The 56,489-nt window shown below is 65.1% G+C and carries 54 protein-coding genes, 1 tRNA gene and 1 pseudogene (1 of these 56 running past the window's edge); 26 read left to right on the top strand and 30 right to left on the bottom strand.

All coding sequences use genetic code 11. The annotated features are described in order from the left end of the window. The 3 genes from AAIO73_RS00280 to AAIO73_RS00270 all read right to left on the bottom strand — a co-directional run. Positions 1-1,291, bottom strand: partial view of a chemotaxis protein CheA gene (locus tag AAIO73_RS00280; RefSeq protein ID WP_345875503.1) — the 5' portion only. 1,049 nt of this gene lie to the left of the window's left edge; 1,291 of the gene's 2,340 nt are visible here — the first part of the coding sequence; it begins with the start codon at positions 1,289-1,291; the stop codon falls past the left edge of the window. A gap of 98 nt (positions 1,292-1,389) precedes the next feature. Further along, on the bottom strand, positions 1,390-2,028 hold the full coding sequence (locus AAIO73_RS00275; RefSeq protein WP_345875502.1) for a histidine phosphotransferase family protein: 639 nt from the start codon (positions 2,026-2,028) through the stop codon (positions 1,390-1,392). After that, positions 2,025-2,519: a M67 family metallopeptidase gene (locus AAIO73_RS00270; RefSeq protein WP_345875501.1), complete on the bottom strand. Its 495-nt coding sequence runs from the start codon at positions 2,517-2,519 to the stop codon at positions 2,025-2,027. Before AAIO73_RS00270 ends, AAIO73_RS00275 begins: the two co-directional genes overlap by 4 nt. Positions 2,520-2,536: 17 nt before the next feature. Here AAIO73_RS00270 and AAIO73_RS00265 point away from each other — a divergent pair, with 17 nt between their 5' ends. The 3 genes from AAIO73_RS00265 (at position 2,537) to mtgA (ending at position 5,312) form a co-directional block, all read left to right on the top strand. Next, complete coding sequence (locus AAIO73_RS00265; protein ID WP_345875500.1) at positions 2,537-3,490, top strand: RluA family pseudouridine synthase; 954 nt, start codon at positions 2,537-2,539, stop codon at positions 3,488-3,490. A 53-nt stretch (positions 3,491-3,543) separates the two neighbouring features. Then, on the top strand, positions 3,544-4,449 hold the full coding sequence (gene rpoH, locus AAIO73_RS00260) for an RNA polymerase sigma factor RpoH (RefSeq protein WP_055792879.1): 906 nt from the start codon (positions 3,544-3,546) through the stop codon (positions 4,447-4,449). A 131-nt stretch (positions 4,450-4,580) separates the two neighbouring features. Further along, the gene (gene mtgA, locus AAIO73_RS00255) at positions 4,581-5,312 is read left to right on the top strand and encodes a monofunctional biosynthetic peptidoglycan transglycosylase (RefSeq protein ID WP_345875499.1); all 732 of its coding nucleotides are present in this window, start codon (positions 4,581-4,583) and stop codon (positions 5,310-5,312) included. A gap of 44 nt (positions 5,313-5,356) precedes the next feature. On the opposite strand, the gene AAIO73_RS00250 is transcribed toward mtgA, so the two are convergent. From AAIO73_RS00250 to AAIO73_RS00225, 6 genes are all read right to left on the bottom strand, one after another. Further along, positions 5,357-5,605 (bottom strand): hypothetical protein, encoded by a 249-nt coding sequence (locus AAIO73_RS00250; RefSeq protein WP_345875498.1) that lies wholly within the window; start codon positions 5,603-5,605, stop codon positions 5,357-5,359. Between the two features lie 73 nt (positions 5,606-5,678). Further along, positions 5,679-6,002 carry a YbaB/EbfC family nucleoid-associated protein gene (locus AAIO73_RS00245; RefSeq protein ID WP_056401092.1) on the bottom strand — a complete coding sequence of 108 codons (324 nt, stop codon included), beginning with the start codon at positions 6,000-6,002 and terminating at the stop codon, positions 5,679-5,681. Then, positions 5,999-7,639, bottom strand: coding sequence for a DNA polymerase III subunit gamma/tau (locus tag AAIO73_RS00240; RefSeq protein WP_345875497.1), 1,641 nt, complete (start codon positions 7,637-7,639; stop codon positions 5,999-6,001). Before AAIO73_RS00240 ends, AAIO73_RS00245 begins: the two co-directional genes overlap by 4 nt. A gap of 129 nt (positions 7,640-7,768) precedes the next feature. Beyond that, positions 7,769-8,071: a hypothetical protein gene (locus AAIO73_RS00235; protein ID WP_345875496.1), complete on the bottom strand. Its 303-nt coding sequence runs from the start codon at positions 8,069-8,071 to the stop codon at positions 7,769-7,771. Positions 8,072-8,211: 140 nt separating this feature from the next. Beyond that, positions 8,212-10,068 (bottom strand): ABC-F family ATP-binding cassette domain-containing protein, encoded by a 1,857-nt coding sequence (locus AAIO73_RS00230; RefSeq protein ID WP_345875495.1) that lies wholly within the window; start codon positions 10,066-10,068, stop codon positions 8,212-8,214. A 237-nt stretch (positions 10,069-10,305) separates the two neighbouring features. Continuing rightward, positions 10,306-12,018, bottom strand: a complete 1,713-nt coding sequence (locus tag AAIO73_RS00225; RefSeq protein WP_345875494.1) for a class I adenylate-forming enzyme family protein — start codon at positions 12,016-12,018, stop codon at positions 10,306-10,308. 208 nt (positions 12,019-12,226) lie between these two features. Here AAIO73_RS00225 and AAIO73_RS00220 point away from each other — a divergent pair, with 208 nt between their 5' ends. From AAIO73_RS00220 to AAIO73_RS00205, 4 genes are read left to right on the top strand one after another with little or no spacing between them, the layout of a single operon-like run. Then, positions 12,227-14,251 carry a 3-hydroxyacyl-CoA dehydrogenase NAD-binding domain-containing protein gene (locus tag AAIO73_RS00220; protein ID WP_345875493.1) on the top strand — a complete coding sequence of 675 codons (2,025 nt, stop codon included), beginning with the start codon at positions 12,227-12,229 and terminating at the stop codon, positions 14,249-14,251. Continuing rightward, complete coding sequence (locus AAIO73_RS00215) at positions 14,248-15,426, top strand: acyl-CoA dehydrogenase family protein (RefSeq protein WP_345875492.1); 1,179 nt, start codon at positions 14,248-14,250, stop codon at positions 15,424-15,426. Before AAIO73_RS00220 ends, AAIO73_RS00215 begins: the two co-directional genes overlap by 4 nt. Before the next feature lie 18 nt (positions 15,427-15,444). After that, positions 15,445-16,572, top strand: a complete 1,128-nt coding sequence (locus AAIO73_RS00210; RefSeq protein WP_345875491.1) for an acyl-CoA dehydrogenase family protein — start codon at positions 15,445-15,447, stop codon at positions 16,570-16,572. Continuing rightward, positions 16,572-17,444 (top strand): acyl-CoA thioesterase, encoded by an 873-nt coding sequence (locus tag AAIO73_RS00205; RefSeq protein WP_345875490.1) that lies wholly within the window; start codon positions 16,572-16,574, stop codon positions 17,442-17,444. The genes AAIO73_RS00210 and AAIO73_RS00205 overlap by 1 nt, the downstream gene beginning before the upstream one ends. A gap of 6 nt (positions 17,445-17,450) precedes the next feature. On the opposite strand, the gene AAIO73_RS00200 is transcribed toward AAIO73_RS00205, so the two are convergent. The 4 genes from AAIO73_RS00200 to AAIO73_RS00185 all read right to left on the bottom strand — a co-directional run bounded on the left by AAIO73_RS00200 (position 17,451) and on the right by AAIO73_RS00185 (position 21,627). Then, positions 17,451-18,530, bottom strand: coding sequence for a catalase family protein (locus AAIO73_RS00200; RefSeq protein ID WP_345875489.1), 1,080 nt, complete (start codon positions 18,528-18,530; stop codon positions 17,451-17,453). A gap of 61 nt (positions 18,531-18,591) precedes the next feature. Continuing rightward, positions 18,592-19,386 (bottom strand): SDR family NAD(P)-dependent oxidoreductase, encoded by a 795-nt coding sequence (locus AAIO73_RS00195; protein WP_345875488.1) that lies wholly within the window; start codon positions 19,384-19,386, stop codon positions 18,592-18,594. Then, complete coding sequence (locus AAIO73_RS00190) at positions 19,386-20,393, bottom strand: phosphotransferase family protein (protein ID WP_345875487.1); 1,008 nt, start codon at positions 20,391-20,393, stop codon at positions 19,386-19,388. Before AAIO73_RS00190 ends, AAIO73_RS00195 begins: the two co-directional genes overlap by 1 nt. Next, on the bottom strand, positions 20,383-21,627 hold the full coding sequence (locus tag AAIO73_RS00185) for an acyl-CoA dehydrogenase family protein (RefSeq protein ID WP_345875486.1): 1,245 nt from the start codon (positions 21,625-21,627) through the stop codon (positions 20,383-20,385). The genes AAIO73_RS00190 and AAIO73_RS00185 overlap by 11 nt, the downstream gene beginning before the upstream one ends. Positions 21,628-21,759: 132 nt before the next feature. On the opposite strand from AAIO73_RS00185, the gene AAIO73_RS00180 reads away from it, so the two are divergent. After that, the gene (locus AAIO73_RS00180; RefSeq protein WP_345875485.1) at positions 21,760-22,977 is read left to right on the top strand and encodes a TetR/AcrR family transcriptional regulator; all 1,218 of its coding nucleotides are present in this window, start codon (positions 21,760-21,762) and stop codon (positions 22,975-22,977) included. A 178-nt stretch (positions 22,978-23,155) separates the two neighbouring features. Then, a complete protein-coding gene (locus AAIO73_RS00175) occupies positions 23,156-24,973 on the top strand; it encodes a S8 family serine peptidase (protein ID WP_345875484.1) in 1,818 nt (605 codons plus the stop codon). 40 nt (positions 24,974-25,013) lie between these two features. Here the strand turns inward: AAIO73_RS00175 and AAIO73_RS00170 are convergent, their stop codons facing one another. The 6 genes from AAIO73_RS00170 to AAIO73_RS00145 form a co-directional block, all read right to left on the bottom strand. Further along, a complete protein-coding gene (locus AAIO73_RS00170; RefSeq protein ID WP_345876285.1) occupies positions 25,014-26,588 on the bottom strand; it encodes a long-chain fatty acid--CoA ligase in 1,575 nt (524 codons plus the stop codon). A 47-nt stretch (positions 26,589-26,635) separates the two neighbouring features. Further along, complete coding sequence (gene dnaE, locus AAIO73_RS00165) at positions 26,636-30,223, bottom strand: DNA polymerase III subunit alpha (protein WP_345875483.1); 3,588 nt, start codon at positions 30,221-30,223, stop codon at positions 26,636-26,638. 108 nt (positions 30,224-30,331) lie between these two features. Further along, the gene (locus AAIO73_RS00160) at positions 30,332-30,811 is read right to left on the bottom strand and encodes a glutathione peroxidase (protein WP_345875482.1); all 480 of its coding nucleotides are present in this window, start codon (positions 30,809-30,811) and stop codon (positions 30,332-30,334) included. Beyond that, positions 30,808-31,482: an ABC transporter ATP-binding protein gene (locus tag AAIO73_RS00155; RefSeq protein WP_345875481.1), complete on the bottom strand. Its 675-nt coding sequence runs from the start codon at positions 31,480-31,482 to the stop codon at positions 30,808-30,810. The genes AAIO73_RS00160 and AAIO73_RS00155 overlap by 4 nt, the downstream gene beginning before the upstream one ends. Further along, a complete protein-coding gene (locus tag AAIO73_RS00150) occupies positions 31,475-32,725 on the bottom strand; it encodes a lipoprotein-releasing ABC transporter permease subunit (protein ID WP_345875480.1) in 1,251 nt (416 codons plus the stop codon). Before AAIO73_RS00150 ends, AAIO73_RS00155 begins: the two co-directional genes overlap by 8 nt. 833 nt (positions 32,726-33,558) lie before the next feature. Then, the gene (locus AAIO73_RS00145) at positions 33,559-33,753 is read right to left on the bottom strand and encodes a hypothetical protein (protein ID WP_345875479.1); all 195 of its coding nucleotides are present in this window, start codon (positions 33,751-33,753) and stop codon (positions 33,559-33,561) included. Positions 33,754-33,859: 106 nt separating this feature from the next. On the opposite strand from AAIO73_RS00145, the gene AAIO73_RS00140 reads away from it, so the two are divergent. Further along, positions 33,860-34,348 carry an Hsp20 family protein gene (locus tag AAIO73_RS00140; protein WP_242117426.1) on the top strand — a complete coding sequence of 163 codons (489 nt, stop codon included), beginning with the start codon at positions 33,860-33,862 and terminating at the stop codon, positions 34,346-34,348. Positions 34,349-34,418: 70 nt separating this feature from the next. Here AAIO73_RS00140 and AAIO73_RS00135 read toward each other — a convergent pair whose 3' ends face one another. The 3 genes from AAIO73_RS00135 to secG all read right to left on the bottom strand — a co-directional run bounded on the left by AAIO73_RS00135 (position 34,419) and on the right by secG (position 37,495). Next, positions 34,419-35,300: a gasdermin gene (locus AAIO73_RS00135; protein ID WP_345875478.1), complete on the bottom strand. Its 882-nt coding sequence runs from the start codon at positions 35,298-35,300 to the stop codon at positions 34,419-34,421. 91 nt (positions 35,301-35,391) lie between these two features. Further along, entirely contained in the window at positions 35,392-37,041 is a 1,650-nt protein-coding gene (gene pyrG, locus AAIO73_RS00130) for a CTP synthase (protein WP_345875477.1), read from the bottom strand. Between the two features lie 94 nt (positions 37,042-37,135). Continuing rightward, a complete protein-coding gene (gene secG, locus AAIO73_RS00125; protein ID WP_345875476.1) occupies positions 37,136-37,495 on the bottom strand; it encodes a preprotein translocase subunit SecG in 360 nt (119 codons plus the stop codon). Between the two features lie 223 nt (positions 37,496-37,718). Here secG and AAIO73_RS00120 point away from each other — a divergent pair, with 223 nt between their 5' ends. The 8 genes from AAIO73_RS00120 to eda all read left to right on the top strand — a co-directional run bounded on the left by AAIO73_RS00120 (position 37,719) and on the right by eda (position 45,764). Further along, positions 37,719-38,042: a MarR family transcriptional regulator gene (locus AAIO73_RS00120; RefSeq protein ID WP_056401160.1), complete on the top strand. Its 324-nt coding sequence runs from the start codon at positions 37,719-37,721 to the stop codon at positions 38,040-38,042. Then, positions 37,975-38,868 carry a C40 family peptidase gene (locus AAIO73_RS00115; protein WP_345875475.1) on the top strand — a complete coding sequence of 298 codons (894 nt, stop codon included), beginning with the start codon at positions 37,975-37,977 and terminating at the stop codon, positions 38,866-38,868. The genes AAIO73_RS00120 and AAIO73_RS00115 overlap by 68 nt, the downstream gene beginning before the upstream one ends. Then, positions 38,865-39,794 (top strand): N-acetyl-gamma-glutamyl-phosphate reductase, encoded by a 930-nt coding sequence (gene argC / locus AAIO73_RS00110; RefSeq protein WP_345875474.1) that lies wholly within the window; start codon positions 38,865-38,867, stop codon positions 39,792-39,794. The genes AAIO73_RS00115 and argC overlap by 4 nt, the downstream gene beginning before the upstream one ends. A gap of 125 nt (positions 39,795-39,919) precedes the next feature. Continuing rightward, positions 39,920-41,380, top strand: a complete 1,461-nt coding sequence (gene zwf / locus AAIO73_RS00105) for a glucose-6-phosphate dehydrogenase (protein WP_345875473.1) — start codon at positions 39,920-39,922, stop codon at positions 41,378-41,380. Positions 41,381-41,544: 164 nt separating this feature from the next. Continuing rightward, positions 41,545-42,249, top strand: coding sequence for a 6-phosphogluconolactonase (gene pgl, locus AAIO73_RS00100; RefSeq protein WP_345875472.1), 705 nt, complete (start codon positions 41,545-41,547; stop codon positions 42,247-42,249). Continuing rightward, the gene (edd, locus tag AAIO73_RS00095) at positions 42,249-44,069 is read left to right on the top strand and encodes a phosphogluconate dehydratase (protein WP_345875471.1); all 1,821 of its coding nucleotides are present in this window, start codon (positions 42,249-42,251) and stop codon (positions 44,067-44,069) included. Before pgl ends, edd begins: the two co-directional genes overlap by 1 nt. Before the next feature lie 121 nt (positions 44,070-44,190). After that, entirely contained in the window at positions 44,191-45,159 is a 969-nt protein-coding gene (locus tag AAIO73_RS00090; protein ID WP_345875470.1) for a glucokinase, read from the top strand. After that, a complete protein-coding gene (eda, locus tag AAIO73_RS00085) occupies positions 45,156-45,764 on the top strand; it encodes a bifunctional 4-hydroxy-2-oxoglutarate aldolase/2-dehydro-3-deoxy-phosphogluconate aldolase (protein WP_345875469.1) in 609 nt (202 codons plus the stop codon). Before AAIO73_RS00090 ends, eda begins: the two co-directional genes overlap by 4 nt. Before the next feature lie 154 nt (positions 45,765-45,918). Here eda and mltG read toward each other — a convergent pair whose 3' ends face one another. The 7 genes from mltG to fabD form a co-directional block, all read right to left on the bottom strand. Then, positions 45,919-46,887, bottom strand: coding sequence for an endolytic transglycosylase MltG (gene mltG / locus AAIO73_RS00080; RefSeq protein ID WP_345875468.1), 969 nt, complete (start codon positions 46,885-46,887; stop codon positions 45,919-45,921). A 4-nt stretch (positions 46,888-46,891) separates the two neighbouring features. Then, a complete protein-coding gene (gene fabF / locus AAIO73_RS00075; protein WP_345875467.1) occupies positions 46,892-48,148 on the bottom strand; it encodes a beta-ketoacyl-ACP synthase II in 1,257 nt (418 codons plus the stop codon). Between the two features lie 118 nt (positions 48,149-48,266). Continuing rightward, on the bottom strand, positions 48,267-48,503 hold the full coding sequence (locus AAIO73_RS00070) for an acyl carrier protein (RefSeq protein WP_055760552.1): 237 nt from the start codon (positions 48,501-48,503) through the stop codon (positions 48,267-48,269). Between the two features lie 80 nt (positions 48,504-48,583). Next, positions 48,584-49,093, bottom strand: coding sequence for a hypothetical protein (locus AAIO73_RS00065; protein WP_345875466.1), 510 nt, complete (start codon positions 49,091-49,093; stop codon positions 48,584-48,586). Further along, the gene (fabG, locus tag AAIO73_RS00060; RefSeq protein ID WP_345875465.1) at positions 49,090-49,827 is read right to left on the bottom strand and encodes a 3-oxoacyl-[acyl-carrier-protein] reductase; all 738 of its coding nucleotides are present in this window, start codon (positions 49,825-49,827) and stop codon (positions 49,090-49,092) included. The genes AAIO73_RS00065 and fabG overlap by 4 nt, the downstream gene beginning before the upstream one ends. 15 nt (positions 49,828-49,842) lie before the next feature. Beyond that, positions 49,843-50,259, bottom strand: coding sequence for a GxxExxY protein (locus AAIO73_RS00055; protein WP_345875464.1), 417 nt, complete (start codon positions 50,257-50,259; stop codon positions 49,843-49,845). 46 nt (positions 50,260-50,305) lie between these two features. Beyond that, positions 50,306-51,241 (bottom strand): ACP S-malonyltransferase, encoded by a 936-nt coding sequence (gene fabD / locus AAIO73_RS00050; protein WP_345875463.1) that lies wholly within the window; start codon positions 51,239-51,241, stop codon positions 50,306-50,308. Positions 51,242-51,409: 168 nt separating this feature from the next. Between fabD and AAIO73_RS00045 the strand changes: the two genes are divergently transcribed. From AAIO73_RS00045 to AAIO73_RS00010, 8 genes are all read left to right on the top strand, one after another. Further along, positions 51,410-51,787, top strand: a complete 378-nt coding sequence (locus tag AAIO73_RS00045; protein ID WP_345875462.1) for an RcnB family protein — start codon at positions 51,410-51,412, stop codon at positions 51,785-51,787. Between the two features lie 149 nt (positions 51,788-51,936). Continuing rightward, on the top strand, positions 51,937-52,353 hold the full coding sequence (gene rpsF / locus AAIO73_RS00040; RefSeq protein ID WP_066689152.1) for a 30S ribosomal protein S6: 417 nt from the start codon (positions 51,937-51,939) through the stop codon (positions 52,351-52,353). A 12-nt stretch (positions 52,354-52,365) separates the two neighbouring features. Beyond that, positions 52,366-52,590 (top strand): 30S ribosomal protein S18, encoded by a 225-nt coding sequence (gene rpsR / locus AAIO73_RS00035; protein ID WP_010543816.1) that lies wholly within the window; start codon positions 52,366-52,368, stop codon positions 52,588-52,590. A gap of 12 nt (positions 52,591-52,602) precedes the next feature. Then, positions 52,603-53,193 carry a 50S ribosomal protein L9 gene (gene rplI, locus AAIO73_RS00030; RefSeq protein WP_345875461.1) on the top strand — a complete coding sequence of 197 codons (591 nt, stop codon included), beginning with the start codon at positions 52,603-52,605 and terminating at the stop codon, positions 53,191-53,193. 324 nt (positions 53,194-53,517) lie between these two features. Then, positions 53,518-53,592: transfer RNA gene (locus AAIO73_RS00025), tRNA-Glu, on the top strand. 78 nt (positions 53,593-53,670) lie between these two features. Then, positions 53,671-55,488, top strand: a complete 1,818-nt coding sequence (locus AAIO73_RS00020; RefSeq protein ID WP_345875460.1) for a DUF6538 domain-containing protein — start codon at positions 53,671-53,673, stop codon at positions 55,486-55,488. Continuing rightward, on the top strand, positions 55,485-55,766 hold the full coding sequence (locus AAIO73_RS00015; RefSeq protein WP_345875459.1) for a hypothetical protein: 282 nt from the start codon (positions 55,485-55,487) through the stop codon (positions 55,764-55,766). Before AAIO73_RS00020 ends, AAIO73_RS00015 begins: the two co-directional genes overlap by 4 nt. Before the next feature lie 175 nt (positions 55,767-55,941). Continuing rightward, complete coding sequence (locus AAIO73_RS00010) at positions 55,942-56,232, top strand: helix-turn-helix transcriptional regulator (protein ID WP_345875458.1); 291 nt, start codon at positions 55,942-55,944, stop codon at positions 56,230-56,232. 157 nt (positions 56,233-56,389) lie between these two features. Here AAIO73_RS00010 and AAIO73_RS00005 read toward each other — a convergent pair. Next, positions 56,390-56,489: pseudogene (locus tag AAIO73_RS00005) on the bottom strand (integrase catalytic subunit); the annotation flags it as partial.

The raw sequence follows: 56,489 nt of genomic DNA, 5'->3' as shown, positions 1-56,489 counted from the left end.
GGTCGACGCGGATATTGGCGGCGCGTTCGTTGACGATCTCCCCGATCGTCTGCCGCGAAATGGCGAAGCGATGCGCTCCGGCGCGCACGACGATCGTCGACACGATCGACAGCGTCAGCGGTACCTGCACCGCGATCCGCAATCCCCGCCCCGGCTTATTGTCCAACGTGATGCGTCCGCCAATCTGGTCGATCGCGGCGCGCACCACGTCCATGCCGACGCCGCGTCCCGAAATCTCGGTCGCGGTATCGCGCGACGACAGCCCCGGCGCGAACACCAGTTCGCAGCGCTGCCGATCGTTCAGCTTGCGCAGTTCGCTCTCGCTGCGCTGCCCGGTCGCCGCCAGCTTGGCCATCAGCCGGTCGGTATCGATGCCGCGCCCGTCATCGATGATCTCGATGACGATCTGGTTGCCCGATTGGCGCGCCGATACGTGCAACCGCCCGCTCTCGCGCTTGCCCGCCGCGCGGCGCTCGATCGGCGTCTCGACGCCATGGTCGATCGCATTGCGCACCAGATGGACCAGCGGATCGCGCATCACCTCGATCATCTCGCGGTCCAGCTCGACGTCGCTGCCGTCGACGGTCAGCGTCACCGCCTTGCCGACCACCGCCGCCGTGTCGCGGACGATGCGTGGCAGCGGCGAAAACAGCGTCTCGATCTTCTGCATCCGCGTCCGCGTCACCGCGTCGCGCATATCGGCTACCGAGCTCGACAGCCGTTCCAGCGCCGCCTCGATCGCGGGGTCGAGATCGGTGTCACGCAGGCGCCGGACCAGTTCGTTGCGGACCAGCACCATGTCGGACATGCCGCTCATCATCCGGTCGAGCAGATCGACGTTCAGCCGGACGCTGCGCAGCGGTGCCCGCCCTGCCGCCATTGCCGCCGCCGCCACCGGGGTCGCTGCCGTCGCGGGATTGCCGACCCTCGGCGCGAGTGCGGCGATAAGATCGTCCTCGCCCTCATCGGTCAGCGGCAAACCGGCATCGATCGCCTCGACCAAATCGCCGATCCGGTCGACGATCGCGAGGACCGCATCGACCAGCGCGCTGTCGGGACGCCGCTTGCCGTCGCGTACCTCGCACAGCGTGTCTTCGGCGGCATGGCTCAGCCGCGACAGTCGCGGCAGATCCAGGAAACCGCAGCTTCCCTTCACCGTGTGGACGAATCGGAAAATGGCATCCAGCCGGGCACGATCGTCGGGCGCGGCTTCCCACGCGACGATCTCCGACGACAACGCCTCCAGCGTTTCGCGGGTCTCGGCAATGAATTCCTGTAACAGATCGTCCATGCGGCCCCGTCCGGTTGTGGACGCGACCATGGCGTTCGATAGGTTAAGACGGGGTTAGGATACGAAGGACAGCGGGAAACTCTCCGGCACGCAGCAACTTACTGCGCCGCGAACGAAGCCCCGAACAGCAGCACCGGCGAATCGCTAGGCGACACCTGCAACGTGCCGCCGCCCTGCTCGACCAGTTCGCGCGCCAAACAGGCCGCCGCCGCGCGCGGCGTCATCATCGCCGCATCGCCCAGCAACGCGCCGCGCAACTCGGCATCCAGCACGATCCGCGGCCCATCGGCGCGCACCGCGATATCGATCCCGGTCGCGGTGACTTCCGCCCCGACGTCGAGCTGCCCGCCGCGCACCAGCGCATCGCCGGCAATCAGCGCCAGGTTCAGCAGAACCTTGACCGCCGGCTTGGGCAGCGACGGCGCCTCGACCATCCAGCCGAGCTTCACCCGGTGATTGTCGCCGAACAAACCCTCCAGCGCCGCGCGCGCCTCGCGCGTATCGATCGAATCGCCGAACCCGCCGGCCGCGCCAAAGGCAAGGCGGAAAAATTTCAGCTTATTGGCCGATGCCCGGGCACTGTCGGTCAGCAGTTCGAGACAACGAGCCCGCATGTCGGGATCGGTCTCGTCGGCCAGCAGTTCGAGGCCGTTGTTGAGCGCCCCGACCGGGCTCAACAGATCGTGGCATAATCGCGAACACATCAGGCTGGCGAATTCGGCTGGGCTGATGTTCAAAGCGACGATCCCTGCGCTGCGCCGAACGTCATCGTGCGGCCGCTGATGTCCATCTGCACCGCCTCGCAGTTATTTTCAACGTGGCCGGCATCGATGACGTCGAAACGAACGGGGTCGAATCGGCCATGGCGTTCCCCGTTCGCGACCGCCCGCCACAACCGCGCGATGCCACCGCCGATAATCAGCCACAACCGACCGTCCACCGCTGCCTGCGCAGCATCGGTCGGTGACGGATCGGCGCTGCCGGATGGATGCGAATGATAGCAGCCGAGCACCGCCGCACCGCCGCCCCGCGCATCGCGATACGCCTTCAGCAGCGCCGCCGGATCGATCTCGAAATGGCGCGCGGGGTCGGCAGCGACGTTGCGGGCGGGCTGCGCCGTCTCGATCCGGTCGCCCGTCCCCCGCAGAAGCCCGCAAACCTCGTGTGCGCTCGCCGCCGCCTCGGCCAGCAGCGCGCGGATCGTTTCGCTTGTAAAATTCGGTCTCATTCCCATCTTTGTAGGCAATGGACCGGGGGGTTTCCACGATAGAGGCGCGCATTACCGATGCCGCGCACGGGCTCAGGATCGACAAGGCACTGGCCGAGGTCGTGACCGATTTGTCGCGCGAACGAATCAAGGCGCTGCTGGCATCGGGACACGTCGCCGGTTCCGACGGCCCGGTGTCCGACGGCAAGCGCAAGGTTGCGGCGGGCCAGCATTTCGTCATCACGGTCCCCGCGGCGGTACCGCTCGACAATGTGGCGCAGGATATTCCGCTGGTCGTTGCCTATGAGGACGATCATCTGATCGTCGTCGACAAGCCCGCCGGGCTGGTCGTGCATCCGGCGGCGGGCAATCTCGACGGGACGCTGGTCAACGCGCTCCTGCATCATTGCGCGGGCAAGCTGTCGGGAATCGGTGGCGTCGCACGGCCGGGCATCGTCCACCGCATCGACAAGGACACGTCGGGGCTGCTGGTCGTCGCCAAGAGCGACGTCGCGCACGAAGGGCTGGCGCGCCAGTTCAAGGATCACAGCATCGATCGCCGCTATCTGGCGATCGCGGCGGGTCGGGTGTCAACTTCGGCGGGAACGGTGGACGCGCCGCTCGCGCGTTCCCCCAATGATCGCAAGAAGATGGCGATCGTCCGCTCGCCCACCGCCAAACACGCCATCACCCATTGGCGTAAACTTCGCCAACTTCGGGAGGCGTCGTTGATCGAATGTCGGCTGGAAACCGGGCGGACGCATCAGGTGCGGGTGCACATGGCGTCGATCGGCCATCCGCTCCTCGGCGACCCGGTCTATGCCGGGCGGAAACCGGCGCTTCGGGCCGAACTCGAAACGCTTAATTTCCGGCGACAGGCGTTGCACGCCGCACATCTCGGGTTCATTCATCCTGTGACAAAGAACGCTTTGGCGTTTGATAGCGATCTTCCGGCAGACATGCAGGAACTGTTGGATCATCTTCTCGTATAGATTACGCCAATGCCGCGATGCGGCGTGGCCTGAAGACAAAGGGAGTTTTGACGATGGCAACTGGCAGCAACGTCCCGGCGACGATCCCGGCGCTTGGCGGCGAAGCGAGCCTCAACCGCTATCTCTCCGAAATCCGCAAGTTCCCGATCCTCGCGCCCGAGCAGGAATATATGCTCGCCAAGCGGTTTCAGGAACATGGTGATCCGGAAGCGGCGGCCCAGCTCGTCACCTCGCACCTGCGTCTCGTCGCCAAGATCGCGATGGGCTATCGCGGCTACGGCCTCCCCGTCAGCGAACTGATTTCCGAAGGGAATATTGGTCTGATGCAAGGGGTGAAGAAGTTCGAGCCCGATCGCGGCTTCCGCCTCGCCACCTATGCGATGTGGTGGATCCGCGCCTCGATCCAGGAATTTATCCTGCGGTCATGGTCGCTGGTGAAGATGGGCACCACCGCCGCGCAGAAGAAGCTTTTCTTCAACTTGCGTCGGATGAAGTCGAAGCTCGACGCGTTCGAGGATGGCGATCTGTCGCCCGAGCATCTGCAGAAGATCGCGACCGACCTCGGAGTGACCGAGGAGGAAGTGACCTCGATGAACCGCCGCATGGCGATGGGCGGTGACACGTCGCTCAACGTCCCCATGCGCGAGGATGGCGAGAGCCAGTGGCAGGACTGGCTGGCGGATGATAGCCCGCTGCAGGACTCGGTCGTCGCCGAAGCGCAGGAGGCCGATGTCCGCCACGGCATGCTGGTCGAGGCCATGGACGACCTCAACGATCGCGAAAAGCACATCCTGACCGAACGCCGTCTGACCGACGATCCCAAGACGCTGGAAGAACTCAGCCAGGTCTATGGCGTCAGCCGCGAACGGGTCCGCCAGATCGAGGTCCGCGCCTTCGAAAAGCTGCAAAAGGCGATGATGCGGCTCGCCGGCGACCGCAGGATGTTGGCGGCGGTTTGACCCGGTGCGGGCGGGCATAGCGACCCGCCCCCATCGTCGTCCCGGCAAAGGCCGGGACCCATAACCCATCGCGTCCGACACGCCTTTCCCAACCTATCGACACACTGGCCCCCACATCGTAGCGAGCCGACATGGCCGCCCGAACCCAACGCCCCCCCCCCAAACCCGCCGGCACGCCGCGCGGTTGGACCCGCCGCCTCCTCGGCTGGGCGATCAAGGTCCTGCTCGGCTTCGTGGTCCTCTCGGTGCTGTGGGTCCTGCTGCTGCGCTTCGTGCCCCCGCCAATCACCCTGACCATGCTGGGCGACGTGCCGACCGGCCACGGCGTCACCAAATCATGGCGCAGCCTGTCGAATATCGACCCGGACATGCCCCGCGCGGTGATCGCGGCGGAGGACAGCAGATTCTGCGGGCATAACGGCTTCGACTATGCCGCGATCGCCAACGCTGCGCGCCGCAACGCGCAGGGCGGCCGCATCCGCGGCGGCTCGACGATCAGCCAGCAGACCGCGAAGAACGTCTTCCTCTGGCAGGGCGGCGGCTATTTCCGGAAGGGCATGGAAGCCTATTTTACCGTCCTGATCGAGGCGCTGTGGGGCAAGCGGCGGATCATGGAAGTCTATCTCAACGTCGCCGAAACCGGCATCGGCACCTATGGCGTCGAGGCCGGATCGCAGCGCTATTTCAAGCACGGCGCGACCAAGCTCTCCGGTCGCGAAGCCGCCCAGATCGCCGCCGTCTTGCCGCTGCCCAAGAAACGCGCCGGCATCGCTCCAACCGGCTTCACCCGCCGCTACGCCCGCACGATCGAACGCCGCATCGGCATCGTCCGTCGCGAGGGACTCGATCGCTGTTTGAATTGAAACGTCGTCCCGGACCGCAGCCGGGGCAACGCACGATCGGTCCGTTACTTCGTCGCGCGTTCGACCGCATCGCCGGCCTTGTCCGCCGCCGACCCGACGCTCTTCGCCGCCGACGTGACCGCATTGGTCCGCGCCGTGTCGTTATTAGCGTTGTTCAGCAGGAAATAGGCAGCCACGATCACCGCGATCAGCACGGCAAGGCCAATCAACAGCCCGCCGCCCGATCCACGTCGTTCGATGATCGTCGTATGCGGCGCGCCGTTGGTGGTGGTTTCGATACGATCGGGTTGCATGGTCATCCTCCCTACAAACTGATCGCTCGAAAACACCCGGCATAACCGCTTGTTCCAGCAGCGTTCCGATCGCTCAGAACGGCAGCTTGAACCCCGGCGGCAACGGCAGGCCGCTGGTCAGCTTCGACATTTCGGTCGAGCTGGCCGCATCCGCCTTCGCCCGCGCGTCGTTGAACGCGGCGACGATCAGGTCTTCGAGCATCTGCTTCTCCGACGGCTGCAGCAGCGAGTCGTCGATATCGACGCCGAGGATGCGCCCCTTGGCCGATGCGCGGACCTTCACCAGTCCGCCGCCCGATTGTCCGTCGACCTCGATCGTGTCGAGGTTGGCCTGTGCCTTGGTCAGTTCGCTTTGCACATTCTGCGCCATGGCCATGATGTCGTCGAGATTCTTCATCGCGCGATACTCCCGTCGCTGCGTTGCCAATGATCGAGGGTGGCGTCCGGAAACGCCTGTAATGCCGCCTGTACCAGCGGTGACTGCAAAACCTGTTCGCGTTCCGAATCCGCCTTGGCCGTTTCCTGTTCGCGCAGGGTAGGTGCTCCCGCCCCCTCGCCGATCAGAACGCGCCAATGGCTGCCGGTGATCCCTTTGAGCGCATTCTCCAGATCGCGCGCGAAATCGGCGGGCAAGGGCCGCGATCCGCTGAGTTCGATCAGGTTCGGCTCCAGCCGGATCATCCGCGCGCAATTACGAAACTGCGCCTCCAGCGAATGGCGGCCATGTTTCGCCAGCAGGTTCACGACCTGCTCCATCGTCTCGGGCACCGGATCGACCGCGACCTCTGCCGCCGCCGGGGCGGACGAAGCGGCTGCGGGCGCCATCGCCGGCACCTGCCCCGCCGCCAATTGCTTCGCCAGCGTCCCTGGATCGGGCAGCGACGATGCATGGACGATGCGCAGCAACGCCATCTCGCACGCCTCGATCGGCAGCGCCGCGCGCGACACTTCCTCATGCCCCTTCAGCAACAACTGCCACAACCGATGCAGCATCGGAAACGACAGCGCGCTCCACGCATCGAACGCCGCGCGTTCCTCGGCCGACTGGCCCGGCCCGCGATCCCCGCCGACCTTGACGATCGTCACCGCATGCACGGTTTCGAGCAGCGTCCGCAGCACCGACGCCGGATCGACGCCCAGATCATATTGTGCGCGGAGTGCCCGGAGCGCCCCCGCCGCATCCGCCTTCAGCAGCAGGTCGAACAGCCCTCGGATCGCCCCGCGATCCGACAGGCCCAGCATCTGCCGCACCGCATCGGCGCGCACGCCCTCGCCCTCCAGCCCGCCATGCGCGATCGCCTGGTCGAGGATCGACAGCCCGTCGCGCGCCGACCCTTCCGCCGCCCGCGCGATCAGTTGCAGCGCCTCCGGCTCGGCTTCGACCCCCTCCGCCTCAACGACATGCGCGAAATGCCCGGCCAGCAAATCGGCCGGTATCCGCCGAAGGTCGAAGCGCTGACAGCGCGACAACACGGTCACCGGCACCTTATGCACCTCGGTCGTCGCCAACAGGAATTTGACATGCGCGGGCGGCTCTTCCAGCGTTTTCAGCAGCGCGTTGAACGCCGGCGTCGACATCATGTGCACTTCGTCGATGATGTAGATCTTGAAGCGCGCCGACACCGCGGCATAGCGCACCGCCTCGGTCATCTCGCGCACGCTGTCGACGCCGTTGTTCGACGCGGCGTCGATCTCGATCACGTCGATATGCCGCCCCTCGGCAATCGCCCGGCACGGCTCGCACACCCCGCACGGATCGATCGTCGGCCCGCCCTGCCCGTCCGGCCCGATGCAATTGAGTGCCTTGGCGATCAGCCGCGCGGTCGACGTCTTGCCGACCCCGCGCACCCCGGTCAACAGGAACGCATGGGCAAGGCGACCGCGCTTGATCGCATTGCCGAGCGTCGTGACCATCGCATCCTGCCCGATCAGCTGGCTGAACGTCTGCGGCCGATATTTGCGCGCGAGCACGCGGTACGGCTGCGCGGCGGCAGGCTGTTCGGGGATGTCGAGGGCGAGGAAGGAGTCGGACATTGCGGGTGTCTTAGCGCGCGAAAGCAGCGATGTCGCGCTTGGCGCGAACCATTAAGAAAGAGGTGCTGGTCAATCCCGACAGCATGATCCCCTCCGACCGGTAAATGTCATTCTCGGCATCTACCAAATCTATCGACGTCTGCCGAACCCCATACGTTCACTGACGGCATCAAAGGCCGCCGGATATCCGATTACCATTGCAAGAAGGAGAGCAGCAACGCACGTCCCGAGCCATCCATACACAACGGTTTCGCTTTGCATGAAGGGCAGGTTACACAAAGCGAAGGCAAGAAATATTCCTACCCAACCGAAAGCAGCCAACGCTAAGCCGGCAACTACTCTTATCCGCCGACTGAACCTGTCGGAATACCAAAATATCAGTCCACCAACACCAATGATTGCAGTCGCGGCAATTAAATCCAGAATACTCACGAAGCACCCCATCGCGTAAACGCACAGGTGTCAACCTGCAGGCCAATGAACACGATAGAGCAAACTACCCTATCGTCGTCAAAGCCGATTGCCGCAAACGTCTGCCACGACGGAAAACGCATATCGAGGCGCGGGGCACATTACGCCGCCAAAGCCTCCAACGCCTCGTTCGCCTCCATCCACTTCGTCTCCGCCACCTCGATCTCGGTATCCAAACTCGCCCGCCGCTTCATCAACTGCGCCATGGTCAGCTTGGCCAGCGCCGGGATCGCATTCCCCGCCATCGCCGCGTCCAAAGCATCACGCTGCTCGGTCAGCCGCGCCAGATCGCGCTCGATCGCCTGCGCGCCCTTCTTCAGCACCTGCGCCTTTTCGCGCGCCTCCGCGGCGGCTTTGCGGTCGTTTTTCTTGTTGGCCTTGGCCGCCTTTTCCTTCGCCGAATTGCCGAGCACCAGCGCGATATAATCGTCGATCGTCCCGTCGAACTCCTTCGCGGTCCCTTCATCGACCAGAACCAGCCGATCCGCCGTCGCCTCCAACATATGCCGGTCGTGGCTGACCAGCAGCACGCAGCCGGTATAGGCGTTGAGCGCCTGCACCAACGCCTCGCGCGCATCGACGTCCAAGTGGTTGGTCGGCTCGTCGAGGATCAGCATATGCGGCGCGTCGCGCGTGATGAGCGCCAACGCCAGCCGCGCGCGTTCCCCACCCGACAGCTTGCCGACCAACGTCGTCGCCTTGTCCCCCGAAAACCCGAACCGCCCAAGCTGCGCGCGGACGGCAGCGGGCGACGCGCCTTTCATCTGCCGCGTCATATGCTCCAGCGGCGTGTCGTCGGTGCTCAGTTCCTCCACCTGGTACTGGGTGAAGTACCCGACCTTCATCTTGCCCGCGGCATTCATATCGCCGTCCATCGGCGCCAGCTGCGCCGCCAGCAGCCTCGCCAGCGTCGTCTTGCCGTTGCCGTTGCGCCCCAGCAGCGCGATGCGATCCTCGGGATCGATACGCAGGTTCAGCCGCTTCAGGATCGGCGTCTCGCCATAACCGACGCTCGCCATGTCGAGCGTGATGAGCGGTGGGCGCAGTTCGTCGGGATCGGGGAAGTCGAACGACAGGCTGGGGTCCTCTGCCATCGCCGCGATCGGCTTCATCTTGGCGAGGATCTTCAGCCGCGACTGCGCCTGCTTGGCGGTCGAGGCACGCGCCGAATTCTTGGCGACATATTCCTGCAGCTTGGCCCGCTGCGCCGCCTGGTTGGCGCGCGCCGCTTCCAGTTGCGCCAGCCGCTCGGCGCGCTGCTTCTCGAACGCGTCATATCCGCCCGGATACAGCGTGATCTTGCCCTGGTGCAGATGCAGGATATGGTCGACGACGTTGTTCAGGAAATCGCGCTCGTGGCTGACGACGACGATCGTCGCCTTGTAGCCTTTGAGGAAATCCTCCAGCCACATGACGGCTTCGAGGTCGAGGTGGTTCGACGGCTCGTCGAGCAGCAACACGTCGGGCTGGCTGAACAGCAGTGCCGCCAGCGCCACGCGCATCCGCCAGCCACCAGAATAGCTCTCCAGCGGCCGCTGCTGCATCTCCTCGTCGAACCCCAGCCCGACAAGAATGCGCGCCGCCCGCGCCGGCGCGCCGTACGCGTCGATCGCCAGCAGCCGCTCGTGAATATCGCCAAGCCGGTCGGGATCGGTCACCGTCTCTGCATCGTGCATCAGCTTGGCGCGCTCGACATCGGCTTCCAGGACCGTGTCGAACGGCGTCGCCTGTCCGGCCGGCGCTTCCTGCGCGACATAGCCGAGCCGGCTCCCACGCGGCATTTCCGCCGTGCCGGTGTCCGGCTCCAGCTGCCCGGCGATCACCCGCACCAGCGTCGACTTGCCCGCGCCATTGCGCCCGATCAGCCCGACGCGGCTGCTGGGCGGCAGCGCCGCGCTGGCATTGTCGAGGATCGTCCGCCCGCCCAGGCGCACCGTGATACCGTTCAGATTGAGCATGGCGGCGCGCCTAGCATTTTTCGCCGCGTTTGCGAAGAGCGCGGCAAGACCGCTTTCCTACAGCGCCGCTCCGCCGCATGCTCCGCCCCGGCCGCATAGCGCGCCCGCTCTTTGACAGGTTATTCTTGCAACGCTCCTTCACCCCTGACGAGCGCTGAAAAGGACGAGCGCCGCTTCGTGTGAAAGCGCTTTGCGAACCGATCGCATTACATGAGCGAAACGCCGGCAAGTGTGAACTTAGTGAACTTTGACCGCGTCAACCTCCGCAAACATTTGGCGTAGTTCGCTTTTTACGATCTTCCCATTGGCATTGCGTGGCAGCACCGTGTCGGAAAAGCGCACCGCCACCGGCACCTTGAACGCCGCCAGCCGGGCGCGAACGAAGTCCTGCAACTCGCCCTCGCTCGCGGCACAGCCGGGGCAAAGATGCACCACCGCCACCGGCACCTCGCCCAGCACCCGGTCGGGCACCCCGACCAGGGCCGCATCGGTAACCGCGGGGTGCGCGTACAGCACGTCCTCGACCTCGATCGAGTAGATATTCTCGCCGCCGCGGATGATGATGTCCTTGGCCCGGTCGACAATGTAGCAGAAGCCTTCATCGTCCAGCCGCGCCAGATCACCGGTGCGGACCCACCCGTCGACAAACGTCTCGGCGGTCGCTTCGGGGCAGTTCCAGTAGCCCTTCACGATCATCGGCCCGCGTGCCCACAGTTCGCCGACCTCTCCCGCCGGCAGTTCGCGCGTGCCGTCGGGCGACATGATCTGCAGATCGGCGACCGGCACCGGCGGACCGCAACTGGTCGGGCGGTTCAGATACTCCTCGGCACTATGCTGGGTGACGGTCGCCATTGTCTCGGTCATGCCCCAGCCATTGCCGGGCATTGCGCCGAACACCTCATAAATCCGCCGCACCAGATCGGGCGCGGACGGCGCACCGCCATATTGTACGACCTCCAGCGACGACAGGTCGTATCGCTCGCGATCGGGATGCTCCAGCAACTGCCACGCGATCGTCGGCACCCCGCCGGTCACCTGCACCCGCTCGCGCTCGATCAGCGCCAGCGCCTGTCCGGCGTCCCATTTGCGCATCAACACCAGTGTCGTCCCGCTGGCCATCGCCCCCATCAGCGACGCGCTGCACGCGGTGACGTGGAAGAAGGGGATGACCAGCAACCCGACCTTGGGCTGCGGCGCGGGCGGCGGCATCTCGCCTCGCCGCAACATCGCCCGTGCGGCGATATAGGCGCTGGAAAAGATGTTGGTGGCCAGATTGCGATGCGTGCCGAGCGCCCCCTTGGGCTTGCCGGTCGTACCGCTGGTGTAAAAGATCGTCGCATCGTCCTCAGGCGCGATCGCCACCGCGGGCAGCTCGACCTGCGCCAGCGTCGCATAGTCGGCACAACTGCCGATCACCTCCTCAAGCGCCCACGCCGGTGCCGCCAACGCTTCGCGCGCCCGCGCCACGATAACGCTCTCCAGCGCCGGCATGGCGGAATAGTCACCGCCCAACCGGTCATGCCGCTGTCGATCGACGATCAGCATCCGAGCGCCCGAGTCATTCACGCCGAACGCCAACTCCTGCGGGCTCCACCATGCGTTCAGCGGTACGCAGATCGCTCCGATCGCCACGATCGCGAAGAAGGCCACCGGCCATTCGGGCATGTTGCGCATCGCCAGCGCCACGCGGTCGCCCTTCCCGATGCCGCTATCCTGCAGATGCTTCGCCAGCGTCGCGATCGCGCGATACTGCGCCTCGTACGTTACCCGCTGGTCCTCATGGATCGTCGCCAGCCGCTCTCCATGGCTGCGCGAAAAGGCGACCAGTTGCGCGAGGTTCGCCGGCGCGTTCTTCCATATCCGCGTCGGCACGCCGCGGATCGTCTCGGTCATCATTTCGAACGGCGCACCCGGCGCGGTCAGCGCCGCCTGCACCTGCGCGATCGTCATGCGCGGCCAATCGGCCGCTACCGGAATTACCGCTTCGCCTGGCTGCAAGACACCGCTCCTGTTCGGCGACCCTAGAATATCGGGTTTGCCCGATCGGCCGTTACCATGCAGGTTGTTATTGATTATCCGACCGGCAAAGGCAATAGAATGCGCCGAACGCGCCCCGGTTTAGAAGGACCGGTATGGCAAAAGCTGGAGAAGGCCGAACATGTCCGTGAACACCGAACGTCATGGCGACATCCTGGTGGCGATGGCCGACAACCCGCCGGTCAATGCGTTGTCGGCTTCGGTCCGGCTGGGCTTGAAGGCCGCGATCGAGGAAGCCGCTGCGGACGACTCGGTAAGGGCCATCGTCATCGCCTGCGCGGGCAAGACCTTCTTCGCCGGGGCGGATATCACCGAATTCACCAAGCCGCCGGTCGAACCGCTCCTGCCGCAACTGGTCGACATGATCGAAGCGTCGGACAAGCCGGTTGTCGCCGCGATCCACGGCACGGCGCTGGGCGGCGGCTGCGAGGTCGCGATCGGCAGCCATTATCGCATCGCCGTCCCCAGCGCGAAGCTGGGCACGCCCGAGGTGAAGCTCGGCCTGCTTCCCGGTGCCGGCGGCACGCAGCGCCTGCCGCGCCTCGCCGGTGTCGCGGTCGCGCTCGAACTGGTCGCGAAGGGCGATCCGATCCCGGCGAGCAAGGCCAAGGACGCGGGCATCGTCGACCGGCTCGCCACCGAAGGCAATCTGCTGGAAGAAGCCGTCGCCTTCGCCCGCGAAGTCGCCGACATCCGCCCCCTGCCCCGCACGTCCGAAAAGTCGGTCACGCCCGACCCTGAGGCCGTCGTCGCCTTCGAAAAGGCCAATGCCCGCCGCTTCCGTGGCTATGAAGCCCCGGCCGCCAACATCGCCTGCGTCGTAAAGGCGAGCGAAACCCCCTTTGCCGAGGGGATCGAGTTCGAGCGGCAGCAATTCATGAAATTGATGTTCTCCGTCCAGTCGGCGGCGCAGCGGCATATCTTCTTCGCCGAACGCAAGGCATCGAAGATCGACGGGATCGCCGACGATATCGCGCTGCGGCCGATCGCCAAAGTCGGCGTGATCGGTGCGGGCACGATGGGCGGCGGTATCGCCATGAATTTCCTGTCGGCGGGCATCCCCGTGACCATCGTCGAGATGCAGCAGGAAGCACTCGACCGCGGCGTCGGCATCATCCGCAAGAATTACGAAGCGACCGCCGCCAAGGGGCGGATGAAGCCCGAACAGGTCGAGCAAGCGATGGGTCTGCTAACGCCAAGCCTGTCGCTGAACGACCTCGCCGACGTCGATCTGGTGATCGAGGCGGTTTATGAGGAGATGTCGGTCAAGCAGGACATTTTCGGCAAGCTCGACGCGATCTGCAAACCGGGCGCAATCCTCGCGTCGAACACCAGCTATTTGGACGTCAACGTCATCGCCGCGGCGACCAAGCGCCCGCAGGACGTGCTGGGCCTCCACTTCTTCTCGCCCGCCAACGTCATGAAGCTGCTCGAGATCGTGCGTGGCGACGCGACCGCCGACGACGTGCTGGCAACCGTGATGGCGCTGTCGAAGAAGATCCGCAAGGTCGCGGTGGTCGCCGGGGTCTGCCACGGCTTCATCGGCAACCGCATGCTCGAGCCGCGTCAGGTCGAGGCGATGAAGCTGTTGATGGAAGGCGCAACCCCCGAACAGGTCGACCGCGTCCATGTCGAATTCGGCATGCCGATGGGCCCGTTCCAGATGGCCGATCTGGCCGGCGTCGACATAGGCTGGCACCGCGATCCCTCGCGCATCGAAAATATTCGCGACGCCCTCGCCGCCGAGGGCCGCTGGGGTCAGAAGAAGGGCGCCGGCTTCTACGACTACGACGACAAGCGACAGGCTTCGAACAGCGCCCGCGTCGCCGAGATCATCGACGATTTCCGCGGCAAGACCAACACCCCGCAACGCGAGATCACCGACGAAGAGATTATCGAGCGCACCCTCTACCCGATCGTCAACGAAGGCGCGAAGATCCTCGCCGAAGGCAAGGCGCAGCGGGCGTCCGATATCGATGTCGTCTGGATCTATGGCTATGGTTGGCCGCCCTATCGCGGCGGGCCGATGTTCTGGGCCGATACCGAAGGCGCGGAGAAGATCGTTGCCGGTCTCGAAAAGCACGACTTCGACATTGCGCCGCTGCTGCGCGAGAAGGCGGAGACCGGCGGGCGGTTCAACAAATGAGCGACCTCGCCGCGTTCCGCGCCGACACCCGCGCATGGCTGGAGGCGAACTGCCCACCATCGATGCGTGAGCCGGTCCGCTCCGACAAGGATGTAACGTGGGGCGGGCGCAACCCGAGCTACGCCAACCCGGATCAAAAGCTGTGGCTCGATCGGATGGCGGCGCGCGGCTGGACCGTTCCCGATTGGCCGACAGCCTATGGCGGCGGCGGCCTGTCGCCGGCGGAAGCCAAGATTTTGCGCGAGGAAATGGCGGCAATAAACGCCCGCAACCCGCTCTATTCTTTTGGCATATCGATGCTCGGCCCGGCGCTGCTGAAATACGGGACCGAGGAACAGAAGCACGAGCACCTGCCCAAGATCGTGCGCGGCGAAATCCGCTGGTGTCAGGGCTATAGCGAACCCGGCGCCGGATCCGACCTTGCCGGGCTACAGACCAGTGCGGTCGCCGATGGCGACGACTTCATCGTCAACGGGCAGAAGGTGTGGACCAGCTATGCCGACAAGGCCGACTGGATCTTTTGCCTCGTCCGCACCGACCGCTCGACCAAGCAGGGCGGGATCAGCTTCCTGTTGTTCGACATGGCCTCGCCCGGCGTCACCATTCGCCCAATCAAACTGATCTCGGGCAACTCGCCCTTCTGCGAAACCTTTTTCGACGACGTCCGCGTGCCGAAGGCCAATCTGGTCGGCGAACTGAACAAGGGCTGGGACGTCGCCAAATATCTGCTCGGCCACGAACGCGAGATGATCTCGGGCATGGGATCGACCGGCAACGGCCCGTTGATCGCGAAGGCGATCGAGACGATCGGCACCGACGATGCCGGCCACCTCGCCGACCCGATGCTGCGGTCCGCCATCGCCACCTTCGACGTCCGCGCCCGCGCCTTTGCCGCCATGTCCGAACGCTTCCGTGACGAACTGAAGGCCGGCCGCGCCCATGCCGCGCAGCCCAGCATGATGAAATATGTCGGCACCGAACTGAACAAGACCCGTCACGAACTGCTGATGGCGGCGGGCGGTTCGGACGCGCTCGAATGGGAAAGCGCCGACAGCGATCATGGCGCGGCGGCGCGCGCGTGGCTCCGGACCAAGGCGAACTCGATTGAGGGTGGTACGTCCGAAATCCAGCTCAACATCATCGCCCGCCGCATCCTCGACCTACCGCTGCAATAATTGTCAGGAACACTATCCATGCCTTTGTTTCTGAACGAAGATCAGACGATGCTCGCCGACACCGCTCGCGAGTTTCTGGGTGAATCCGCCCCGGTCGCGCACCTGCGTAGCCTGCGCGATGCCGACGACCCGATCGGCTTCGATCGCGGCCTGTGGGCGAAGTTCGCCGAGATGGGCTTCACCGGCATGATGGTGCCCGAAAGCGCCGGCGGCCTTGGCCTCGGCCATGTCGAGGCGGGCATTGTGCTGGAGGAGATCGGCCGCAACCTGTCGCCTTCGCCCTTCCTCACTACCTCGGTAGCTGCCGTCGCCGCACTGACGGGGACGAGTGCCGGCGACCACTGGCTGCCGCGCATCGCTGCCGGCGAAACCATTGCAGCTCTCGCGATCGACGAGCGTGCCAAGCATGGCAGCGCGATCGCTATGCGCGCCGAACGCTCGGGCAACGGCTTCCGCCTGTCCGGCACCAAACAGTTCGTTGCCCATGGCCATGTCGCCGACCTGGTCCTGGTGGCCGCGCGCATCACCGGCAGTGCAGGCGATACCGAAGGCGTGACCCTGTTCGCGCTCGCCGCCGATATTCCCGGCCTGACCGCCGACCCCCGTCGCCTGACCGACAGCAGCATCGCCGCCCGACTGACGTTCGACAATGTCGAGGTAGATGGCGACGCGGTCGTCGGCAGCGTTGATGACGGCCGCGCCGTGCTCGACCGCCTGCTCACAGCGGCGCGGACCGGCGCAGCGGCGGAGTCGCTCGGCGTGGGAGAAGGCGCGACTACCCGTACGCTCGACTATCTCCGCCAGCGTAAGCAGTTCGGCCAGACGATCGGCAGCTTCCAGGCGCTGCAACACCGCGCCGCGCACCTCTATTCCGAACTGGAGGTCGCCCGCGCCGCCGTCCTGAAGGCGCAGCAACTGCTCGACGAAGGGGCGGCGGATGCCGACACCGCCGTCTCGGTCGCCAAGGCGATGGCCGGCATGGCGTCGATACTGGCGGTGCAGGAAGCGGTGCAGATGCATGGCGGCATCGGGATGACCGACGACGCCGATATCGGCTTCTTCATGAAACGCGCCCGCGTCCTGACCGAGATGTTCGGCGATGTCGGCTATCACAGCGACCGCATCGCTCGGATCGGGGGCTATTGATGGAGCCGACGCCCGCCGATCTGGTCGCGGGACTGGTTGCACTGCTCGATATCGACGAGATCGACACCGATCTGTATCGAGGCGCTCGGAATCCGGGTGGCGTCGGTCGCGTCTTTGGCGGGCAGGTGATCGGACAGGCGCTACAGGCGGCGCAACGCTCGACCGGCGGGGCCAAGATCGCCCATTCGCTGCACGCATATTTCCTCCGCCCCGGCGACGAGCAGCATCCGATCATCTATCGCGTTGTCCGCGACTTCGCCGGGCGCAGTTTCGCCAATGCCCGTGTGATCGCAATGCAGCGTGGACAGGCCATCCTCAACATGGCGGCGTCGTTCCAGTTGCCCGAGGACGGCATGGTGCATCAGGACGCGATGCCCGACGTGCCCCCGCCGGAGGCGCTGCGATCCGACCGGGAGTTGCGCGAAGCAATGCAGGACCGCATCCCGGACAAGTTCCGTCGCCTATTTCTGCGCGCCCGCCCGATCGAAATCCGGCCGGTCGAGGCCGACCATCTGGTCGATCCAAGCCCCCGCGCGCCGTTCCAGAATTGCTGGTTCCGCGCCGTCGCGCCGCTCGGCGACGATGCGACGCTGCACCGCGCAATCCTCGCCTATGCCAGCGACATGATGCTGCTGGGCACATGCATGCTCCCCCACGGCGTCCACTGGATGATGGATCAGGTCCAGACCGCCAGCCTCGACCATGCGCTATGGCTGCACGAGCCGTTCCGCGCCGACGACTGGCTGCTTTACACGACCGACAGCCCATGGGCCGGTCATGCGCGAGGCTTCAACCGTGGCCGCATCTTCGCGCGCGACGGGCGGCTGGTGGCGAGTGTCGCGCAGGAAGGACTGGTGCGGGTCCGGGGGTAGTCGCCCTCACCCCGGCTCGTGCAGCGGACAGCCGTTGAACCGCTCGCGATACTGAGCCGAATGGTCGTAGACCGGCTTCCGGACCCGGTTCACCCCGCCCAGCGGCTGATGCGCCGCCAGTCCGGTCCACACGCTGAACCGCAACCCTTCGTCGACCTCGGCTACCTTGTCCGCCGACCAACTGTCCTGCGGCTCGCAGCGCAGGGTTGCCACCGTCAAATACGGGCTGGCGTCCTCTGGCCACGGGGTCGCGGCGTCCTCAATGGGCTGCGCCTCGGGATCGCGCAGCAACTGCACGCGCACTTCCCACTCGCCTCGCAGCTTCGCCGCCGACGCTTGCAAGTCCTCGCGGATCGCGTCCGGTCGGCCGTTGGTATCCACGACCATATCGGTCAGCGCGGTCAGATCGGGCGATACCGGCACGACCTGATATTTCGCGACATAGGCACCATGCCGGAATGGCGTCGCCGAGAAATACGTCTCGCCCAGCGGATGGACGTTCTTCGACCCACCCATCGTCTTCAGCAAAGCGCTTTCGGTCCCGACCGCTTCCAGCGCCGCCTCGGCACCGCGCAGGACATAGGACAACGCCTTCTTCGCCCATTCCGCCTTGTCGGTGGTCTTTGCCAGCAGCTTCAGATTGCTGGCGAACTTCGCGGGCGTCGGCGCGGCAAAGGCGGGGGCGTTGACCATCACGAAATCCTGCGTGCGCCCGCCCGCACCGGGCAGGCGTTCGCCATCGACGTCCATCACCTTCCACGCGAGGCCACGCGGCAGGCCGATCGCATCGTCGAGGATATCGCCCGGATTGGTCGAAAAGCGCATCCAGACCGGATAGACACCCGGCGTGGCGAACAGCCCCTGCGCCAGCTCGGGCGGCAGGTCGTCATGTACGCTCAATTCCGCCTTCAATATGCCATGCGACTTAGCATGGACCGCCCGCACCGCCTTGCCATAATCCTTCGACGTGGTCGTCAGGATGGTGTCGAACGCCTGTTCCATCTCGGCGACCGTCTCCGCCTCGTCCGCTTGGAGGTGTTCGAGTGCGGCGGTGTAGCGCACCGGCGGTTTCAGCATGTCGGTCATGTGCGGGAACTCCTTCATCCTCGCACCGACAAGCATGGGAAACGGTATTCGTTCCGGACCGTTACACGGCGGTACGCCCATAGTCCTGGCGCGTGAATGGATGGCTGGATGACAGTCCGCCATCGACCACCCATGCCTGCCCGTTCACATAACTCGCCTCCCCCGAAGCGAGGAACAGGACGACACAAGCAATCTCCTCCGCCTCGCCACCGCGCCGCAGCGGGTTGAGGCGTCCGATCCGTGCTTCCTTCCCCGACTGGCGGGCATGGTCGTAAACCATGGCCGTCATGCCGGTCTCGATCAACCCCGGGCACACCGCATTCACCCGCACGTCCGATCCCGACAATTGCTGTGCGGCGGTCTGGACCAGATTGATGACCCCGGCCTTCGACGCCGAATAGGCCGCCCCGCCTGCGCCCGATCGCAGTCCGGCGACGCTCGCGGTACAGACGATCGCCCCGCCGCCCGCCGCCGCCATCACCGGGGCGGCATGACGGATGGCGAGGAACGGCCCGATCAGGTTGACGCGCAGGATTTCCGCCCAGTCCTCGGCGCTCTGCTCGAACAGCCCGGCCAGACCGCCCGAAATTCCGGCATTGGCATGAACGACATCGATTCCGCCGAACCGGTCGACCGCCAGCGCTACCGCCCGCGCGACATCCGCATCCGCCCCGGCATCCATCGAACAGGCGACGGCGCTACCGCCTGCAGCCTCGATCAGCGCGACGGTCGCGTCCGCCCCATCCCGATCGCCGCAGACCACCCCGGCACCTTCGCGCGCGAAAGCCAGTGCGCAGGCCCGCCCGATGCCGGATCCCGCGCCGGTGACCAGCACCGACTTTCCCGCAAACCGCATCACGCCCCCGCCTTTTCCGCAAAGCGCCACGCCGCCGCCGCAAGTTCGGGCACCCGCTCCGCCATCCTTGCCGCCTGCGCGCTCGACGCGTTGCCGTCGCGCACCCGCTGCTTGATCCCCTGCACGATCCCGGTCAGGCGGAAGAGATTGTACGCAAAATACCAGTCCAGCCCCGGCACGCCGTCGCGTCCGGTCGCCTCGCAATACCGCGTAACGACCGCATCCATCGTCGGAATGCCGCTATCGCCGCCGCTCAAACCCGCAATGCCCGACCGGCCATCGGCGGGCGTCATCCAGTTCATCAGCAGATAGGTGAAATCGGCCAGCGGATCGCCCAGCGTCGACAGCTCCCAGTCGAGCACCGCCGCCACCTGCGCCCCCTCCTCGGCAAAGATCAGGTTGTCGATCCGGTAGTCACCATGGACGATCGCCACCCGATCCTGCGGCGGCACCGTGCGCGGCAGCCACTCGATCAGCCGCTCGACATCCGCCAGATCGTCGGTCTGGCTGGCGCGATATTGTCGGGTCCAGCGCGCGACCTGCCGCTCGAAATAATTGCCTGGCTTGCCATAGTAGCCCAGGCCCACCTCCACCGGATCGATCGCGTGCAGCGCCGCCAGCGCATCGACCATCGCCTCGTAATGGGCGCGCCGTGCATCAGGGGACAGGTCGGGCATTGCCCCGTTCCAGATCGTCCGCCCCGCGACCCGCTCCATCAGGTAGAAGGGCGCGCCGATCACCGCCGCATCCTCGCACAGCCCGACCGGCCGCGGCACCGGATAGCCGGTCGGGTGCAGCGCCGCGATCAGGCGATATTCGCGTTCGATCGCATGGGCGCTCGGCAGCAGCACCCCGAACGGCTTTCGCCGCAGGACGTAGGAACAGGTCGGCAAATCGACCCGATAGGTCGGATTACTCTGCCCGCCCGGATAGCGCGTCACCGCGAGCGGCCGCTCACCCAACCATGTCGTCAGACGGTCGAGATCGAGGTCCACCTCACTGCCCACCGGACACTCGCGCAAACTCGGCCCGCGCGATCGCCCGGTTGTGGACCTCATCCGGCCCGTCGGCAAAGCGCAGCGTGCGGACCCCCGCCCACGCCGCCGCCAGCGGGAAGTCGTCCGACACCCCACCCCCGCCATGCGCCTGGATCGCATCGTCGAGGATCGCCAGCGCCATGGTCGGCGCCTGCACCTTGATCATCGCGATCTCGCCCTGCGCCGCCTTGTTCCCCGCGCGGTCCATCATGTCGGCGGCCTTCAGGCACAGCAGCCGCGTCATCTCGATATCGATCCGCGCCCGCGCCACCCGCTGTTCCCAGATCGAATGATCGGCGATCCGCTTCCCGAATGCGACGCGCGATTGCAGCCGCGTCGCCATCGCCTCCAGCGCCATTTCGGCCACCCCGATCGTGCGCATGCAATGGTGGATGCGCCCCGGTCCCAGCCGCCCCTGCGCGATCTCGAACCCCCGCCCCTCGCCCAGCAGCAGGTTGCCGGCCGGTACCCGGACCTTGTCCAGCACCACCTCGCCATGACCATGTGGAGCGTGATGATAGCCATAGACCGGCAGCATCCGCTCGATCCGCACCCCCGGCGTATCCATCGGCACCAGAATCATGCTCTGCTGCCGATGGCGCGGCGCGTCGAGGTCGGTCTTGCCCATCACGATCGCGACCTTGCAGCGCGGATCGCCGGTTCCCGACGACCACCATTTGCGCCCGTCGATCACATAGTCGTCGCCATCGCGCACGATCCGAGTCTCGATATTCGTCGCATCCGACGATGCCACTGCCGGCTCGGTCATCAGGAAGGCGGAGCGGATCGTGCCGTCCATCAACGGCCGCAGCCACGCCTCCTTCTGCGCCCGCGTGCCATAGCGATGCAGCACCTCCATATTGCCGGTGTCGGGTGCCGAGCAATTGAACACCTCGCTCGCCCAATGCCACCGCCCCATCGCCTCGGCGCACAGCGCGTATTCGAGGTTCGACAACTGGGTCCCTTCGAACGCGAAGGTCTCATCGACCATCGGCGCGCCCGAATGCGGCGGCATGAACAGGTTCCACAGCCCCGCCGCCCGCGCCCGTTCCTTCAGCGGCTCCAGCATCGCGACTGGTGCCCAGTGATCCCCGCTCGCGACTTCGCGATGATAGTGGTGGTCGGCCGGCGCGACATGCTCGGTCAGGAACGCGGCGATACGGTCGCGCCAATGGGCTTCGCGTTCGCTTAGCGAAAAGTCCAAAATCCGTCTCCCGCTGCAACCTGTTTTTGCCGGTCTATGCCATACCGCATATTCGGTAAAGCGCCGATGACGTCGCGTATCGGTAAGAAAATTGGACTTGGGCTCCACACCCGATCTGCTAGGGTCGCGTACATGACGACGACCGACGGGGCCACCAAACGCTATCGTGCCAAACGCGACGCCATCCTCGCGGCGGCAGCAGAGGCGATCAACGAAGCCAGTGCGAAGGGGATGACCTTCGCCGATGTCGCCCGTCGGGTCGGGCTGAACACCACCAGCGTCACCTATTATTTCAAGCGCAAGGAAGACCTTGCCGCCGCTGCGTTCGACCACACGCTCGCGTGGCTACAGGCGTCGCTCGACGAAGCCCTGCTCGAACGCTCTCCCGAGGCGCGCGTCGCCAAGTTCCTGTCGATCCATTTCGACCGCCAGCGCCGCATCGAAGCCGGCGAGGAACGCCCCGTCGCGATGCTCTCCGATCTGCGGGCGATGGAGGACCCGTTCAAGGCACGGCTGCTGTCCGGCTGGCGCGACGTCTTCCGCAAGACGCGGACCTTATGGGGCGATCCGCGCGACCGCATCGCGAAGGATATTCAGGGCGCCCGTGCGCACGTCCTGCTCGAAAACTGTTTCTGGCTGACCGTCTGGCTCGAACGCTACGAACCCGACCAATATGACCGGGTCGAGGCGCGGTTGATGGACGTGTTCCGCCATGGCCTTGCCGGCCCCGGCCAGCGCTGGACTCCCCGTCCGCTCGCGCCCGAGCAAGCCGATGCCGAACCGGCGCGCGACGCGTTCCTTCGCGCTGCCACCCGCCTTATCAACGAACTCGGCTATCGCGGCGCCTCAGTCCAGCGGATCGCCTCCGAGCTGAACGTGACGAAGGGGTCGTTCTACCACCATCTCGATGCCAAGGACGATCTGGTCATCGCCTGTTACCGCCGCAGCTTCGACACGATCGGCGCCGCACAGCGTGCCGCCGATCGCGACGGCGGCAGCCACTGGCAGCGCTTGTCGAGCACCCTCGCGATGCTGATCGATGCGCAGTTCACCGAACAGGGGCCGCTGCTGCGCACCACCGCCTTGTCCGGCCTGCCGACGACGGTGCGACAGGCGATGGTCGACCGCTCGAACCGAATCGCCCGCCGCTTCGCCGGCACGATCAGCGACGGCATCGCCGAAGGCTCGCTGCACCCCGTCGACCCATTGATCGCGGCGCAGGCGCTGATGGCATTGCAGAACGCGGCCTTCGACATGCGGGGCTGGGCCGCGACGATGCCGCGCGAACGGGCGGTTGGGTTCTACGCGTCGACGGTCATGACAGGCTTGTTTGCGGAGCCGATAGCTTGATGGCGCTCAATATCGTGGTGGCCGGCAAGTATCGCCAAGAAAGTCGATAGTCATCTGGACAAGATATCACTTCAGTGACAGCATTGTTTCTTCAACATTGCTGCCGGGGGGAGTGGCTATGTTCAAGCGAGCCCTATTATCTATCGCGTTACTGACGACAACCGCCACGGCGCAGTCGATGCCGACCGTTCCGCAGGACGCCGCACCGACCAAGCGCCCAGTGCGGACGCAAGACGATCTGCCGCGCCATCGCTATCCGGTAACGCCTTCGGCCGAAGCGCTGCTTTCGGCGGACGATGCTACTTTCAACGCATGGGCAGCACAGGTTTCCACCGATATCGACGCAACGCTGCGCGACTATGACATCCAAGACCGGGCGACGTTGCGCGAACTGCTGGGCCGGCGCCTGAACATCGAATTGCTAACCCATCGCAATGAAGCGGCACTTGCCACGATCGCGGCACTACGGGCGGCACAGGACAAACCCGACGCCAAACTGACCAGCGGCCTTCGCGCCGAAGCCATCGTTCGCGCCCGGATCGCAACCGGTCAGACGAGTGGCCCCGCGTTCGAACAGGCGTTCGCGAAGAACTATGCCGTGGCGCTCGACGCGCTGCCCTGGGCGATAACCGGCACGGCGCTGAAGGAAGACCGCCAGCGTGCGCAGCTCATGTCGCCGACGCTGGTCGATGGTTTCGTCCGAACCGATGTCGAACCGATCGTGACCCGGGAACGAGCGGTCAGTGACAAGCCGGCCGACGATCTCATCTGGGCGCGGATGATGCGGCAGGTCGATCTGCCCGTCCAGCCACTGACTATCACCGCGTTGGGAAAGGTCGTTGCCGCCAAGAATGTCGCAAAGCCCGACATATGGACGGCGCGCGAGGTAACGCTGACCCCGTCCGATCACCCGACCCCCATTGTGGTAGGCATTTGGGATTCGGGAACCGATGTCTCGCTGTTCCCGCAGCAGCTTTACACCGATCCACGGCCCAGACCGCCCGCCAACGCCCACGGCGTCGCGTTCGACATCGATGATAATCCCACCAATGGCACACTATACCCGCTGACGGCAGACCAGCAGCGCGTCTATGGTTCCGTCATCGCCGATTTTCAGGGGCTGAACGACCTCGAACAGGCGATCGACAGCCCGGCGGCGGACGCGGTTCGGCGTAAGATTTCGGGACTGCCCAGCGAGGCCGTACCGGCATTCCTCGAACAGATGAAATTCTACGGTCAATACATGCACGGCACCCACGTCGCCGGGATCGTCGCGCGGGGTAATCCCGCGGTCCGACTGGCCATCGCCCGACGCACCTTCGATTATCGCAACATCCCCGCCCCGCCGACCGACGCCAGCGTCGCGCGTGGCAACGCCGCCGCCCAGGCGACGATCAATTGGTTCCGGCAACACGGGGTGCGTGTCGTCAATATGAGCTGGGGCGGCACCGCCGGCGATTTCGAGAGCGACCTTGAAAAGAACGGCATCGGCAAGGACACGGCAGAGCGCAAAGCATTGGCGCGCCGGTATTTCGAGGCGAATCGAGACGGATTATACGCCGCGATCAAGGGTGCCCCGGAGATATTGTTCGTCGCCGCGGCGGGTAACTCCAATTCCGACAATGCGTTCGACGAGGCCATTCCGTCGTCCTTCGTCCTGCCGAACATGATTACCGTCAGCGCCGTCGATCGCGCCGGCGACGAAGCCAGCTTCACGACCTATGGCAGCAACGTCGCGGTCAGCGCCAACGGGTATCAGGTACAATCGCTGATCCCTGGCGGCACGACCCTGGAGAGTTCCGGTACATCGATGGCAGCGCCAAATGTCGCCAATCTCGCAGCCAAACTGATCGCACTCGATCCGAAACTGACTCCGGCGGCAACGATCAAGCTGATCCGGGACGGAGCGAGCGTCAGCGCGGATGGAAGACGTCACAATATCGATCCGAAGGCGTCGGTGGCGTTGCTCCGTACGCGACCGGCATTCGCCAAATAGCGTAACGATACCGGGCGGTCAGAAGGCCGCCCGGAAGCCGCTACCCCAAGACGTCCCGATATTCTTCCCGCAGCGCCGCCTTCTTCAACTTGCCCGTGGCGCTATGCGGCAGGACGTCGACGAAGATCACCCGATCCGGCAGCCACCATTTCGCGACCTTCGTCGCCAAATGCGCCAGCACGCCTTCCGCCGTCACCTCCGCCCCCGGCCGCTTGACCACCAGCAGCACCGGCCGTTCGTCCCAGCGCGGATGCGGAACGCCGATCGCCGCTGCCTCCGCGACGCCTGCACACCCGACCGCGGCGTTCTCCAGATCGACCGAACTGATCCATTCGCCGCCCGATTTGATGACGTCCTTCGCTCGGTCGGTGATCTGCATGGTCCCGTCGGGATGCAGCATCGCCACATCGCCAGTGTCGAACCAGCCGTCCGACGTCAGCGCATCCCCGCTTTCGTCGCGGAAATAGCGCTTCAGCACCCACGGTCCGCGCACCTGCAACCGGCCGGACGTCTCACCATCGCGCGGCAACACCGTGCCATCTTCATCGACGGTGCGCAGTTCGACGCCAAACGGCACCTTGCCTTGTCGACACACCTGATCAACCCGCTGGTCGAAACTCAGATCGTCCCAGTCCGCGCCCGGCGCGCCCATCGTCCCGATCGGCGACGTTTCGGTCATGCCCCAGGCGTGGTTGACCCGTACGCCCATCCGCATGATCCGTTCGATCATCGCGCGCGGCGCAGCGGAACCACCGATAGTCACGACCTTCAGATGCTCGGGACTTTGACCGGTCGCGTCCATATACTGGAACATCGCGAACCACACGGTCGGCACCCCCGCCGAATGCGTCACCCGTTCGCGGTTCATCAGATCGCACAGCACCGCCGGTTCGTTGACCGCCGAAAACACGATCTTCGCGCCCACCGCCGGCGCGGCGAACGGCAGTCCCCAGCCGACCGCATGGAACATCGGCACCACCGGCAGGCACACCGCGCGCTGCGACAGGTCGAACTCGTCGGGCTGCAATTCGGCAATGGCATGCAGCACGTTCGACCGGTGCGAATAGATCACGCCCTTCGGATCGCCGGTCGTGCCGCTGGTATAGCAGATCATGCAATGGTCGCGCTCGTCGCCTTCGACCCAGGCATAGTCGCCGGTTTCGGGCGCGGTCAGCGCAGCGAAGCCGTCCGGCCCATCGCCGTCCAACACGACGAAATGTTCGATGCCCGACAGGCGCGGCTTCATCCGCTCGACGATGGGCGCGAACACCGCGTCGTAGAGCAGCACCCGGTCGCCGGCATGGTCGGCGATATAGGCAAGCTGGTCGTCGAACAGCCGCGGATTGATCGTGTGGATGATCCCGCCCATTCCGATCACGCCGTACCATGCGATCAGGTGATGGGCATGGTTCATCGCCATCGTCGCCACTCGGTCACCCGGGCGGATGCCGAGCCGCTCCAGCGCCTGCGCCAGCCGGCGCGCATCGCGCGCGATCCCTGCCCAGTTCGTCCGCGTCTCGCTGCCGTTCGCCCAGCGGGTCACGATCTCCCGGCCGCCATGCTCGCGTTCGGCATGATCGAGTAAGCGGGGTACTCGAAGTTCGAAATCCTGCATTCCGCCCAGCACGCGCACTCTCCTTCGCGAACGGGGCTGTGCCGCCCCTATCCGACGGCGGCGATCGGTGGCTTCACCGTATCGAACGCCGCTTGCGCTACACCTTGCAGCCTGCCGACCCGTTCGGCAAGCTCGCCATCGATCCGGAAATCGCGACCCAGACATACCCGAGCTTCGATTCCGTCGATGGCAGGTACCGATACCCAGATTTCACCACGCCCGCCACGCTCGCCCATCACCAATCCCGCCAAGGCCGGATAGGCGGCAGCATCGTCGATGGTGAGGTCCAGCCGCAGCCGCACGTCGCGCGCGATCATATCGAACGGTTTGAGCGACTTGACGGTCGCCCGCGCGCTCTCGTCGCCCGCGCGGCGATCGAGTTCGAGCGTGAACAGGCCGCACCCGCCGACCTTGCCCGCCGCTTCCAGATCGTTCGCCGGTCCCTCGTCGAAACACGTCACCGGCACCTGTCCGGTCGCGTCGGACAGGGTCGCCATCATGTAGCGCTTGCCCCGCGCGGAGGTACGCCAGCGTGCATCCTCGACCAACGCCGCCACCGTCGCGCCGACTCGCCCGCCCTCGGGGACATGGGTATCGGCTAGATCCGCAATCTTGCGCGCGCCATGGGCGCTGGCGAGATGAGCGTAACGATCGAGTGGATGGGCAGAGAAATAGAAGCCGAACGCGTCCTTTTCCGCAGCGATCGCCTGTGTCAGCGACCAATGTACGTCGGGCATCCGGATCGCCGCCTCGACCGCGCCGCTCGCCTCGCCGAACAAGCCGCCCTGCCCGCTCGACCGGTTCGCCTCGGTCCGCTGCGCCGTCGCCATCAGCGCGTCGGCCAGCGCATGGACCCCGGCGCGGTCGAGCGCGATACAGTCGAACGCGCCCGCCGCCGCCAGCGTCTCGATCTGGCGCTTGTTCAAAAGCTTCGGGTCGACCCGCGTCGCGAAATCGTCGAGCGACTTGTACGGACCCTTCGCCGCGCGCTCCTCGACCATCAATTCCATCGCGCGCTCGCCAACGCCCTTCAGCGCCGACAGCGCATAGCGCACCGCAAGCCCGCTCTCGGTCTCCTCGACCCCGAAGGTCGCGTCGCTGGCGTTGATGCACGGCGGCAGGCACTCGATCCGCAGCCGTTTCATATCATCGACAAAAATTGCCAGCTTATCCGTCTGCGCATAATCGAACGCCATCGACGCCGCGAAGAATTCGTGCGGATGATGCGCCTTCAGCCAAGCGGTCTGATAGGCGAGCAACGCATAGGCCGCCGCGTGGCTCTTGTTGAAGCCGTAGCCCGCGAACTTGTCGATCAAGTCGAACAGTTCGTTGGCCTTGGCTGCCGGGATGCCGTTCACCTCGGCACAACCCTTCACGAAGATCGAGCGCTGCGCGTCCATCTCCGCCTTGACCTTCTTACCCATCGCGCGCCGCAGCATGTCGGCGCCGCCGAGCGAATAGCCGGCCAGGATCTGTGCGGCCTGCATCACCTGTTCCTGATAGACGAAGATCCCGTAGGTCTCCTTCAGGATCGGTTCGAGCAGGTCGTGTGGGTAGATCAACTCCTCGCGCCCCGCCTTTCTCGCGCCGAACGAAGGAATGTTGTCCATCGGCCCCGGCCGGTACAACGACACCAGCGCGATGATGTCGCCGAAATTGGTCGGGCGCACTGCGGTCAGCGTCCGCCGCATCCCTTCCGATTCCAGCTGGAACACGCCGACCGTGTCGCCACGCTTTAGCAGTTCGTAGGTCGCTTCGTCGTCCCAAAGCAGGCTGTCGAGATCGACCACGATCCCGCGCCGCGCCAACAATTCGACCGCGAATTTGAGGACCGAGAGTGTTTTCAGGCCCAGAAAGTCGAACTTCACCAGGCCTGCGCCTTCGACATATTTCATGTCGAACTGCGTGACCGGCATGTCGGAACGGGGATCGCGATACAGCGGCACCAACTGCGCCAGCGGCCGGTCACCGATCACCACGCCCGCCGCGTGAGTCGAGCTGTGCCGCGGCAACCCCTCCAGCTTCATGGCGAGGTCGAGCAGCCGCCGGACATCCTCTTCGCGCTCATATTGCTGGTTCAGTTCGGACACGCCGTTGATCGCGCGGTCCAGCGTCCAAGGATCGGTCGGGTGGTTCGGCACCAGCTTGGCAAGGCGATCGACCTGACCATAGCTCATCTGCAACACGCGACCGGTGTCCTTGAGCACCGCGCGTGCCTTCAGTTTCCCGAAGGTGATGATCTGCGCCACCTGATCGCGGCCATATTTCTGCTGAACGTAGCGGATGACCTCGCCACGTCGGGTTTCGCAGAAGTCGATGTCGAAGTCGGGCATCGACACGCGTTCCGGGTTCAGGAAGCGCTCGAACAGTAACCCGAGCTTGATCGGGTCGAGATCGGTGATGGTCAGCGCCCAGGCGACCGCCGAGCCTGCACCCGAACCACGGCCAGGTCCGACCGGAATATCGTGATCCTTCGCCCACTTAATGAAGTCGGCGACGATCAGGAAATAGCCTGGAAACCCCATCTGGCAGATGACGTCGAGTTCGAAGTCGAGCCGTTGGAAATAGTCGGGGAAGCGCGCGACCAGTTCATCCTCGGACAATTCCGGCACCTCGCCGGTCGCAGCGGGCGGCGGCGTGTCCTCCCACGGCGCAGGCGCCTCGACCGCTACCTCGGCGGTCACCATGCCCTCCTCCAGCGCGACGATCTTGCGAAGCCGGTCGACCAGGCCGGCGCGCGAATCGACGCGCAGCTTCAGCGCCTCGCCCTCGCGATCGCCGGCAAGGCTGGGCAGGATCGGCTTGCGCTTGGGCGCGGCCACCGCGCAACGCTGCGCGACGACCAGCGTGTTGGCCAGCGCTTCGGGCAGGTCGGCGAACATCTGCTCCATCACCGGCGCGGGTTTCAGCCATGCCTGGGGCGACGAACGCTGGCGATCCTCGCTGGCAACATAGCTGGACGATGCGATGCACAGCATGGCGTCGTGCGCGTCGTGGAAGTCGGCATCGGCAAAACAGCACGGATTGGTCGCTACCAGTGGCAGGTCGCGGGCATAAGCGAGGTCGAGCAAATGCGGTTCCGCCTTGGCCTCGATCGCATCGTCGCGTCGCGCGATCTCGACATAGAGCCGATCGCCGAACAGCGCCTGCAACCGGTCGGCATAGGCCGCGGCCTCATCCTCGCGCCCCGCCGCGAACAGCCGCGCCAGCGCGCCATCGCCTGCTCCGGTTAGCGCGACCAGCCCTTCGCTGCGCCCAACCAGAGCATCGATCGGCACATGCGCCGGAATCTCAACGGGTCGGTCGAGATGCGCCATGGAAACCAGCGCACATAGATTGTCGTAGCCGCGCGCGTCTTGGGCATAAAGCGGCAGCCAGTCGATCTCCGGCTCGACGCCCTCCGCGCCGCCCGGGCGCGCGACGGCCAGCAACGTGCCGACCACCGGCTGCACGCCCTGATCCTTGCACGCATCCGAAAACGCCATTGCCGCGTACAGCCCGTTGCGATCGGACAAGCCGGCGGCGGGAAATCCCAGTTTTCGCGCAACCTTGGCAATCGCCTTCGGATCGATCGCCCCTTCCAGCATGGTGAAGGAGGAGAAGATACGAAGCGGTACGAACCCGGAATGCGCCATCCGATGGACCTAACCATCCGGCCGTGATTCGACCAGTGGGGGAGCGGTTACAAATGCCCCCTCATCAGCCGGGGCATGTCGTGGAGCGGGTGCCGCGAAAGGCGGACATTACCTCAGCGCCGCGACGATCGCCCCTTCAAGGTCCTCCGGCTTGGTGGTCGGCGCGAACCGCTGCACCCGCCCGTCGCGCCCGACCAGGAATTTGGTGAAGTTCCATTTCACCCCCTCGCTGCCCAGCACGCCCGGCGCGGCCTTCTTCAATGCCCGGAACAGCGGCGCGGCCGCTGCGCCGTTCACATCGACCTTGGCGAAGACGGGAAAGCTGACGTCATAGGTCAGCGAACAGAATTGCGCGATCTCCGCCGCATCGCCCGGCTCCTGCCCGCCGAACTGGTTGCACGGAAAGCCAAGCACCGCAAAGCCCTGCGCGCCGAACCTGCGATACAACGCCTCCAGCCCGGCATATTGCGGCGTGAACCCACATTTGGACGCGACGTTGACGATCAGGAGGACCTTGCCGCGATACAAGGCCAGCGTCGAGTCGGCACCGTCGGCGCTCCGCACCGGAAGGTCGTACAGGTCGCTCATGCCAATACGCCGTCATGGAGCCGGACCACCCGGTCCATGCGGTTGGCCAGCCGCTCGTTATGCGTCGCGACCAGCGCAGCCGACCCCTGCCCGCGCACCAGCCGGATGAATTCGGCGAACACCACGTCCGCCGTCGCCTCGTCCAAATTGCCCGTCGGTTCGTCGGCGAGCACCAGTGCCGGGCGATTGGCCAGCGCCCGCGCCACCGCCACCCGCTGCTGTTCACCGCCCGACAACTGGCTCGGGCGATGGTCGAGCCGCTTGCCCAGCCCCAGCGCGGTCAGCAATTCCTCGGCCCGCGCATTCGCCTCCGCCCGCGTCCCGCCGCGTACCAGTTGCGGCAGCACGACATTCTCCAGCGCGTTGAAATCGGGCAGCAGGTGATGGAACTGATAGATGAAGCCCATCCGGTCGCGCCGCACCTCGGTCCGGCGATTGGCACCGGCCTTCGCGACCTGTTCGCCACAGACCAGTATCTCGCCTTCGAAGCCGCCTTCGAGCAGTCCAACCGCCTGCAACAGCGTCGACTTGCCCGATCCTGACGGCCCGAGCAGCGCGACGATCTCGCCCGGCGCGATGATCAGGTCGACACCGCGCAGCACGTCGATCGTTACCGCGCCTTGCGTAAAGCTCCGCTGCAATGCGCGGGTCTGGAGGACCGGTTCAGTCATAACGCAGCACCTGCACGGGATCGGTATTGGCCGCCTTGAACGCCGGATACAGCGTGGCGAGGAACGAGAAGAGCAAGGCGACCAGCGCGATCGTCACCACCTCGACCGGATCGACCTTCGACGGCAATTCGGTGAGATAGCGCATCGTCGGGTCCCAGATGTCGATACCTGTCACCGCGCCGATGCCCTCGACCACCTTCTGCCGGAAGGTCAGGAACACGAAGCCGAGGATCAGCCCCGCCCCCACGCCCAACGCGCCGATCGTCGTACCGACCGTCATGAAAATGCGCAGCAACCCCCCGCGTGTCGCCCCCATCGTGCGCAAGATCGCGATATCGCGCGTCTTGGCCCGGACCAGCATGATCAGCGAGGACAGGATGTTGAACACCGCGATCAGGATGATGATCGACAGCACGGTGAAGGTCACGATGCGGTCGACCGACAGCGCCTGGAACAGTTCGGAATTGAGCTGTCGCCAGTCGGTGATCTGGGCGCTGGCGACGTATTTCTCGCGTAAAGGTGCCAAAATGCGGTCGACATCGTCGGGGTCGGAAGTCTCCAGTTCGATCGATCCGACCGAATCGCCGGTCAGCAGCAATTGCTGCGCATCCTCGATCGGCATGATGACGAACGCCTTGTCGTAATCATATACTCCGACCTCGACGATCGCGGCGATGCGGTACGGTACCTGCCGGATCATCGTGCCGAACGGCGTCGTCGGCCCCTGCGGGCTGATAATCGTGATCTCGCTGCCGACGGTCACGCCCAGCGCCATGGCCAGCCGGCTGCCGATCACGACATTGCCGCTGCCCGGCGTCACCGCGTTCAGCGACCCCTGTTTCACATTGTCGCGGATCGTCGGGTTGTCGCGGATATCCTCGATCCGCATGCCCCGCATCAGGATGAATTCGGAACGTCCGTTATAAGTAGCGAACAGCGGTTGTTCGATCAACGGCGTCGCACTGGTCACGCCCGGCGTTCGCCTAGCTTCCGCCGCGATGCGCCGCCAGTCGGGCAACTGGTTGTTGTATCCCTGGATCAGTGCATGGCCGTTCAGCCCGACGATCTTGTCGAACAGCTCGGCGCGGAAGCCGTTCATCACGCTCATCACGATGACGAGGGCAGCGACACCCAGCATTACCGCGACGAGGCTGATCGATGCGACCAGCGCGATGAACGCCTCGCCCCGTCCGGGCAGGAGATAGCGGCGGGCGATCATCCGCTCGTAACGCGATAGCAGCATAAGGGCGGTCGGTGTCCTCGAACGGGGGCGTTGGTCGGGCTGTAGGTAGGCGCGGGTCCGACTTCAATCCATGCTGTTGCCAAATCGACACATGGTTAGGGAAACCGTAGCAAAGCTGCCGCAAAGCCGGTGACAGAATAGGCGCGGTTCCGTATCGAGAGTGCCACGAAGCGCAGGCAAGCAAGGCCACGGTTCGGGGAGGCCAACCGGCTCCGCCCTGGAAGGGGGGAAGGGGCGTAGAAGCGGTGGCAACCAAGGGGGCTGACGAGCGATCGTCACGCAGGCGGCCGGGCTGGCGACAGTCCGGCCGTTTGCCGTTTTGGGGCCTTGGGTTTCCGGGATGCAGGCCATGACGGGTTTCCGGCCTCCTTTGGCATCCGATCACGCGGTGGATCGTAAGTCACTTGGATCGTTATCTATTGTGGTTACTGCTGGCAGCAGCCGTGCGCCAAAGTTCACAAAGTTCACGCTTGCCGCAGTTCGTCGGGCCGACCGATACGATCGATAGAAGCGGCTAGAGCGGTTTCCGACCAGCTTGAACCACCGTCATCGCCCTACGGGCGACCGCTGACGCGGCGGGGCGATTTCGGCTCGGGGCAGCGTTGCTTCGTCGGTCACGATGCTTCGGCATCGCTCCCTCCTTGCGCCTCGCCGCGAACCAAAATCACCTCCGTGCCGGTGATCCAACCTGATCGGAAACCGCTCTAGAAGTCGATGTGCCGGCCGACCATCGCGCATGATGGCGCGGTCGCTTCTTGTAGGACAGCGGGCGATCCGCAACCTGACAACATTCACTCCATCACACGGGGCTTTGACCGACGCACACCCCATCGTCATTCCCGCGCAGGCGGGCGTCCATGTGCGCCAGGGCCGCCGATCCATCGGAGGCGATAGCGGCTATGGATTCCCGCCTGCGCGGGAATGACGAAGATGCGTTGCAGTCCCTGACTATCAATCACCCTTGTTCCGAGCAATCGGTCGCGGAGCGCCGCAAAAAATTCGCCGAAGATCCGCTTGAAGCTATTCATCTTCGAACCATATCGGTTCGCGAACGGTGCCTTTGTGGCCGTTCACGAACCGGCATCGCTTTGTGGATGCCGCTCGGTTCAACTCGCTTCATTCGGAGGATTTGACATGCGTAGCTTCGACTTCACCCCGTATCGCCGCTCGACCATCGGTTTCGACCGTCTGTTCGACATGCTAGAAAACAACGCGCGCGCGACCACGGGCGAAAATTATCCGCCCTTCAATCTCGAACGCCTCGCCGAGGATCGCTACCGCATCACGCTCGCGATTGCCGGGTTCAAGCGTGAAGAGGTGGACATCACCGCCCAGCAAAACCTGCTCGTCGTCTCGGGCCGCAAGGCCGACCAGACCGACGCACAGAAGAGCGCGGTCCTGCATCTGGGCATCGCCAACCGCAGCTTCGAACGCCGTTTCGAACTGGCCGATTTCATCGTCGTCGAACACGCCGACCTCGCCGATGGCCTGCTGACCATCGACCTGCGTCGCGAGGTTCCCGACGCCATGAAGCCGCGCCGGATTGCGATCGGCGGCACGACCGAACAGCCGGTCATCGCGAACGACGCGACCAAGACCGACGATCCGGCACACGCTGCCTAAACTACGGCGCGCTGCTCCCTTGCGCGCCGTGGGCGGGCGCCCGAACCGGATGGGTTCGGGCGCTCGTTCGTTATTCCAGCTCGCCGCCCTCCGGGGCAGTGAACTTTACGACGTCATCGCTGATTACCGCTTGCTCGACCGAAGACAGCGAATCCGCATCGGCCTCCCTGTCTAGTTGCTCCAGACTGGCGACGTCCGCACCCATGCGGTCCAGACCGGCGATGTCGACCTTGAGATTGAACAGGTTGTCGAGCCCGCCTGCCCCCGCCTGCGCAGGGAAAATCCGCATCTGCCCGCCTTTTTCCAGGATGCGGAACGCCTGAAATGCGAAGGTGACGTCGAGATCGCCGGTAAAGGCGATCGTCCGTTCGCTGGTATCCGACCATTTGGTATCGACCTTCGCACCGACCGCCTTACTGATGACGGGCAGATCAAGGCCGATCGAACGGCCGTACTGGTCTTTCGCTGACACTTCGAAGTTGCGCGAGCGAAGGACACGATTGGCGACATAGAGATGATCGCCAAGGTACCGGCCCGGCACCGAACCCCGGTCGCTGGTACCGGACTGGATATAGTCGTCCAGTTCGGCTTCGCTGACCTCGACCGATGTCACTTCGCCGTACCGGAACGTAACGGTGGACGCCGTGTCGAAACCGCCGCGGAGACCCAGCGTCCCGCCGCCAAGGGCAGCAATCAACCCGCTGAGAATATTGATCGTACCCTTCACCTCCAACTCTTTAACCTCCCTGCCTGAAAGATCGCCTTCAGGGCTTGGGTCTTTCGGGACAGGCGCGGACTTGGTGGGGTTGCGGACGAGATATTCGAGATCCGAGCTCCAGCCTCGATTGCCCTTGTGCTCGTAAACCAGCGACATCACGCCGAACCGCGAGGTCGGTGCGGCAAGGGGATTATACTTCAATTCGCGTAGATGCTGGGCGAATGCGTTTGGCACGACTTTCTCCTGCAAATCCGATCAGGGGATATCCTCATGATCGGTTGCACAGAATAAGGCCGGCTAGCGACGCTCCAATACGTCGTTCGACTTACACCAACCGCGACTGCTTCACCGCCGCCGCGATAAAGCTCGCGAACAGCGGGTGCGGGTTGAACGGCTTGGACTTCAGTTCCGGGTGGAATTGCACGCCAACGAACCATGGATGGTCGGGCCGCTCGACGATCTCGGGCAGCATCCCGTCGGGCGACATGCCCGAAAAGACCAGCCCGCCCGATTCGAGCAGGTCGCGATAGCCGGTGTTGACTTCGTAGCGATGGCGATGCCGTTCGCTGATCGTCGTGCCGCCATAGATCGACGCTACCACCGAATTGCCGGTCAGCGTCGCCTCGTAGGCGCCCAGCCGCATCGTACCGCCCAAATCGCCGTCCGATTCGCGCTTCTGGATGCCCTCGGGGCTCATCCATTCGGTGATCATGCCGACCACCGGTTCCTCGGTCGGGCCAAATTCGGTCGACGACGCATCCGGAATGCCGCCGGTCGTGCGCACGCCCTCGATACAGGCCATTTGCATCCCGAAGCAGATGCCGAAATAGGGCACCTTGCGCTCGCGCGCGAAGCGGACGCTGGCGATCTTACCCTCGGCACCGCGCTCGCCGAACGCGCCGGGGACGAGGATCGCGTGGCACGGCTCGAGTTCGGCGGCGACCAGATCGTGATCGCCTTCGAACAATTCCGCATCGATCCAGCGGATATTGACCTTCACCCGGTTGGCGATCCCGCCATGAACCAGCGCCTCGTTCAGCGACTTGTACGCATCCTGCAGCCCGACATATTTGCCGACCACGCCGATGGTGACTTCGCCTTCGGGGTTCTGGAGCCGGTCCATGATGTCGCTCCAGCGCGACAGGTCCGGATTGCCTTCCGGTTCGATGCCGAAGGCGCGCAGCACTTCGGCGTCCAGCCCTTCGGCATGATATTGCTCGGGCACCGCATAGATGCTCGGCGCGTCGAGCGCGGGGATGACCGCGCCCGCCGGCACGTTGCAAAACAGCGCGATCTTCGCGCGTTCGCTCGCCGGCAGCGGCTTTTCGCAGCGGCACACCAGCACGTCGGGCTGCACGCCCAGCGCCGCCAGTTCGCGCACCGAATGCTGGGTCGGCTTCGTCTTCAGTTCGCCCGCGGCCGCGATGTACGGCACCAGCGTGACGTGAATGCTGATCGAGCGGCCACGGCCCAGTTCGTTCTTGAGCTGGCGGATCGCCTCGATGAACGGCAGCGATTCGATGTCGCCGACCGTGCCGCCAATCTCGCACAGCACGAAATCGAGGTCCTGCCCGTCGTCATCGACGGTATCGGCCTGCGCGAACGCCTTGATCGCGTCGGTGACGTGGGGGACGACCTGCACCGTCGCGCCCAGATAATCGCCGCGCCGTTCGCGCTGGATGATCGTCTGATAGATACGGCCGGACGTTACGTTGTCCGACTGGTGCGCCGCGACGCCGGTGAAGCGTTCGTAATGGCCGAGATCAAGGTCAGTCTCCGCCCCGTCGTCGGTCACATAGACTTCGCCATGCTGATAGGGCGACATCGTGCCCGGATCGACGTTCAGATAGGGATCGAACTTGCGGATGCGGACCTTGTAGCCGCGCGCCTGCAAGAGTGCTGCGAGAGAGGCCGCCATGAGCCCCTTGCCGAGCGACGAAACCACGCCGCCGGTGATGAAGATATACCGCGCCATGGGAGATATCGCCTAGCGTCGAACGCCATCGCCGCCAAGCGCGGGATTGCTCCCACGCCCGCGAAATACGACGGACCGGTTGATGAAAGTGGGTTTAGCGGGCCAGCGGGACCGCGCCGTTGTCGGCACCCGTCAGATTGCCGATCGGATCGGCGGCCGGATTGACCGGCGCGCTGGCGGCGGGCGGCGGAGTCGTCGGCCGCGCCAGCGAGGTATCGATCGAGTTCGCCCCCCGATTCGCCGCGATCACCGCCAGCGCGATGCTCATCGCGATGAACAGCCCGGCGAGGATCGCGGTCGCCCGCGTCAGGAAATCGGCCGCTCCCCGCGCCGACATCAGCCCCGACGGGCTACCGCCGGTGGTCAGCCCGCCGCCTTCCGACTTCTGCATGAGGATCACCGTCACGAGCAGCGCGGCGATGATCGCATGGACGACGAGCAGGAAGGTGAACATGGTCGGGGAACATTTCCGAAAGAAAGGAGTGCGAGTTCGAAGCGCGGCACATAGGCGAGGCTGCCGCGCCAATCAACCGAGCGCCACCGATCAATCCGTAACATTATCGTATCGACCGGGAAACCAAGCGCGCAATTGCGACGTTCATCTTTCGACCCCGCCTCACGGCCTGTATCGACGTTAGGTTGCTGCGATGTTCCCCACGATCCCCTTGAAAAAATGGATGGACGGCCTGGTCGACTATGTACGCTCGGGCGAGCCGGACCTGACCAATCGCCAGATGGCGCTGATGATGATCGTCTATCTGCAACCCGGCCCTCATACCGTCCGCGGCTTAGCGCGTGCGCTGAACGTATCGAAGCCGGTCGTAACGCGCGCCTTGAATCGTTTGGGTACGCTCGGCTATCTCCGCCGCCAACGCGACGATGCCGACAAGCGCAACATCTTCGTCGCGCAGACCAGCGAAGGGGCCAATTTTCTTGCAGAGTTCGGGCAGTTCATGGGCGGCGACGGCGTCGGCGACTTCCAACGACGCGCCAGCGCGTAACCGCTTTGCCCTGAGCGGACGGTCGGTCGCGCTCGATTCCCGGATCGACGCGGTCCGTCGCGATCTGGCCGATATTCGCCTCGCCGACCGGGTGTTCGCGCCGCATTATGCCGTTCCCGCCCGTCGCAGCGTCGGTCTTACGACGGCGATCCTCGATGCGCCCGAGGGCATCGTCGTGTCGCAGGCGCTTGCCGGCGAACCGTTCGATGTGCTGGAATTCACCTCGACCCATGGCTGGGGCCGCTCGCCGATCGACGGCAGCGTCGGCTTCGTGCCGCGTGATATGTTGGTCGAGGCATATGACGCGACGCATGTCGTCGTGGCTGCCGAAGCGGTTCTGCATGCCGATCGGTCGCTCGACCGCCCCCTGCCCCTGTCGCTGCCGATGGGCTGCCGCGTCGCGGCGGTGCCGGCGAATGACGAATGGGCGGAGATCGACGGCGGGTATGTCCTGCGCGCGACGCTCCTGCCGCTCAGCGACGATCCCGGCGATCCGCTCGTCTACGCGACCCGGTTGCAGGGCGTGCCGACCGTCCCCGGAGGCCGGTCCGCCGAGGGTGTCGATGCCGCCGGTCTGATCTTTCTCGCCTTGTCACTGGCCGGGTCGCCCCCGCCCCGTTTCCTCGACCTGCAGGCCGAGACGATCGGCACGCCGCTGGTCGTCGGCGATCCGCTGCGACGCGGCGATTTGATCTACTTTAACGACCATGTCGCAATGCTGGTCGATAGCGATACCGCCATCCATGCCGACGACGTCGTGCGGTGCGAACCCGTCGCCGCGCTCGACCGGTTCGGCCCCATTCGCGCCCGGAGGCGCCCCGCATGACCGTTCGCGTGTTTATCGACGGTGCCGCCGGCACCACCGGACTCGAAATCGCCGACCGGCTGTCGGGCCGGACCGAGATCGACTTCATCACCCTTGACGATGCCCGGCGCAAGGACGCGACGGCACGGCGCGAGGCGCTGAACGATGCCGATTTCGTCATCCTCTGCCTGCCCGACGACGCGGCTCGCGAAGCGGTGTCGCTGATCGACAACGACCGGACCCGCGTGATCGACGCCTCGACCGCGCACCGCGTCGCTGATGGCTGGACCTATGGCATGGCCGAACTAGAGCCGGCGCAGCCCGGCGCGATCGCGACGGCGATGCGGGTGTCGAACCCCGGCTGCTATCCGACCGGCTTCCTCGCGCTGGTCCGGCCGCTGGTCCGCGCCGGGTTGATCCCGCACGAATGGCCGGTCAGCGTCAACGCCGTCTCGGGCTATTCGGGCGGCGGCAAGGCGATGATCGCCGCGTTCGAGAATGGCGAGACCGATACAGCGTGGCTCGGCTACGGCCTGTCGCTCGCGCACAAGCATGTGCCGGAAATGCAGCGCCACGCTCGCCTCGCCCATCCGCCGCTGTTCCAGCCTTCGGTCGCCCGCGCCTATCGGGGCATGGTGGTCGAGGTGCCGTTGCCGCTGTTCGCCTTTCACCGCCGCCCCAGCCTGTCGGCGATCGAACAGACGCTGCGCGAGGCCTATCGCGAATCGCCGGTGGTGCGCGTACTCGACGGCGACGACAGCGCGATCCCGATCGAAGCCGATGCCGGTACCGACCGCCTGTCGCTGCGCGTGTTCGGCAATATGGAGACGGGTCAGGCGCGACTGGTCGCGACGCTCGACAATCTGGGCAAGGGCGCGGCCGGAGCGGCGGTGCAGAATTTCAACCTGATGGCCGGGTTCGACCAGACGGCGGGACTGACGCTATAAGAACGGCCGGTTTGTAATATTCTGATAATCCTGCAATCGTTCGCATCACATACCTATGCTGCCTTCGCGTTTGCGAAATAGGCTGCTAGGAGCGCGCACGACCGAGTTTGAAGATAGGAGCACGCATGACGAGGCAAGCGGTAGCGAAGCTGCTGTTGTTCGGCGCGACCGGGGATTTGTCGCAACGGATGCTGCTCCCCTCGCTCTACGGCCTCCATGCCGATGGTCTGCTGCCCGAGGGGCTGACGATCACCGGCACCGCGCGGCACGAGCATGACGACGAAGGGTTCCGCGCGTTCGCCAAACACGCGCTCGACCAGTTCCTGCCCGACGATCGCAAGGACGAGGTCGCGATCGACGGCTTCCTCGCGCTGCTTCATTACCAGCCGCTCGACGCGTCGAACGTCGAAGGCTTTGCCGACCTCGCCACGAAGCTTGGCGACATTTCGGGCGGCCTCGCCATCTTCCTGTCGACCGCGCCGTGGCTGTTCGGCCCGACCATCACCGGGTTGAAGAGCGCCGGCCTCGCCGGTCCGAACGTCCGCATTAGCCTCGAGAAGCCGCTCGGCAAGGACCTCGAATCGAGCCGCGAGATCAACGACCTCGTCGCGGCCGCCTTTCCCGAGGAGCGGACCTTCCGCATCGACCATTATCTGGGCAAGGAAACCGTCCAGAACATCCTCGCGCTGCGGTTCGGCAATGCGATGTTCGAACCGGTGTGGAATGCGCGCGGCATCGACCATGTCCAGATCACGATTTCGGAAACGGTCGGGCTCGAAGGACGCGCCGGCTATTATGACGAGGTCGGCGCGCTGCGCGACATGGTGCAGAACCACGTCCTGCAATTGATGGCGTTGATCGCGATGGAGCCGCCCGCCAAGTTCGACGGCACCTCGATCCGCGACGAGAAGGTCAAGGTGCTGCGTTCGCTCCGTCCGATCGGCCCGGCCGAGGTCAATAGCCACACCGTCACCGGTCAGTACGACGCCGGCGCGGTCAAGGGCGAGATCGTCCGCGGCTATGACGAGGAACTGGGCAAGGATTCGGACACCGAAACCTTCGTCGCGGTGAAGGCGCATATCGACAATTGGCGTTGGCAGGGCGTGCCCTTCTATCTGCGCACCGGCAAGCGGATGCAGGATCGCCATTCGGAAATCTCGATCCAGTTCAAGCCGGTACCGCATTCGATCTTCGCCGATCGCGGCGGGCGGTTGCAGCCCAATACGCTGGTCATCCGCCTGCAGCCCGAGGAATATGTCCGCCTGCTGGTCATGGCCAAGGAACCGGGCCTCGACCGCGACGGCGTGCGCCTGCGCGAAGTGCCGCTCGACCTGTCGCTGACCACCGCCTTTGCCGGCACCCGGCGCCGCATCGCCTATGAGCGGTTGCTGCTCGACCTGATCGAGGGCGATCCGACGCTGTTCGTCCGCCGCGATGAGGTCGAGGCGCAATGGCAATGGATCGACGCGATCCGCGACGGGTGGAAGGCGAATGCGACCAGTCCCAAGGGCTATCCCTCAGGTAGCTGGGGACCGAATGCCAGCGTCGCGCTGACCGAACGCGACGGGGTGACGTGGAACGAGTGAGCTTTCGCGGACCCAAGACCCCTTCCTGCCCGTTCGTGCTGAGTAGGGACTGAGCGCAGTCGAACGCCCGTATCGAAGCACCGGCCACCGCCCTTCGATACGCCATTTCGACAAGCTCAATGGCTACTCAGGGCGAACGGCAGCTACGTAATTTTGGAGTGAACATGACCGAGATCGAATGGTGGGAATATGACGAGCCCGCCGAATTCGCCGAAGCACTGGCCGGCGATATCCAGTTCATCATCGAATCGGCGATCGATGCGCGCGGTGCGGCGGTGATCGCGCTGGCGGGCGGTCGCACCCCCGCCCCGATCTATGAGCGACTGATCAAGGCCAAGCTCGACTGGAAGCGGGTGACGATCGTCCCGACCGACGACCGCATCGTCCCGATGGGCGACGCGATGTCGAACGTCACCGGCCTCGCCAAGGTGTTCCTGCCCAAGGGCGCGCGGGTGATCCCGCTGACCGCCGAAAAGGCGGCGGACTATAAGGCCGCGGGCCGCGCCGCCGACGCGCGGTTGCAGGATCTGCACTGGCCGCTCGACCTGTGCTTGCTCGGCATGGGGGCCGATGGCCATACCGCGTCGATCTTTCCCGGCCCCGATCTGGCCGAGGCGCTGACCGGTCCCAAGGAGCGCCGCGCGCTGGGCGTCATGCCCGACCCGCTGCCGCCCGAGGCACCCGTTGCCCGCGTGACGCTCAGCCATGCCGCGATCGCTTCGGCGCGCGCGCTGATGATCGCCATCACCGGGGACGAAAAGAAATCGGTGCTTGAACGCGCTGTCGATCAGGGCGCATCCTCCACCTATCCGATCGGCCGCGTGCTGGCCGAAGTCGAACTTCCCGTCGATATCCACTGGAGCCGCTGATGGCCCTCAACGCCACGATCGCCGCCGTTACCGACCGCATCATCGAAGCGTCGCGCGACAAACGTGCCGCCTATCTCGCGCTGATCGATCGGGAGCGCGAAAGTGGCGTCGATCGGCCGATGCTCGGCTGTGCGAACCTCGCCCATGCCTATGCCGGCACCGACGAGGATCGCGATGCGATGCGGCCGGCCAACCGCATGAACATCGGCATCGTCACCGCCTATAACGACATGCTGTCGGCGCATGCGACCTATTACCGCTATCCCGAACAGATGAAGATCTGGGCGCGCGAGGCGGGCGTGACGGCGCAGGTTGCGGGCGGCGTGCCGGCAATGTGCGATGGTGTGACGCAGGGCTTTCCGGGCATGGAATTGTCGCTGTTCAGCCGCGACACCATCGCATTGTCGACGGCGGTATCGTTGAGCCACGGCACGTTCGAGGGCGCGGCGCTGCTCGGCATCTGCGACAAGATCGTGCCGGGGCTGCTGATGGGCGCGCTGCGCTTCGGCCATCTGCCGATGGTGCTGATCCCCGGCGGCCCGATGCGGTCGGGCATCCCCAACAAGCAGAAGGCGGCGGTTCGCGAAGCCTATGCCGAGGGTAAGGTCGGGCGCGAGGAACTGCTCGACGCCGAGATCGCCGCCTATCATGGCAAGGGTACCTGCACCTTCTATGGCACCGCAAATTCGAACCAGATGATGATGGAGGCGATGGGGCTGCACGTTCCCGACGCCGCCTTCGCCAATCCGGGGACGAAGCTGCGCCAGGAACTGACCCGCCATGCGGTCCATCGGCTGGCGGAGATCGGCTGGGACGGTGACGATTACCGTCCGATCGGCCGCGTGGTCGATGAGAAGGCGATCGTGAATGCGGCGATCGTGCTGCTCGCTACCGGCGGTTCGACCAACCACCTGATCCACCTGCCCGCCATCGCGCGTTCGGCCGGGATCATCATCGACTGGGAGGATTTCAACCGGTTGAGCCAGGCCGTGCCGCTGCTGACGCGCGTCTATCCGAACGGATCGGCCGATGTGAACGGGTTCGAGGATGCCGGCGGTCCGTCGTTCGTCATTCGCGAATTGCTGAACGGCGGTTTGATGCACGGCGACGTGATGACGATCGCGAAGGACGGCATGGCCGCCTATGGCCGCAAGTCGACGATCGAGAACGACCAGCTCGTCTGGAAGGAACATGGCCCGGTCAGCGGCGACGACACCATCGTTCGCACCGTCGCCAATCCGTTCAACGAAGAGGGCGGCTTCCGCATCCTGCAGGGCAATATCGGCCGGGCCTGCATCAAGGTGTCGGCAGTCGATCGCGATCGCTGGGTGATTGAGGCGCCCTGCCGCGTCTTCAGCGATCAGGCGTCGGTGCAGGCGGCGTTCAAGGCCGGCGAGCTCGACCGCGACGTCGTCGTCGTGGTTCGCCACCAGGGGCCGCGCGCCAACGGCATGCCTGAACTCCACAAGCTGACCCCGCCGCTCGGCGTGCTTCAAAATCGCGGCTACCGTGTCGCGCTGGTCACCGATGGCCGCATGTCGGGTGCGTCGGGCAAGGTTCCGGCGGCGATCCATCTGTCGCCGGAAGCACTGGGCGGCGGTCCGATCGGCAAGCTGCGTGATGGGGACATCGTCCGGCTCGATGCCGATGCGAATACGCTTGAGGCGTTGGTCCCGGCGGACGAATGGGCGGCGCGCGAACACGCGCCGGTACCGCCAGAGGCCGATGGCACCGGTCGCGAGATTTTCGCGATGATGCGGCAGGGGGCGAGCGAGGCCGAAGCCGGAGCATCGGCGATGCTGGCAGCGGCGGGGCTGTAATCGCCTAACGAATGCAATCGTACCCCCGCGCAGGCGGGGGTCCAGAGGTACAAGCGTCGACCTACGTAACTCTGGATCCCCGCCTTCGCGGAGATACGCAAAAGGGGTAAAGGGAGAGGTCATGGAAGTCGTTGCGGTAGATATCGGCGGCACGCACGCCCGCTTCGCGATCGCCGAGGTCGAGGACGGTCGCGTCGTCCATCTGGGCGAGCCGATCACGCAGAAGGTCGCCGAACATGGCAGCCTGCAGCTCGCCTGGCGTGCGTTCGAACGTGATCTCGGTCGCCCGCTGCCCAAGGCGGCCAGCCTCGCGGTCGCTTCGCCGGTCAACGACACGCTCATCAAATTCACCAACAATCCGTGGATCATCCGTCCGCCGCTGATGCAGGAACGGCTGGGCGTCGAAACCTGGACGATCATCAACGATTTCGGAGCGGTGGGCCATGCCGTGGCACAGGTCGCCGAAGCGGACTTCATCCACCTGTGCGGTCCCGAAGGTCCGTTGCCGACACGGGGCGTGACGACGATCTGCGGCCCCGGCACCGGTCTCGGCGTCGCGCAGTTGTTGCGGACCGAGGAACGATATCACGTCCTCGAAACCGAAGGCGGGCATCAGGATTTCGCGCCGCTCGACGGGATCGAGGACGCGCTGCTCAAGCGGCTGCGCAAGGCGCATGGTCGCGGCTCCAACGAACGCGCCTGTGCCGGCCCGTCGATCGTCGCGTGGTACGAGACGCTGGCCGAGATCGAGGGCGCGCCGATGCCGCATGGCGACGACAAGGCGATCTGGGCGGCGGCGCTCGACGGCACCGACAGCATCGCTGTCGCCGCGCTCGATCGTTTCTGCCTGACGCTCGGCGCGGTCGCGGGCGACCTCGCGCTGGCGCAGGGGGCGAAGGCGGTGGTGATCGCCGGCGGCCTCGGCCTGCGGCTCAAGGATCACCTGCTTGAGTCGGGCTTCGGTACGCGCTTCACTGCGAAGGGCCGCTTTCAGCAGCTGATGGCGGGCGTCTCCGTCAAGCTTATCACCCATCCCCAGCCCGGCCTGTTCGGGGCCGCCGCCGCCTTTGCGCAGGAGCACGCACGATGACCGTCACCATCGCCGATATCATGCAGACCAGCCCGGTCATCCCGGTCCTGGTCATTCACGACGCTGCCGAGGCGCGGCCGATGGCCGAGGCGCTGGTCAAGGGCGGCCTGCGCGTGCTCGAAGTGACGCTGCGCACCCCCGCCGCGCTCGAAGCGATCGCCGAGATGAAGAAGGTCGACGGCGCGATCGTCGGTGCCGGCACCGTCGTCAACGCGCAGCAGTTCAAGGAAGCGATGGACGCCGGGTCGGAGTTCATCGTCTCGCCCGGCCTGACCGAAACGATCGCACGGCCGATCATCGACAGCCGCGTACCGTTCCTTCCTGGCATCGCCAATGCCGGCGACATCATGCGCGGCCTCGATCTCGGTCTGACGCATTTCAAATTCTTCCCGGCTGAAGCATCGGGCGGGCTGAAGGCGCTGAAGGCGCTGGCGGCGCCCTTCTATCAGGCAAAATTTTGCCCGACCGGTGGTATTACCGAAGCGACCGCGCCCGAATGGCTGGCGTTCGATCCGGTACTGTGCGTCGGCGGCAGCTGGATCGTCGGCGCGACCCATGCCGAGACCGAGACGCGGGCGCACGCAGCGGCGGGTTTGAAGGGCTGAACGAAAACTCCTCCCCGCTCCGCGGGAGGGGGACCATGCGCAGCATGGTGGAGGGGGGTGTCCGCAATCACTGCCGTTGCGTGTGCCGCCATCCCCCTCCACCATCCTTCGGATGGTTCCCCTCCCCGCGGAGCGGGGAGGATTTAACGGGGACTTACATCTCGCCTCTTGCGCGGCGGATTTCGTACCACTTCTTCACATTGGCGTTATGCTCGGCCAGCGTGTCGGCAAACACATGCCCACCGCTGCCGTCCGCGACGAAATACAGCGCCTTCGTCTCCGCCGGATCGAGCACCGCGTCGATCGACGCGCGCCCCGGATTGGCGATCGGCCCGATCGGCAGGCCGGCCGAGGCATAGGTGTTGTAGCCGTTCTTCGACTGCAACTCCGAACGGCGGATGCGCCGGCCAAGCGGCTTGCCCTTGGTGATCGGATAGATGACGGTCGGATCGGCCTGTAACCGCATGCCGACCCGTAGCCGGTTCGAGTAGACGGCAGCGACCATCCGTCGTTCGGACGGCTTGCCGGTTTCCTTCTCGACGATCGAGGCGAGAATGATCGCCTCACGCGGCGACTTCACCACCGTCGTCGGCTTGCGCTTCTTCCACGCCTCGGCAAGGTAGCGATCCATCGCACCCTGCATCCACTCGACCAGAGCGGCGCGGTCGCCGTCACGCTCATAGCTATAGCTGTCGGGGAGGATGCTACCCTCGGCCGGCAGCGGAGCGGTCCCGGCCATCTGCGGCGCCTTCGCCACCGCTTCCTGCACCAGCACCGACGGCCAGCCTTCGGGCACCATCACAAAGCGTTGCAGCGTCTTGCCACCCTGCAACAGCTTCAACACGTCCGCCTGGCTCAATCCCTTCGGGATGCGATACTCGCCGGCACGGATCGGTTCGTCGCTGCCGAGGAAGCGGGCGAGCAGGCGGAAACGACCGGCCGACCGGATCGCACCCGCCTCCTCCAGCTTCTCCGCCGCCGAGGCGAGGCTGGCGCCCTGCGGCACGGTCACCGTCAGCGTCCGCTCCGCCGGACCGGCCCCGCCCCAGCTCTGGATGACGAGGAACAACGCGCCGATGGCGAGCAGTCCGACGACCAAGCCGACGCAACCGATCCGGCGCATGGGATCAGATCGCCTTCATCACCAGCGAGGCGTTGGTGCCGCCAAAGCCGAACGAATTGTTCAGCACCGCGCGCACCTGCCGCTTCTTGGCGACATGCGGCACCAGATCGACGCCTTCGGTGCCCTCGTCCGGATTGTCGAGGTTCAGCGTCGGCGGAACGATCTGGTCGCGTAGCGCGAGGATGCAGAAGATGCTCTCCACCGCCCCCGCGCCACCCAGCAGATGGCCGATCGCCGACTTGGTGCTCGACATCGATGCACCGGACAGGTCGTCGCCGAACACGCGCTTGGCCGCAGCCAGTTCGATCGTGTCCGCCATGGTCGAGGTACCGTGGGCGTTGATATAGTCGATGTCCGACGGCTCCATGCCGGCCTTGCGCAGCGCCATGCGCATCGCGTTCTCCGCGCCCTTGCCCTCCGGGTGCGGCGCGGTGACGTGATAGGCATCGCCTGACAGGCCATAGCCGACGACCTCGGCATAGATTTTCGCGCCGCGCGCCTTGGCGTGCTCATATTCCTCGAGCACGACGACGCCCGCACCCTCGCCCATCACGAAGCCGTCGCGATCCTTGTCATAGGGGCGGCTCGCCTCGGTCGGGCGATCGTTCATGCTCATGTTGAGGGCGCGCGCCTGCGCAAAGCCGGCAACACCCAGCGGGTTCACCGTGCTTTCCGCACCGCCCGCCAGCATGATGTCGGCATCGTCGTCGCGGATCATCCGCGCCGCGTCGCCGATCGAATGCGCGCCGGTCGAGCAGGCGGTGACGACCGCATGGTTCGGTCCCATCAGGCCATATTTGATCGACACCTGGCCGCTGATGAGGTTGATCAGCCGGCCATGGACGAAATGCGGGCTGACCCGTCCCGGACCACGTTCGTGCAGATTGACCGATTCGATCTCGATACCCGGCAGACCGCCGATCCCCGATCCGATCGAGACACCGGCACGCAGCTTCGTCGCTTCGTCCATATCGGTCAGGCCGGCGTCTTCGAGCGCCTGTCCGGCGGCGTCGATGCCATAGACGATGAACGGATCGACCTGCCGCTGAATCTTGTGATCGACGCGCTTGTTCGGATCGAAGCCATATTCGTGGTCGGCCGGCTTCACCTCGCACGCGATCCGGCATTTCTGGTTCGACGCATCGAAATGCGTGATCGGCCCCGCGCCCGACTTGCCGGCGATCAGGTTCTTCCACGCGGTTTCCACCTCGGCACCCAGCGGGGTCACGAGGCCGAGGCCGGTCACGACTACGCGGCGCATGGCATTACTCTCCGTTCAGATACTTAACGAACGACCCCCCGCCCATGGCTTTTCGCCGGGACGGGGGGCCGCGATGGTCTCGGCAGATGGCGGGACGCGACAGCGCGCCCCCGCCGGATCAGCCCTTATGCTCGTCGATATAGGTGATCGCGTCCTTGACGGTCGTGATCTTCTCGGCGGCATCGTCGGGGATTTCGACGCCGAATTCTTCCTCGAACGCCATCACCAGCTCGACGATGTCGAGGCTGTCGGCGCCCAGATCATCGATGAAGCTCGCGTCTTCGGTAACCTTTTCCGCTTCGACGCCGAGATGCTCGACGACGATCTTCTTCACGCGTTCGGCAGTCTCGCTCATATTCATTCCCTCTTCACGTCCGGGGTGTATCGTACCTGAACGCCCCTAAAGCGCGTCCGGCCTCGGCGCAAGTCCGCCGCTCAAGCCTTTGCAGCGAACAGGCGGGCCAGCGTCGCGGCGTTATACGCATAGCCGCCCATCAACCGCTGCACCCGCGTATCGCCCTTTTGCGCGCCCGCCAGGGTCATCATGCCGCTCATGAAGGCATCAACCTGCGCCGTCTGCTTGCGCGCCAGAAAGGCGTTCAATACGGCAGGCGGCGTCTGGCTCAACCGGCCATTGACCGCGATCGGATCGACACCCTTGGCGGTCAGCCCCGACGCCAGCGCCTCGACCGCGATGCTGGTGACGACGATCTCGCCCGCGCGGGCATCGGCCTTGCCGGTACCGGGCTGGCAGGCGGCGGCATGGGCGCGCGCCTTCCGGACCAGCGCCTCGGTCGCGGGCGCCGGCTTCTTGCCCTCCAGCACGCCGACGATCATGCCCTGTTGCAAGCGGGCCATATCGGCCTTGGGCATCTTGGTCGCGACGCAGCGTACGACGTTCGCATCGCCTGTCGCCAGCATCGCCGCCATCAGCACTACGCTCATATCATCGCCATCCCGCCATTCACATGGATCGTCTGGCCGGTGACATAGCCGGCCTCGCGACTGGCGAGATAGGCGACCGCCGCGGCGACGTCACCGCCCGTGCCCAACGCCCCGGCCGGAATCTTGCCCAGCAGGGCGGTTTTCTGCGCCTCGGGCAGCACATCGGTCATCGCCGACGCCATGAAGCCCGGCGCGACGCAGTTGACGGTGATGCCGCGGCTGGCGAGTTCGGCGGCCATCGCCTTCGACATGCCGACAAGGCCCGCCTTCGACGCGGCATAGTTCGCCTGCCCCGGATTACCGGTCTGGCCGACGACCGAGGTGATCGAGACGATGCGACCGAAGCGCGCCTTCATCATCGGCTTGGCAGCGGCGCGGCACAGGCGGAACGCCGCCTCGAGGTTGACGCGGATCACCTGGTCCCATTCGTCGTCCTTCATCCGCATCGCCAGATTGTCGCGGGTGACGCCGGCATTGTTGACGAGGATGTCGAGCTTGCCGAGCGCGGCCACCGCCTGCGGCACCAGCCCGTCGACCGCCGCACCGTCGGACAGGTCGCACACGAGCGGCACATGGTCGCCGCCCAGTTCGGTGGCGAACGCCTCCAGCTTGGCGGCATTGGAGCCGGACAGCGCAAGCCGCGCACCCTGTGCGGCGAGGCCCCTGGCAATCGCGGAACCGAGCCCGCCGCTGGCGCCGGTTACGAGGGCGGTCATTCCCGTGAGGTCGAACATCTTATCTTCCCTTGATTATATTTCGCGCAAAGGCGCAAAGGAGGCAGAGGGGTCATAGCTGTTGACCAACCGCCGCACCCCTTCCTTCAGCGTCTCTCCGCCAAAGTTGATCAGCAGACCGACTGGCTGCTTCGTCAGCCGCAGATACGTCAGAAGCTGCTTCGCATGAACCCGGGAGAGTTGCTCCGTCGATTTCATCTCCACGATGAACTGTCCATCGATCAGGAGGTCCAGCCGGAACGCGGCATCAAAGTGCGTCCCTTCAAATTCGAAATCGACCGGATATTGCCGTTGCACGTCATAACCGCGTTCACGGAGCTTCGCTGCAAGCACCGTCTCGTACACGCTTTCCAATAGTCCCGGACCAAGCTGACGGTGGATGCGGATGGCCAGATCAATGACATCGCGACTGATCCGGTCAACATCCGACATCCACAGTCCCTTTGCATCCTTTGCGCCTTTGCGCGCTACACCGTTCTTACAACCGCCCCACGAGCGCCTCGATATCGGCCATCGTCACCACGCTAGTTGCGGTCGCGTCCGGGGCGATGCGCTTGACCATCGCGCCCAGCACCTTGCCGCCCAGTTCGACGAAGTCGCCGACACCGGCATCCTGCATCGCCAGCACCGATTCCCTCCAGCGCACCATGCCGGTCACCTGTTCGACCAGCAGCGTGCGGATCGCTTCCGGATCGGCGGCCGGCGCGGCGGTGACATTGGCATAGACCGGCACGACCGGCGAAGACAGAGCGACATCGGCCAGCGCCGCCGCCATCGCATCGGCCGCCGGCTGCATCATCGGGCAATGGAACGGCGCCGACACCGGCAGCACGACCGCGCGCTTGATGCCCATTTCCTTCGCCAGCGGCACGGCACGGTCGATCGCCGCCTTCGCGCCCGAGATGACGACCTGCGACGGATCATTGTCGTTGGCGACGGTACAGACATCGCCTTCGGCCGCCGCCTCGGCCAGTGCCTGCGCCTTGGCGAGGTCGGCACCGAGCAGCGCCGCCATGGCGCCCTCGCCCACCGGGACCGCCGCCTGCATCGCCTGTCCGCGCAGCTTGAGCAGCCGGGCCGTGGTCGACAGGTCGAGCGCGCCGGCGGCGCATAGCGCGGTATATTCCCCCAGCGAATGACCCGCGACGAAATCCGCCTTGTCGGCGAGCCGGATGCCGCCTTCGCGCTCCAGCACGCGCAGCGTCGCGATGGCATTGGCCATGATCGCAGGCTGCGCATTTTCGGTCAGCAGCAGGTCCGCATCGGGACCATCGGCCATCAGACGGAAGAGATGCTGGCCCAGCGCCTCGTCGACTTCCTGGAATACCTCGCGGGCATGGGGGCTGGCGGCGGCAAGCGCGGCGCCCATGCCGACCGACTGGCTCCCCTGCCCCGGAAAGATGAATGCGCGCATCGCCGACGTCTCCTGCAAATCCAAGCCGGGCGGGGTAGTCGCATGGCCAAGCTGAACGCAAGGGGGCGCATGGCGACATGCTGCGACCATTTCGCCGCGCGGCTGACAAACGCCTGTTACAGCCGATCGCCATCTTGGCTCCAGCAACCGATCACAAGGAGATCACAGATGAAGAAGCTGATCCTCGCCGCGATGACCGCCTCGCTGCTCGCGACCCCGATGACTGCGTCGGCGCAGAGCCGTACCGTCATCAAGGAGAAGCCGGGCCGGACCGTCGTCGTCCAGAAGGACGGGCGGGGCCAGAAGGTCACCAGGACCGTCGTCCGCCAGCAGCAGGCCGGCAACGCCCGGTGGCAGCGCGGACAGAAGTTCGATCGCAACCGCGCCGCCAATTACCGCGTCGTCGACTATCGCAACTATCGCCAGCGCGGCGTCTATGCGCCCCCGCGCGGCTATCAGTGGGTGCGGTCGGGAAATGATGCGGTGCTGGTGTCGATCGCCAGCGGCCTGATCGGCGCGGTCATCGGCGGCGCGATCTTCAACTGACCTTGCTTTTGCGCCCGATTCGGGTAAGGGGAGCGCATCCGGGGTGGCGGGCATGTCCTGCCGCCCCGGACTGCATTTGAAGACGACAGCCGGAGGGGCGTTCGCGATTGGCGCGGCGTCAGCGATCGGCCAACAGACGAGAAAGACACATGGCTCTCTACGAGCACGTGTTCCTTGCGCGCCAGGATCTGGCACAGGCGCAGGTGGACGCGCTGGCGGAAACCGCCACCAAGATCGTTCAGGACATGAACGGCAAGGTCGTCAAGACCGAGACCTGGGGCCTGCGCAGCCTCGCCTATCGCATCGCGAAGAACCGCAAGGCGCATTACGTCATGCTCGAGATCGACGCGCCGGGCGACGTCGTGGCCGAGCTGGAGCGCCAGACGCAGATCAACGAAGACGTGATCCGCTTCATGACCGTCAAGGTTGACGCGCATGAGGAAGGTCCCACCGTGATGATGCGCAAGAGCGAGCGTTCGGAGCGTGGTGACCGTCGTGGTGGCCGTGACCGTGACGACCGTGGTCCGCGCCGTGAGCGCGAGCCGTCGGCCGAAGTCGAAGCGTAAGGAGCAGCACCCATGGCACGTCCGTTTTTCCGCCGCCGCAAGAGCTGCCCCTTCTCCGCCAAGGACGCTCCCCGGATCGACTATAAGGATGTTCGTCTGCTGCAGGGCTTCGTGTCCGAACGCGGCAAGATCGTCCCGTCGCGCATCACCTCGGTGAGCGCCAAGAAGCAGCGCGAACTGGCCCAGGCCATCAAGCGCGCCCGCCATCTGGGCCTGCTGCCCTACATCGTTAAGTAAGGAGCGCCCGACATGGACGTCATTCTGCTGGAACGCGTCGAGAAGCTCGGCGCCATCGGCGACGTGGTGAAGGTAAAGGACGGCTTTGCCCGTAACTTCCTGCTGCCGCGCAAGAAGGCGCTGCGCGCCAACGAAGCCAACAAGAAGGTGTTCGAGGCGAACCGCGAGCGGATCGTCGCCGAGAACGCCGCCCGTCGCACCGACGCCGAAGCCGAAGCCAAGACGCTGGAAGGCGTTTCGGTCACGCTGATCCGTCAGTCGTCGAACACCGGCCAGCTCTATGGTTCGGTCGCGGTTCGCGATCTGGTCGAGGCGCTCGTCGCCGACGGCCACAAGGTCGACAAGTCGCAGATCGTGCTCGACCGCCCGATCAAGGCGATCGGCCTGTACGACGTGAAGGTTGCGCTGCACCCGGAAGTCACCACGATCGTCAAGGTGAACGTCGCCCGTTCGCCGGAAGAAGCCGAGATGCAGGCGCAGGGCGTCGACGTCATGGCCTCGATGTTCGAGCGTGACGATGCCGGCTTCACCGAAGACTATGATCCAAACGCCGAACCGGGCGAGATCGCCCGCGACGACGCGACGGAAGAAGCGCAGGGCTGATCCCCTCGCCTCGACGAACAGACAAAGGCCGCCGGAGCGATCCGGCGGCCTTTTGTTTTTGGTGGTCATGGCGAAACCGGAATAACGCGCCGAATGTCACGGACAAGCGACGCATGTCCCGATGACGGCGGCAAGCGGGATCAGCGACAGGATCAGTGGAACGGCCTTGGCCATGACGAATGCCTTTATGCAAAGGGTTTGTCGCTTCAATCCCGCAGCCGGCAAAAGGTTTCGCAGCGATGAACGACCGGCCCGCCGCGAAACGTCCGCCGAGCGGCTTGACGCGGCCGGACGCGCGGCGTAGGAGCGCCCCTCCCCGCAAGCGGCCCCTTCGTCTAGCGGTTAGGACGTCGCCCTCTCACGGCGAAAACACGAGTTCGATTCTCGTAGGGGTCACCAGGTTCGCTTAGAACCGCAAAAACCCAGGATTTACGCCAGCTTCACCGTTCGCAAGTATAGCGAAGAGGTATAGAACGCATGGTGCAGATGATCACGCCCTGGAAACACCCGCAGACCGGCATCTACTATCTCTACAAGGAGCTGCCGCCGCACCTGCGCGTCGAGATGGGGAAGCGTCAGGTCCGCCGGTCGCTGAAGACCCGCGACCCGGCGGAGGCGAAGCGGCTCTTCGTCCTCGCACATGCCGATCTTGAACATGAGATGGCCGCCGCCGAAGCGCGCATTGCCGAGCGGAAGGTTTCCGACGAGATTTCGCCGGAGCGTGCCAATGCGATCGTCGACGAATTCATCCGCAGCAGACGGCCGCAGCATGGATGGGGTCGTTGGCCGACGCTGGGGCTCGTCTATTGGCTCGAGGAGGCAGCCCGTTCCATTCTTCGCGTCGAGTTTCCGGGCGCGACGATGCCGATGGACGACAGTCCGGAGCAGCTGATCAAGAAGCGTGGCCAGCCGCTCCCTGGCGACGGCTGGCTGACGATCGTTAAGCAGACGCCCCCATCGGAGTGGCTGAAGGCCAGCCGGACGATCCTCGATGAAGTCGGTGATCAGGATCCGGCCGTCGCGCGGATCCCCGCCAACGATCTCCTCATCATGCAGGCGTGGAACGCACGCGTGCGCGAAGACAACGATCGACTGCATTCCGACGTCGACGCGCCCCGGCGCCTGACAGCGAAGCCGCGCCTGCGACCCGACTTGCGCTTTCGAGAACTGCTGAAGCTGTGGAAGGACGAGAAGGATCCGCGACCGCAGTCCTACGTGGAAGTCGACCGCTCCACCGAGGATCTTATCGACTATGTCGGGGACATCCCAGTCGAGGCATTTACCTCGGACATGCTGATGGACTACCGCGACGAGGCAAGAAAGTTGCCGGCGACGATGCCACGCGCCGATCGCTCGCTGCCGTTCAGCGAACGCCTCGCCCGACACGAGGGCAGCGACACGCCCCGCGTCAGTCCGCCGACGCTGAAGAAGCGCGTCGGTTCGATCCAGGCGCTGCTGGGCTTCGCCCATCAGCAGCGATGGATCTCGCAGAATGTCGGCACGGGCGTACGGATCACCGGCTACAGTCGCGTCGCGCGCGGCCGACGCAGCTTCATGCCTGGGGAACTGGCCCAGCTATTCTCGTCCGATCTCTTTCTGAGGCCGGACAAGCTGCTCCATCGACGGACGAGTGTAAGCGACGTGACGATGTATTGGCTCTTCCTGCTCGGACTGACCTCCGGGGCACGTCTCGAGGAGGTAGGCCAGGCACGTGTCCAGGACGTCAGGCTCGACGGCGAGATCATGTACATCGATATCGACGACATGATGGATGCGACAACGCACAACGATCTTCCCGACAAGAGCGTCAAGACGACGGGATCGCGCCGGATCATACCGATCCATGAACACGTTCTGAAGCTTGGTTTTGGAAAATACGTCGGGGCGCTTCGTAAGGCTCGAAGCGAACTGCTGTTCCCCGACCTGCGACCGAGCACCTTCGGCAAGCTCACCAAGGAGGCAAGCCGCCGGCTCAATCGGTACATCAACGCCGTCGTCAGTACCGATCAGCGTCTCGTCTTCCACTCCCTGCGCCACCGCTTCAAGGACGAAGGACGCAGCGCCGACGTCCAGGAACGGGTTCTCGATCAGCTCTGCGGCCATGTTCCCGCCACGGTCGGAGGACGGTATGGGGAAGGCGCCGACCTTCCAGCGCTGAAGCGCAGCCTCGACCGGCTCCAATTCGATTCCGTCGACTGGCGGCAGCTCGAGAACGCCGCAGCCATCGTGGTTTGGCCGACGATAGTCGAGAAGATTATCGCTCGATCAGGAACAGCAAGCAGGAGGTCCGCATGACGTCCTGCGATGGCGACCGCTTCAGCGTTTACCTCGTGTTCGCCGAACCGGGCGGGATCTTCATTCAAGCGGCAAGCAGTCTGGCCGGCGCTGGAGCGGCTCTGATCGCGCACGCGGCGCAGATGTTTCAGACGACTGAATTGTTGATGTCCGATGGCTCGCCCTTCGAGCTCGATACGGTCGCAGCCATGCTGCCGATGGACGGCTGCGTGTGGATTCTGTCGGCTTCGAGTGACAAACCCATCGGGTCCATCGAGCGACGCTTCCTTGCACCCTGACGCCGTCCAAGCGTTCCAGAACACTACCGACAACGTCGCAACCACGTAGAAGCGGCGGATCAGCATACCGGAAAGGACGCCAGGCGGGCGCCTGCTGGCGGAACGAAACAGGATTGGATACACTGTCGTCGGTGCAACCGGTCGCATTACCGCACTAGGACCAGGAACGAACAGCATGATGGACTACAGCCTCCCTGCTCCGGAAAGCGTGGTCGAAATCGGTCATCGCGCAAAGCGCCTTCGAGAACTGCTCGGAATGACCCTCGAGCAAGTCGCTGCTCGAGCATTCGTCGCGAGGGAGGAAGTACTGGCGCTGGAGTCGGGAGGAGGCGTCCGGCTCGATGCGGCGCTTGCGATCCATGACGTGCTGAGCGTCAACGGTGTCGGCGCCAACCTGTTCACTCGGCCCAGACTGCGCAGTATCGACGAAGTCGAGGCGTTCGAGCACCGGAGGCTTAGACGGTGAGGGAGTGGAAAAACACCGGCCGCGTCGGGATCGGCATCGCCTTCCGAGACGGCGAAGCCGCATGCAAGTTGGGCGAGGCGGCAATCGCCGAGCGGCGTGTATACCTGCAGTTCGACGACGTGAGCAGCCCCCATCGGGTGGTCCGGGTTATTAGTTGGTGCATTGTCGTCTCCGCCGCCATTGCCGGTCGTAGGTGGAGCGAAGCGGAACCGGAGGCCGGCAATGGCGGTGTCACCGCTTCGGGGGCCGGCGGGCGG

The organism is Sphingomonas epibiotica, from assembly GCF_039615155.1.
Lineage (GTDB): Bacteria > Pseudomonadota > Alphaproteobacteria > Sphingomonadales > Sphingomonadaceae > Sphingomonas.
Note: the sequence above shows the minus strand (reverse complement) of the source record. Positions and strands in the feature narration are given on the sequence as shown.

Excerpts from the sequence above, each read along its gene's own strand:
- AAIO73_RS00270 (WP_345875501.1), bottom strand. The coding sequence starts at position 2,519 with ATGAGACCGAATTTTACAAGCGAAACGATCCGCGCGCTGCTGGCCGAG.
- AAIO73_RS00265 (WP_345875500.1), top strand. The coding sequence starts at position 2,537 with ATGGACCGGGGGGTTTCCACGATAGAGGCGCGCATTACCGATGCCGCG.
- rpoH (WP_055792879.1), top strand. The coding sequence starts at position 3,544 with ATGGCAACTGGCAGCAACGTCCCGGCGACGATCCCGGCGCTTGGCGGC.
- mtgA (WP_345875499.1), top strand. The coding sequence starts at position 4,581 with ATGGCCGCCCGAACCCAACGCCCCCCCCCCAAACCCGCCGGCACGCCG.
- AAIO73_RS00250 (WP_345875498.1), bottom strand. The coding sequence starts at position 5,605 with ATGCAACCCGATCGTATCGAAACCACCACCAACGGCGCGCCGCATACG.
- AAIO73_RS00245 (WP_056401092.1), bottom strand. The coding sequence starts at position 6,002 with ATGAAGAATCTCGACGACATCATGGCCATGGCGCAGAATGTGCAAAGC.
- AAIO73_RS00240 (WP_345875497.1), bottom strand. The coding sequence starts at position 7,639 with ATGTCCGACTCCTTCCTCGCCCTCGACATCCCCGAACAGCCTGCCGCC.
- AAIO73_RS00230 (WP_345875495.1), bottom strand. The coding sequence starts at position 10,068 with ATGCTCAATCTGAACGGTATCACGGTGCGCCTGGGCGGGCGGACGATC.
- AAIO73_RS00225 (WP_345875494.1), bottom strand. The coding sequence starts at position 12,018 with ATGACGATCGCGCAGGTGCAGGCGGCGCTGACCGCGCCGGGTGCGCCG.
- AAIO73_RS00220 (WP_345875493.1), top strand. The coding sequence starts at position 12,227 with ATGTCCGTGAACACCGAACGTCATGGCGACATCCTGGTGGCGATGGCC.
- AAIO73_RS00215 (WP_345875492.1), top strand. The coding sequence starts at position 14,248 with ATGAGCGACCTCGCCGCGTTCCGCGCCGACACCCGCGCATGGCTGGAG.
- AAIO73_RS00210 (WP_345875491.1), top strand. The coding sequence starts at position 15,445 with ATGCCTTTGTTTCTGAACGAAGATCAGACGATGCTCGCCGACACCGCT.
- AAIO73_RS00205 (WP_345875490.1), top strand. The coding sequence starts at position 16,572 with ATGGAGCCGACGCCCGCCGATCTGGTCGCGGGACTGGTTGCACTGCTC.
- AAIO73_RS00200 (WP_345875489.1), bottom strand. The coding sequence starts at position 18,530 with ATGACCGACATGCTGAAACCGCCGGTGCGCTACACCGCCGCACTCGAA.
- AAIO73_RS00195 (WP_345875488.1), bottom strand. The coding sequence starts at position 19,386 with ATGCGGTTTGCGGGAAAGTCGGTGCTGGTCACCGGCGCGGGATCCGGC.
- AAIO73_RS00180 (WP_345875485.1), top strand. The coding sequence starts at position 21,760 with ATGACGACGACCGACGGGGCCACCAAACGCTATCGTGCCAAACGCGAC.
- AAIO73_RS00175 (WP_345875484.1), top strand. The coding sequence starts at position 23,156 with ATGCCGACCGTTCCGCAGGACGCCGCACCGACCAAGCGCCCAGTGCGG.
- AAIO73_RS00170 (WP_345876285.1), bottom strand. The coding sequence starts at position 26,588 with ATGCAGGATTTCGAACTTCGAGTACCCCGCTTACTCGATCATGCCGAA.
- dnaE (WP_345875483.1), bottom strand. The coding sequence starts at position 30,223 with ATGGCGCATTCCGGGTTCGTACCGCTTCGTATCTTCTCCTCCTTCACC.
- AAIO73_RS00160 (WP_345875482.1), bottom strand. The coding sequence starts at position 30,811 with ATGAGCGACCTGTACGACCTTCCGGTGCGGAGCGCCGACGGTGCCGAC.
- AAIO73_RS00155 (WP_345875481.1), bottom strand. The coding sequence starts at position 31,482 with ATGACTGAACCGGTCCTCCAGACCCGCGCATTGCAGCGGAGCTTTACG.
- AAIO73_RS00150 (WP_345875480.1), bottom strand. The coding sequence starts at position 32,725 with ATGCTGCTATCGCGTTACGAGCGGATGATCGCCCGCCGCTATCTCCTG.
- AAIO73_RS00145 (WP_345875479.1), bottom strand. The coding sequence starts at position 33,753 with ATGAATAGCTTCAAGCGGATCTTCGGCGAATTTTTTGCGGCGCTCCGC.
- AAIO73_RS00140 (WP_242117426.1), top strand. The coding sequence starts at position 33,860 with ATGCGTAGCTTCGACTTCACCCCGTATCGCCGCTCGACCATCGGTTTC.
- pyrG (WP_345875477.1), bottom strand. The coding sequence starts at position 37,041 with ATGGCGCGGTATATCTTCATCACCGGCGGCGTGGTTTCGTCGCTCGGC.
- secG (WP_345875476.1), bottom strand. The coding sequence starts at position 37,495 with ATGTTCACCTTCCTGCTCGTCGTCCATGCGATCATCGCCGCGCTGCTC.
- AAIO73_RS00120 (WP_056401160.1), top strand. The coding sequence starts at position 37,719 with ATGGACGGCCTGGTCGACTATGTACGCTCGGGCGAGCCGGACCTGACC.
- argC (WP_345875474.1), top strand. The coding sequence starts at position 38,865 with ATGACCGTTCGCGTGTTTATCGACGGTGCCGCCGGCACCACCGGACTC.
- zwf (WP_345875473.1), top strand. The coding sequence starts at position 39,920 with ATGACGAGGCAAGCGGTAGCGAAGCTGCTGTTGTTCGGCGCGACCGGG.
- pgl (WP_345875472.1), top strand. The coding sequence starts at position 41,545 with ATGACCGAGATCGAATGGTGGGAATATGACGAGCCCGCCGAATTCGCC.
- edd (WP_345875471.1), top strand. The coding sequence starts at position 42,249 with ATGGCCCTCAACGCCACGATCGCCGCCGTTACCGACCGCATCATCGAA.
- AAIO73_RS00090 (WP_345875470.1), top strand. The coding sequence starts at position 44,191 with ATGGAAGTCGTTGCGGTAGATATCGGCGGCACGCACGCCCGCTTCGCG.
- eda (WP_345875469.1), top strand. The coding sequence starts at position 45,156 with ATGACCGTCACCATCGCCGATATCATGCAGACCAGCCCGGTCATCCCG.
- mltG (WP_345875468.1), bottom strand. The coding sequence starts at position 46,887 with ATGCGCCGGATCGGTTGCGTCGGCTTGGTCGTCGGACTGCTCGCCATC.
- fabF (WP_345875467.1), bottom strand. The coding sequence starts at position 48,148 with ATGCGCCGCGTAGTCGTGACCGGCCTCGGCCTCGTGACCCCGCTGGGT.
- AAIO73_RS00070 (WP_055760552.1), bottom strand. The coding sequence starts at position 48,503 with ATGAGCGAGACTGCCGAACGCGTGAAGAAGATCGTCGTCGAGCATCTC.
- AAIO73_RS00065 (WP_345875466.1), bottom strand. The coding sequence starts at position 49,093 with ATGAGCGTAGTGCTGATGGCGGCGATGCTGGCGACAGGCGATGCGAAC.
- fabG (WP_345875465.1), bottom strand. The coding sequence starts at position 49,827 with ATGTTCGACCTCACGGGAATGACCGCCCTCGTAACCGGCGCCAGCGGC.
- AAIO73_RS00055 (WP_345875464.1), bottom strand. The coding sequence starts at position 50,259 with ATGTCGGATGTTGACCGGATCAGTCGCGATGTCATTGATCTGGCCATC.
- fabD (WP_345875463.1), bottom strand. The coding sequence starts at position 51,241 with ATGCGCGCATTCATCTTTCCGGGGCAGGGGAGCCAGTCGGTCGGCATG.
- AAIO73_RS00045 (WP_345875462.1), top strand. The coding sequence starts at position 51,410 with ATGAAGAAGCTGATCCTCGCCGCGATGACCGCCTCGCTGCTCGCGACC.
- rpsF (WP_066689152.1), top strand. The coding sequence starts at position 51,937 with ATGGCTCTCTACGAGCACGTGTTCCTTGCGCGCCAGGATCTGGCACAG.
- rpsR (WP_010543816.1), top strand. The coding sequence starts at position 52,366 with ATGGCACGTCCGTTTTTCCGCCGCCGCAAGAGCTGCCCCTTCTCCGCC.
- rplI (WP_345875461.1), top strand. The coding sequence starts at position 52,603 with ATGGACGTCATTCTGCTGGAACGCGTCGAGAAGCTCGGCGCCATCGGC.
- AAIO73_RS00020 (WP_345875460.1), top strand. The coding sequence starts at position 53,671 with ATGGTGCAGATGATCACGCCCTGGAAACACCCGCAGACCGGCATCTAC.
- AAIO73_RS00015 (WP_345875459.1), top strand. The coding sequence starts at position 55,485 with ATGACGTCCTGCGATGGCGACCGCTTCAGCGTTTACCTCGTGTTCGCC.
- AAIO73_RS00010 (WP_345875458.1), top strand. The coding sequence starts at position 55,942 with ATGATGGACTACAGCCTCCCTGCTCCGGAAAGCGTGGTCGAAATCGGT.